Here is a 57,671-nt window from a genome sequence, read left to right on the forward strand (position 1 = left end):
GTCATCCAAAACGCAAAAGCTTTGGCGGATGAGATGCTTTCTTTAGGTTTCAAACTTGTGACGGGCGGCACAGACAATCACTTGATCCTTGTGGATTTAAGCGATCGTGAAATCACAGGTAAAGTCGCGGAACATTCTTTGGATGAGGCCGGTATCACAGTAAATAAAAACACTGTGCCAAACGAAAAACGCTCGCCGTTTGTCACAAGTGGTGTACGTATTGGAACTCCTGCTTTAACTACTCGGGGCATGGGCCCTTCCGAGATGAAGCAGATTGCTAAATGGATTGCGCAAGTTCTGAATAATCCAGAAGATGTCGCAATGAAGTCCAAAATTCACGAAGATGTGAAGCAACTTTGCAAACAGTTCCCCATTTATTAGTATTAAAAGACCTGTGTCGTTTTGGAATTATCATCCGGTAATTCCAAAATAATGCTTTGGATCCGCAGGGTTATTAAGTATACTCAAAGCATGACACCAGGATGGAATCAGCTAGTTAAAATTGCAGGATGCATTTGCTTTGTAGGAGCGTTGGGCTCTTGCACCACTTTTCACACTCCCCTTTCACGCGAGTATTTCAAGCCGGGCGGCGCGTCTGACGCTCGCAGCATGGCTTCTGACCACAGTCCTTCGATTCAACAACAGTTGACCTTTGATTGGCCTGTGGATCGCGCTCGTATGACACGTGGTTTTTTACCTAAGAAAAAACGCCCTCATTTGGGTATTGATTTAGCAGCACCAAAGGGAACGCCGATTTTGGCTTCTCAATCAGGAACTGTGATCTATGCGGGTCGTGAGTTCCGTGGTTATGGAAAGATGGTATTGATCGAGTCTGGTGACGGCTGGGCAACGCTTTACGCTCACTTTGACAAGATCTTAGTGTCCGAAGGCCAAAGAGTTCACCAAGGCGAAGTTATCGGCGCCATGGGCCGTACAGGACGCGCTACGGGGGTTCATCTACACTTTGAGATCCGCAAAGATCGTGGCCCGATTGACCCGCTACCGTTGCTACCGATGTCAGCAACTGCAAAACTTTAAACAACTACAAAGTAAACTTAGAAACCCACTGCAAAGTGGGTTTTTTATTTCCTGCCCATGCACAGCGCGAGCAATTGGCTGAGCTTGGGGGATGATGATGATGATAAGCCCCGCCCGTTGAACTCAATCCCGAGAAAATAGAAGAGACATAGACATAAAAAAAACCCACAGCTTTTGACCGTGGGTTTTTATTTCACTCAAATGAGCAAGTTCAAATTAGAACAAGTTCAAGTTAGCAGATACTGCAACGTTTGTGCGATCGTCGCGGATATCTTTAGGAGTGAATTGTACGTTTGGATAAACGTAGATATCACGAGTAACAGAGATACCGATACCAACTGATTGGTATGGCTCAAGTTGGTAAAGACCTTCTTCAGTGTAGTCTTCGTATCTAGCAAATTGGAAGTAACCGAAAACTGTTCTGAAAGAGAATGTATCGTTGAAAGTGTATTCCGCGAATGGGAACAAACCTACACCGTAGTCATAACGAGCATCAACTTGGTCCATTGCACCTTTAGCGATGTCTTTATCGATAGAGATAGAAGCACCACCAGACCAGTTAGAAGAACCGAAATCAGCAAGCACAGTTTGGCTTACAGATACGTTACCCAAAAGGTTGTAGTAATCAGTAGAATCTTCTTCAGTGTAGTGAGAGTAAGTCACGCTAGAGATCATTTGCATGTCGAAAGCGCGGTAACCGTGGCTGTAATCAAGGTACGGAGTAGAAACTTGAGAACGGCGTACTTTACGGTTTGAGTTACGAGGATCTTGGAAATCCTTCGTGATGTCACCGTGAAGAGGATCCATTACAACGATACCAGTACCGAAAGAAAGGTTACCACCTTTAGAAACACGGTAGTTAACACCTACGTTACCAGACAATTGAGTCAAAGACTCGATTGAAGCAGATGCACGGTAGTTAGGACGGATAGCATCGAATGGTCTTTGAAGAGATCCACCGTTGTAGCCAAGGCTAGATTTGAAAGACCATTGAGATTTCGAACCAAGCTCAGAACGCATACGAGCATTCGTGATCTCTTCGTCGATATCTTTCTTCTGTTCTTCTTTGTTTTGAACGTCAGTCACTTTAACAGTGCTTGTGTTCGCTGTTTGGTTTTGTGCTTGCTCTTCTGCATGAGCAGCAACAGTAACCATAGTTCCCAAAATCAGTGACATCAAAATTTGTTTTTTCACTGGTTTCCCTTTCCTTAATGGTTTTTTGTTCTTGTTAAACTTCCCAAAAACTTTAAATCAAAAATCAAATTCACGTTCTTTCGGCTCCCAAAACAAATGGGGCTGAAAAAAGGATTCAAACTGGTCCCAAATTGGAGCCACCGAACTCTAATGAGCAAGTAAGGTGCCACGACTTCAGTCCCGTTTCAACACCATTTCTTAACTAAAACCTAAAATAAAAACCTCTTAAATTCGATTTGACGGAATTTGGTGGGTTCAAAATGACTTTAGACACACTTCGCCAATGCTTAAGAATGAGTAATTCACAAACTCCACTGAAAAATATTCAGCTTTCAGCACCCTTCCAATTCACTTGCAAAGCTACAAGTTGCCCAGCGCGTAAGAGCTTTTGATACTGAGAAGAACAGGAGGCCTCATGGACGAGTCGCAACGCCAGCTTTATCTAGAGCGTGATTATCTTCATCAGATTGGTATTTCTTTGAACGCGGCCCTTTTTATTGTGGATCGCCTGACGGAGGAAATTAAAGAAGAGGAAGGGCGCTTAGAAACGGACTCCGAGATTGAAAGACTGTTTCATCATCTGGCCGACTATCTTCTTAAAATAGATTCTTTAGTAAAAACTCGAAATACACATCTTTCAGAAGTTCTGAATGAAGAGATCGAAAAAGGAAAAACGGAGAGACTGCGCAAGAACTCTCCGTCACAACTTACTTAATATTAGAAGACACAGACTATTTGATACGACCTGAACCGATCACGGCTTGGGTCGTGTTGAAGTAACCCACCATTCCAGTTGGATCACTCACCCCGCCTGCGCCCACTAAAGGCAAAGACTCTTCAGGCTTAAACCACTGATAGCGATCTTCATCCGCTGGAGTTTGTTTGTCGAAGAAAACACGCACACCTTCTTGAATAATCATGCGGTTGTTTTGATAAACTTCCATCGTGGCATAATAAGGATTGCAGGTCGCGTTTCCGCACATCGCATGGAAGGCCACAACGTAGCCCGCGATATCGACTCGGCCATTGACTTGTTCTGTGCCGGAGTGAACCGTCGTCACGGGGACTTCTTGATTATTCACTAAGATCGTTGAAATCACAACACGAGGACCGGGCTGACCTTCTGGTGTCCAATGACGAGTGACGTTGACAACGTCAGCCTCTAAACCTTGTGCAGCGGCTTGTTCGCCAGCAGCTTGTGTTTTAGCGCCATCCACGACAGTCGCACCCATTTTATTTCTTTGATAACGAGCCGCAAATTCAGAATCCTTTTTTGCACATGCACTGAGGGACATCGCCGCTACTGCAAGAAGAGTGATGATTAAAAATTTAGCGTCTTTCATATACACCTCGATCTCTTCTTTATTGTGCAAGGAAAAAGCCATCAGAAGATTCTTCTAATAGCCTGATATTTCACGTGAATCTCATTCTGAGACGAAGCCCCTAATTCGCACAGAAGCGGCGAAGACAGATTTTGTCGAGAGCCGCTTAACGCGTTGACAAGTTCTTCTTTTCTGAGAAGCGACGATGAGCTATGTTAGGTCCTTAATGCAAGGTGTGGACTATGAGTTTGGTTATTAAAAGTTTGATCGCGGCAGGAGCTGTTGTCTTTTGGTTGTTCTCTCAAAAACTCTTGGGACAAAGAAATCAGAAACATGCCGGTGGAATTTATGATTCAGTTCATAAATTGACGGATAAGATCAATGCGATTTTACAACACCATCCCTGGGGGTCCCGCGCGCTTTTAATTTCAAGCTCTTTGATCGTTGATGCGTTAGGGATCTTCTTAATTACCTCAGCTTTATTCGGGCCATCGATTCGTCCTTTATTTGGACTCTTTTTCCTATTCGCCCTTCGTCAAATCAATCAAGCCATCACCGTGCTTCCAACTCCTGAGGGAATGATTTGGAAGGATCCAGGCTTCCCGTCTTTGTTTGTGACTTACGGGGTGTCGAATGATTTGTTTTTCTCTGGGCATACCGCGCTCGCGGTCTTTGGCGCTTTGGAATTAGCCTCTTTGGGTGGGCCCCTATTTATCACTCTTGCTATCTTCATTGTAATCTATGAAGTGATCACTGTTCTTTTATTAAGAGCTCATTGGACCATGGATGTTTTTGCAGGTGCCGTCACCGCCCTTTGGATGTTCACGGTGGCAGAGAAATTTTCTCCGGCCATTGATCAATGGCTTCTGCAATTTTAGATCTTTTCTTTTTCTAACCAGTTTTGCAGCTGATTCAGGATCCAGTGTGGGTCGTCCAAGAAAAGGTCATGCCCTGCTTCGGGATGCGTGATCAAAGGAAGATCCCATTTCTTCGCAATTCGCTCTGAGCAAGAGGGATGCACGACTTTATCTTTACCCGACGATAATACCAAGACCGGAACCTTGGGTTTTTCCCTTTGGGGAATCTGCGATGCCAAGGCCAATTGCCATAGGAAGTTTGTAGGACGCAGTGGATACTTCTGGCTTCGTTCTCCCCAGACAGGAGCCATGCTTTTGATTCGCTCTTCAGGAAGGAAACTTGTCATCTTTAAGACGCGTTCTTCCTTTACGACGTGGTCTTTCACAGCCGCGAGCTTTGCGATATTCAAAAAAGCTCCTGGAGTCATGCGACGATAAAAAGGAGAATTGTTAAGACTTGAGTTCACAAGAACGACCGCCCTCACCTCTTCCGGGTAGGTATGCGCCCATTCCAGTGAAAGCATTCCTCCTAAAGAAAATCCAAAAAGAATTTTTTTATTATCTGTGGGGACTTGAGAACGAAGACCTTCGATATTTGGCTTCACTCTCCAAGGAGTGGTCTTTTCAAAAAACTTTCCATTACCGATGATGTCCGGAGTATGCAGAAGGTCTTGCGGGAAGCGGGTCTTCATTTCGGGCAGAAAATCCCACCAGTGAAATTCTTCACTGACGATGCCACGAATTAAGACCCACTCTCTAGAACCCGACATGAACTTCCTTTTATGGTTGGAAGCTCAATCCTTTGAAATAAGCTTCCGAAGAATCTTTCGCGTCGTTTGAGTCGTGTTGGATAGTGATCGCTGCGATCTCCATGTCATCCACTGAAACGCCCGGGAAAGCTTTTGCTAAGTCTTCAGCCAAGTTGCGCTGGTAGTTTTGTGCTTTACCCAGCATATCTTGATTGTTTAGCAAAAGTTGTTTTGCTTCTGGCAAAGTCGCTACGACAATATTTTTGTTAGAGTACCAGTTTTCAAAAATCTGTCCGGCTTGTCTTGTTTCACCAGATACTTCATCACCCCAGTAGTAACCGAAAAGAACAACCTTGTCATTCTTTGGATCTACTAAAGTGCGGTCTCCGTTCGCTTTACCAATACGAACTGTGAACCAAACCTGGAAAGCCGAGTCGTCAATGCCCGTTTTGCCTTTTACCGGGTCAGCGCCTTTAACACCTTTAGTTACAGCCAGCTTCAAGTTCATTTTTGAAAACTCGACCGGTGAAAATCTGTAGGCCAAAGTAGTCATGCGCATAGAGTTATTAACACTCTTCATCAAAGCCCATGGCTCGCCATTGTATTCCGCCGTAATGTAACCAAAGTCTTTGTTATCATCCAAACCACCCGGAGAGCGCGACTCGTAATTGAACTGGTGATCCATACGGAAGTGCACCATGTTCTTGTGATTGTACTCAATGTTAATGCCGTTTGGCATGTTCGCGCGAGTTGCGGGGCTGACTTTTTTCACTGCCATGATGTCTGGAAGCTTTTGTACATCCAACACCGCATACGGGTCATAGCTTAACTGTGAGCTTGGCAGCTTTGTTTTCACTTCATAGCTTGATGCCGGGTCGTTCACTGCCGGGATCAATTGACGGTTCAACTCATGAGAGTTTCCGTACGGAAGGAAATCCACCAAGTGCTCAGCCTTCAACGAGTACACTTTCGCTAGACCGTCTTTTCCTAGGCGAGCGTAGCTTTGAGTTTTGAAAGGATGACGATTCGCTTCAGCTAAGATCACTTGCGTGTTCCAGCGAAGATTTTCTTTATCATCAGTCACATTCAACTCTGCCATCGATTGAACCAAACCTTTCATAAAGGCTTTTTGGTTAAAGCGCGAAGACAAGATACCTGCCAAGTGATCGGCTTTGATAGTTCCCATATCTAAAGCCATCAGCTTTTTCGGGAACTTCGAAGAAGACACAGTCACAACACCGTCATTGCTTTCATCAAACTGACCGATGATTTTCGTCGCTTTCATGAAGATGTGTGAATCTTCAGGATCACTTTCAAACGTCACAGAGAAGTAACGAGTCAAACCAATGAGTGATGTCTCATTTTTTCTCCAGAAAGCTTCCATTGCTGTCGGCGTGATGGATTTAGAAGCTGTCTTTTCTGTCTTACAAACTTCGGGACCTTCGTTTTCAGAAAGAGCTGAAACCAACGCGAAAGGAACGTCTGTCGTATTTAGGATGCTAGAGCCATGCAAAGGAGCCGCGACTGCCACGAAACCTTTCACGTATGTCGACACAAAAGAACCTGCTTTAGTAAAGGCATGAAGGGTATCTACAGCACCTTTAGAGTACCCCACGATCAAGTAGCGAGGAGCTTTGTGACCGCGTGCTTGACGGGCCTTAAAGTCTTCACGAAGGTATTTTAGAATGATCTCTGCATTGTAATCACTAGAGCATGTTGCTTCTACTGGTGGCGTGATTACACGCACACCCATTTCATCGCTGACAGCATTGAGACCTAGACTGAAGATCTCGCGGTCAAAGATGCTGTTATAGATGCCGGGAACATAAACTAGAGTCACGTCATCAAGCTTTTCATTATAGACTTTAGAAAGAGCCGTCGGGTAAACGCGTTCCTCCAACTCTGCTTCTTTGATGGCTTCTTTTAACAGAGATTGAACTTGTGCTACCTGCTTATTGCTTGCAGCGTTTAAAGCTTTATAACTCTTAACCAAGTCAGACTTATTAGAAGTCCACGTGCGAGCAAATTGCAGGTCGCGAGTTTCAGGGATGTAGGGCTTTTCCTGAACCACGATGGATTTTTCTAAAAGATACGGCATTTGGTACATCTTCATCACCGCGCGTTTTGCCGGAAGGATGTATTGCTTAAATTTATTCAAAGTAGAATCTAGGCCGGTAGCACCCTCTTCTTGTTTCCACTCGATGCCTGCACCTTTAGAGTCCTGTAATAGACCTACTTTTTCTTTTACTTTTTGCACGCGTGGGTCATTCATCAAGTTATCAACTGAACCTGAAGTTAGAACTGCGTCTGTCACTGCACCGATATCTTCAGGGCTGATCATTGTTGTCACGTCGAACTTGCTGATATCAAAGCTCATTGGAGTCAGAGCTTGAGAGGGAGACTTTTGAAACGGATCGAATTTGAAAGCATCCATGAAACTTTTCATTTCAGATACCAGGAAATACGGTCGTGTGTCAGAAACGAATCTTGAAATATGTTGGAAGATGCGTTTTTGCGAAAGATTCTTTGCTTCTGTCTCTACACCACGAGTGGCATTTTTCACGACATCTTCAAGAGCTTGCTGAGCTGAAAACTCCGCGCGGCGAGACGTCTCTCCAAAAAGAGATTTCGGCTCAATACCTAGGTAAGGAAGAATGTCTTTAGAACGAATTTGACCTGGGATCGCTCTTTTATTTGAAGCCATCAATCCGTAAGAAGATGATGCCGTTAATGAACCGTGTGTGCGGTACATTTTTGTAAATGCGCCTAATGAAGAGTTGATATAGTAACCGTCTTTCAAAGTCAGGATGAAATCTGGGAAGTCGAAATTTCTTTCGGAAGCTGATTCCACCAGACGATAGATGGCGTCTGGGTATAAGGAGTTTTCAGAAGCTTTGACTAGATCTTTAGGCTGGATCGCTTTGGGAGCCGCCTTTGTAGAAATATAAACCTTGTCGATACGAAGAGCATTTCCAGTCTCTGCATAGTAGTAATAAAGTTTGTTCTTTTTATCGTACTGAATGACGGCGCTTCCTTGTTGGGAAGTCACGGCCATCAAAGTTTCGCTTTCGTTATTACGATTGATAGTCACTGCAAGATCGAACCAGTTTTCTTTACGGAACTCCCCGATCAAGTTTTGCATGTTTTTGCGGTCTTTTAGATAAACTGGGGCCCATGTTCCCAAGGCCATAAGAGGGACTGCAACGTCTTTTGAATCTTTCAGTTGTTGAACATTATTAAGACCAGCTCTTTTAATAACGTCACCGATATTTACACCTTCAAGCTCTTGCTCTGGTTTACCTTCTTGAAAGCGGCCGATGTTACCGTGATCTGAAACTAGAACCACTTCAACATCTTGGCCTTTGTCTTTATAAGATTTCAAAAGACGCTTTAATTCAGCATCAAGAATGCGCATGACGGGGAACAGGCGGTCTTTTTGCGTGTGCGCTGTAGAATCGATCGCACCGATATAACCCGTTAAGAATTGTTTCGGTTTAGCAGCAATAAGGTCATCGACAACTGTTTTGATTTCTAGTTTTGGAACTTCTTCTGTAGGGAAGTACATCAAGGCTTCAACATACGGATTAAAGAAGAACTCAAAAGCGCCCATATAATACTTAGGGAAAGAAAGACGACGGTAGTAATCGCGAGGATCCCCTTGTACGGATTGAGTGGCATCATCAAAATAAGTTGCTTCCACAGATTTGATACGACCGGCATTACCGAAGATGTCTGCCGTGTGAGTCACCGAAGCCCAGGAAAGATCTGTCATTGAAGGAAAGGGAGCTACGTGAGCACCCGATTGTGAGAACTCCTTAAAAAGACCTTCGCGTTGCGCGGCTTTGAAAGCGTAATAACTAAGTCCGTCTACGCCGATCACAATTGTTTGTACCTTTTGCGGAGCCGCTTCCGCCTTTTTCCAAGGCATCGTGAAAGCGTGGGCCTGCGAAACCGGTGCTGCCATGCCTACGATAAAAGTGCTCGCCATCGCCACTGTTAAAGCTTTAAAGGTACGGATCTTCATAGAACCCTCCTGAACAAAAAAATTCGTCTCAACATGAATAAAGGCAAGGAGAGTGCCACGGAAGCTCCTGTATACGTGAGCTGATATGTCTCGGTCTGAGATAGCGACAATTTAGGACTGCTATTGAAAGGAAATCAGACGTCACAAAATGAGAACTTGCCAAAGAAGAAATCCAGGCGCAGATAAAGAGCATGCCCTTGGATTTTAAGAAACTCGTCAGTGCCCGCTTCTTCTTTACTTTCGCCGTGCAAATGCAAGCCGTCATTCTTGGATGGCGTATTTATGATCTCTTAAAAGATCCTTTGTATTTGGGATTTATCGGCTTAACGGAAGCGATTCCTGCGATTGGGTTTGCTTTGTATGCGGGATACCTTGTGGATCGTTTACGTCCCTTAATGGTGTATCGACGAGTTATTTACGTGAGCTTGCTTTCAGGTCTCGTCGTACTAGCGGAGCATCTTTTCGCACACGACATGAATGTTTCTACTCAGGTGGGGCTTTTATATTTCGCCGCTTTCTTAACGGGTCTTGCCCGTGCGTTTTCTCAACCGGCGATCTTTGCAATTGTTCCAAGACTGGTGGAGCGTGGACTTCTTATGCGCGCCAGTGCTGTTTCAAGCTCTGTGATGCAAGTAGCTCGCATCGGGGGACCGGCGGTTGGTGGATTGATCTTTGGTTTCTGGGGGCCGGTCGCCTCTTCAAGTATTGTTTGCATCTTGTTGGTGATAGCTTCAGTTTCTCTGATGTTAATTCGTAAGGACCTACCCGCACCGGAACAAACAGTGCAGCATGCTTCGATTAAAGATGAACTTCTCTCCGGTGGAAAATTCGTTTTCAAGCACCCGATTCTTCTGCCTGCCTTGTCTTTAGATATGATCTCTGTTCTTTTTGGAGGCGTGACCGCCCTTCTGCCTATCTTCGCGAATGAAATTCTTTTTGTAGGCCCCAAAGGACTAGGCATATTAAGAGCGGCACCACCTATCGGCGCAACCATGATGAGTCTTTACTTATCTAGAACAAACGGAATGCGCACGGGCCGATGGCTTTTAAGTGCAGTTACGGGCTTTGGTTTTTGCATCTTGGTGTTCGGCTTAAGTACGAATTTTTATTTGTCTGTAGCCGCCCTCGCGCTCAGTGGAAGCTTCGATAGCATCAGCATGGTGATTCGCTCGGCCGCAGTCCAATTATCATCCCCAGATCATATGCGTGGAAAGATCTCGGCCTTGAATTCAATCTTTATCGGCTCATCAAACGAAATTGGCGAACTTGAATCTGGGATAGCCGCAAAGCTTTTAGGAACTGTACCGGCTGTTTATTTTGGTGGAATCATGTGCATTCTGACGGTCGGATTGATCGGCTATCTATCGCCTTCTTTGCGAAAACTCGATCTTGAAAAACTTCAGGCGACTTAATGTTTTTCTTTAAACTCATCGTTAGACATTAATAACTAACATCGTAAAATAAAAAAAAAGCCCCGCATATTTGGCGAGGCTTTTTTTAGAATTCAATTTTCTGGAACCAATTACTTCTTAGCAACCAGGTTCAAGTTCAATTCGAACTCATCGCTGATGATTTTATCGCCAGCAAGTTCTTTAAAGAAGTTGCCTGAACCGTATTTGATACCCCATTTAGTACGGTCTACTTTAACAACCGCAGTACCTGTCACAGTGTCTTTACCAACAACAACTTTTGCTGGGAACTCGATAGGTTGAGTCACACCTTTGATCGTCAAGTCACCTTTTACAGTCACTTCGTCTTTTGATTTCGGAGTCACTTTAGTAAGTTTGAAAGTAGAAGTCGGGAATTTTGGAACGTTGAAGAAGTCATCGTTAGAAAGGTGACCAACAAGTTTCTTGTTGTACTCAGCATCTTTCACATCGTTATTTGTGATAGAAGCCATATCAATAACGATATTAGCAGATTTCAACTGTCCTTTATCAACAGTCACATCACCTTCTTTAACCGCGATAGCGCCATCATGAGCACTTCCAACTTTCTTAGTGCCTTTCCAAGCAACTGTCGAAGCCTTCGTATCAATTTTATAAATATCAGCCGCCTGAGCAGAAACAGCTGAAAGAACCAACAATGCACTCAATACTAGTTTCATCATTTTCTCCTTAAAAGATGTCGTTCAATGTTGTTGAACAAACAAACTATTTCGTAATTAAGAAAAGAGATCAACCTTCGACAAGAAGAATAAAACTAAGATCCATAAACCACTCTCAACACCCTTTCAAATACCCAACCCAAAGTCGCTACAAAGAGCGGCCATTCACATTCCCCTAGACCAAAAAACAAAATGAATCCCATCCAAAAACAATCTTCAAAAATAAAAACATTCCCAAATTGAATTAAAGATTAAGAAAAATCACCATCCACACAAAGAACCAAAAGACCCCTGGCGCCTTTTGGTATAAGTCCTCGCAGATCCAACACAAATGAAGCAAAGCAGTACAAAAAAGAACCAGGCACTTAAAAAAAATAACGCAGCATAGACCCAAAAAAGAAGCAGGCACACCCAAATGCTGGCGCGGCCACAAAAGCCCTGCCCTATATTCCCCTCCACCCTTAAACGACGTGCAACTTTTTATGGAAGAGCTTAGTGGCTAGCGCGGAGGCGGACCTCCGGCGCCGCACGACGCGGTACCAAGCCGGCAGAGCGCAGGATGCGCGTGTCCGCCGCAGTGCTAGCCACTAAGCTCTTCCATAAAAAGTTGATCCGATGATAAAGCCGAGAGAGGGGAAAATAGAAAGGACTCCGCTCGGGAGTCCTTTTACGAGGTATTATTTCCTTCAATGGAACCGATAAATCGATTGATGATTGTATCGTGCCTCGTTCATTCACAGTATCAGTCTGTGTGTATTTTTCTTCAAGTCTAGAAATACCCTTAAACTTCAAATGTAAAAATATTATTTTTAGTATAGAGGTTGAAGCTATGTCGGTAGGTCTAGTGCTTTCAGGTGGCGGCGCCCGAGCTGCATATCAGGCTGGTGTGATTGCTGCTATCGCCGAAATAGCAGAAAAAAATGGCGTTCAACAACTCTTTAACTACTATACCGGAGTCAGTGCCGGCGCCATTAATGCGACGATGCTAGCATCCACCCCTGAATGTCGAATCACAACCGGGACAAAAAAACTTTTAGATCTTTGGAGTCGCGTGACCGCTGAACAGGTTTATGTCACGGATCCGTTTCACCTTTCGTTTGGAGGTATGAAATGGCTCACGGATCTTTCCATGGGCGGAATAAAGCCGACGTCCCATCGGCGAGCGCTTCTGGATACAACTCCTTTGAAGTCCTTGATTCGCGAGCACTGCGATTTTTCAAACATCCAAAAAAATATCGACGCAAAGAAGTTCTCTGCTCTGGCGGTGTCTGCTCTGGATTACTTCAGCACATCGACAGTCACTTTCGTACAAGGAACCAAGGAAGTACCCTCTTGGCAAAGAGTGCGCCGTCAATCTGAAGTCAGTCAGATCACCTCAGATCACTTGCTGGCATCCTCCGCCATACCCCTGTTGTTTCCGCCCGTTACTATAGGACATCGACACTATGGTGATGGATGTATCCGCAATCATTCCCCGTGCGGCCCAGCTATCTATATGGGCGCTAAAAAGATCATTGCGATCGGTGTGCGAAAGAAACAGGATCTTTGTTACACTTCTCATCATGTGCAAGATGTAAAACCGCCGACCGTCGGTCGTGTTGTCAGTGTGCTTCTGCATGCCGTAATGATGGATGGTCTTGAGGTCGACATTGAAAGAATAGAAAGAATCAATTCAAATATCCTGAAGCTTTCCGAAAAGGAACAATCGTCTCTGTCTGTTCGTCCCATTCAATATGTGTGGATTTCTCCCTCACGCGACCTTTCACAGATCGCCTCGAATAAAGTTGAGAGACTGCCAAGAATGATTCGCTACTTACTGCGCGGCTTAGGATCTCTTCAGGATGCCAGCGAAATAGCGAGCTTCCTTTTATTTGATCAGGAATACTGTAAAACACTGACAGAGATTGGATATGAAGACGGACTTCAACAAAAAGAGCAGATCGAACGTCTGCTCTTAGAGTGATTAGATTTCAACCTGTATCCCCACTTCGATCACTTGATTCGGCGGAATTCTAAAGAAGGCTGTAGGTCTTTGGGCATTCTTCGACATGATTGCAAACAGACGTTCACGCCAGTGTGGCATCCCTGGTTCATCAGGACGGTTTGCGCTCTTATCGGCGATAATTGTTTCTCGACCTAAAACAAATGTCGTGTCCGTAACATTGAAGTGAATATCTTTCGAGCGGCAAGCCTCTAAGATATGCTTCATCTTAGGAATTTCCATAAATCCGTAGTAGGCCAGAATACGGTACATGTTTGGAATGACTTCCTGAATAGAAACCCGGTCTTTTTTAGAAACAAAAGGCACTTCTCGCGTTTGAATTGTTAAAATCGCCACGCGCTGATGTAAAACTTTATTGTGTTTCAAATTATGCAATAATGGAACAGGAACGCCCCATGGATCTCCGGACATGTAGATCGCCGTTCCGGGAGCACGCAAAGGAGGTTCTCTTAAAAGTTTTTGGCAGAACTCCTCAATCGGCATGGATCTTTCTTTCAAACGACGGAAGAGCACCTGACGCCCTTTTTGCCATGTCGTCATCAAAAGATAAATCACAAGGCCAATCACCAACGGCACCCAGCCACCATGCGTGACTTTACGGATATTTGCCGCAAAGAAAGCCATGTCGACGACAAAGAAGGATCCAAAGATCGCCGAAGCTTTGAGCAAACTCCAATGCCATTTTTGTCGAGCCACTTCAAAGGCCAAGATCGTCGTAATAACCATCGTACCGGTCACAGCGATACCATAGGCGGCTGCCAAGTGACTCGAAGATCTAAATGTAAGAACCAGCCACACGACCCCCAAGAAGAGCGTCCAGTTCACAGAAGGAACATAGATCTGACCAATCTCTTGGCTGGAAGTATGGACGATCGAAATACGAGGACAGAAGCCCAACTGAATGGCCTGACGAGTGATCGAAAAAATTCCCGAGATCAAAGCTTGTGAAGCGATCACAGTGGCTGTCGTCGCTAAAATAACCAACGGTAACAAAGCCCACTTCGGCGCCATAAGATAGAATGGATTTGAAACGGCCTCGGCGTTATTCAGAAGCAAAGCACCTTGACCGAAGTAATTGAGAGTCAAAGCCGGAAGGGCGACAAAGAACCACGCCAGACGAATCGGACGTTTTCCAAAGTGTCCCATGTCAGCATAAAGTGCCTCACCGCCTGTAACAACTAGAACGACTGAGCCCAGAACGATGAAACCATGCCAACCATTGCGCAGGAAAAACTCCAACGCATGATGCGGCAGTAGAGCTTCAAAGATGTGCGTGTTTTCCGCCATGGAATGAATACCCAAAACGGCCAAAGTCGTAAACCACAACATTAAGATCGGACCAAAGATGACTCCGATTTTTCCCGTACCGTATTTTTGCATTAAGAAAAGAGCATTGATAACGAAGATAGTTAAAGGAACGATGTACGGTTCAAAGCTAGGAGCTACGTAAGTTAAACCCTCCATCGCAGAAAGAACCGAAATCGCCGGAGTGATCATTCCATCACCATACAAAAGGGCCGCACCAAAAAGCCCCAAGATGGTCATAAGCCAACGACGACGAGTCAGATCTTTATGTTGCTGGCTGCGCACTGCAAGCGCCATCAAGGAAAGAATTCCACCTTCACCTTTATTATCTGCGCGCATGACGAAAGCCATGTACTTCACGCAAATCATGATGATCATTGTCCAAAAAATAAGAGACAAAATACCGATGATATTTTCAGGTGTCGGATGCAATCCGTATTCACCACCAAAGCATTCACGAAGAGCGTAAAGAGGGCTTGTACCAATGTCCCCAAAGACCACGCCAAGCGCGCTCAATGAGACCATCATAATATTTGCGTTCGATTTATGGGGGTGACCTGTATTATCCACAGATCGTAAGTGTAGAGAAGATCTATTGTATTGTCAGCTCAGCAAAAAATGACGCAGATAGGCTAATTACATGAACTTTAGTTGCTTCCGAAATAGGCTCTTTGAGATCATAGAGCCTATGGCACCTAGTTCGATATTTCGTTCTAAATGGTTACTTGCAGCCCTCTTGATCTTAGGTTTGATCTATTTTGAGGGCCGCATTCACAGCAAACTGGTCGAGAATGAAGCTACTTCTGCTTCTTTTGCTCGATAAGAGCATTGGCGTCGATTTTAAAAGCACCTAAGGCTTCGGTGAACTTTTTAAATCCTTTTGCCTGTTTTTCTAAAAGCTGCTTAATCAGCTCGTCTTGAACCTGACCATCAGCAGTTAAAATTTTATGCACATTCATAATAAAAACACGCTCGGGATAGACGTAAGCATTGCGATACCCAAAGACCTGCTGCAGATGCTCTACCGGGCGAAGTGCCCCGAACATTCCACCCAATCCGACAAAACACACCGGACGGAACTCGAAAGAATCTGGAAACTTCAAGTGATCAATGAAGTATTTAAGAATACCGGGCATGGAGCCATTGTACTCTGGACACACCACAATCAAACCTTCACTGGAAAGAACTTTATCCAAATAGGGTTTCATTGCATCACTGGTTTTTCCATAATGAATGTCATCGTGCAGATGTTTTTTAAGTTCTTTCAAATCAATGATTTCCACCTGTTCACCCAAAGAATGATAGACAGATTGAATGTGTTTTGAAATTTTAAGAGTGTTGGAGTCAGGACGATCAGTGCCTGAGATAATGTACTTCATGAATTAAATCTCCTAGACAAAGTGATATACCTTTCGTTGTAATAAAGCACAAGCGACAACTGAGGAGAACATCGGTGGCGAACTCGAAGATTTGGTTTATTCTCTCAGAGGGACAAGTAAACGGGCCTTTTGATCACGAAGAAATAGAAACTCGCCTGGCTTCAGCGAAAGAACCTCAAATCTGGGGTCGAGGCCAAAGCGAATGGATGAACCCGATCCGTTGGCGCCAATCCCTGAAAGAATCCTTTCAGACTTTGCCTTCTGCGTCTGCGCCGTCTGAACCACAAGGCTTTTGGAAAGTTCGCATCGAGGGGAAAGAAAAATCCCCCATGAAATACTCAGAACTCATTGCTTATCTAAAAACATTGAACGACTTTTCAGCCGTGGATATCTGTGCCGACAGCACGGGGCTTTGGCGTGAGGTCTACGCGGTTCCTCGAGTTGTGGAAGACCTGGGAATCAGTCGCCGCTCCCACCCTCGCGTACCGATCGTCGGCACCTTGAATTGCGAAGGACCCAAAGGAAGCTTCTCTTGCCGGGTTATTTCTATCAGTGAAGGCGGTTTAGGAATCAATGATGCCCGCGATCTCCAAATCGGAGAGCGCTTTGAAGGTTCACTCACTAGCCCCAATCTTTATGTTACAGTTAATGCCACCTGCGAAGTGGTCTACGTTGGAAACGATGGTTATGCGGGTCTTCGCTTTGTGGGGCTACCGGATGAGTTTAAAAGTTCCATCATAGAATACGTGAACAAATTTGCCACCGTTTGATGATGGCATTACACAAGTAATGCCTTGGTGAGAAAACGGGAAAGCTGTGATTACCTCAAGAGTCATGAAGATAGCGTGCTTGCTTCTTATTTTAATTTTTCACTCTTTGGCGCAGGCCAAACGCAAAACAGAGTGGAGTCTTCACATCGACACCAAGTTCGACGCCACTTACTTTGCGCAAGCATACGGCACCGACACGAATCAAGATCTTTATAAACTGGAACTCGATCCCATCTATGACTGGCGCTATTTAGACAGTGTTCGTTTTTACGTTAAACCCACATTTATCGCCAACCCCAATAACAAATCCGACGAAGAAAAATACTTCTTTGATCCGACAGAAACTTATCTGCGCTACCAAAGTGACAGCTTTTCTTTGCAGGCCGGATGCAATGTTTTTACCTGGGGTGTGACAGATGGTTACAATCCTTTGGACGTTATAAATTCGAAGCAATACTTCGATCCGCTTCACAGCCGCAAACTGGGGGCTCCTTCCGTCGTGTTTTCTCAGACCTTAGATATATGGGACTATGAACTTATTTATATACCCGAAAATCGTGGCGCTACTTTACCTGGCGAACAAAGCCGATGGTTGCCACGCGAAGTTTTTGTTCCTCAGACGCCGGAGAATGATTTAGTTCTATTGCTACCCGAAAGCCTGCACTACAATTACGGCACTAAAGAAGATCTTGATGATGCTAGAAAAAATAACTATGCCCTGCGCCTTCAAAGACATGGCAGCGTCTTTGACGTCGGCCTGACTTACTTCGAAGGGGTTGCTTCTTTCCCTTTAATTCAACCTGTGGTTACAGGAACCGTGGTGGCGGTGTCACCTAAAACCATTGTGCAAGTTGATCCCGACGTGACTTTAAACGTCAAGAACTACCGGATACGCCAAGGTGGAATTTCCATGACAGCAAGCTCTTGGGAAACTTTGTTTAAACTTGCTAGCAGCTACACCTCAAGCCTGACCGATGATCCTTACATACAAAAATGGACTTTTGAAAATGTGCTGGCCGTTGAAAAGACTTTCAACCTCGGCGAAAGCGGACTGCTGATAGCAGTGCTACAAAAATCTATCATTCAAACTGAAAAGGAAAATGATTCCAACCTTTCGATGACCGAAATTTTTCGCGATGCCTGGATGCTAGGAGGACGCATGTCCTGGAAAGAGGTTTGGAATTTTTCAGTATTGGCGCTTTATGACGGGATTCATGGCAGTAATTATGAAGAGCTCACACTCACCCGCCGCTTTTGGGATGCCTGGAATTTGAGTTTCACCGCAAGCCTTATACAAGGCTCTAGCGAAACCCCACTGGGAGTGTACGAAAAGAATGATTCGTACACTCTGACGCTTTCTCGCTCGTTTTAAGGTGCCAGCTGCAGTGTGATATCCTGATTGTTGGGCGCTAGGACCTTTTTCACCTTCAAGTTCACACCTTCCATTAATGGAATTTTCGGGATTTCCATCGTCATCGTTTGGCCCCAGATACCGCTAATAATTTTATCGCGGATAGTGCCATACAAGATACGACGGTTCGGCGAATACTTAGCGACATAAGATGCATCATAATAAGGGGTCATGCCTAATGACGGATTCACTAATGTCGCTGAAGCCTTGCCGTTTTCAACCTTCAAATTGATTTTCGAGTTGAAGGGCACAGACCAATTCACAAATGGGACGTACTGACCCGAGCGAGGTGCTTGCATGCGAGAATAAAAATTGGCTTTAGCCTGGTATTGCAAGCCACTGCCTTGAATCTGCATATCTTCATCTGAATACACTTCAAAAAGGAACTTCGTGGACTTTGAATAATCTCTTAATGCTGGCCACACGAAGAACTGCATAAAGCGCGAACTCATTAAACCACTAAAGCCTGGCAACTTATCTGAAGTGATCTTATGCAACCACGCGTTCGCGGAATAAGCCTTTAAAAGAACTTCTTTTATAAAATCCTTCGGCAAAAGAATTTGGGCTTCCCCCGTCGAAGCCGGCGTCACACCCGGAGTCAGCACAAGGTTTTTAACATCACTGTCTTTGGTATTTAAAAAATCAATCTGCAACTGACCTTTGATCAAAGCTCCCGCAGTCCCCAGATCTTTATATTCATCCACCTTCATTAACACACTGATATCAGGACGAGACACAATCAACTGGCGTGGACTAGAAAAGTCCAACTTGATATCCTGAAGATAGTCCTGCACATACTTCTTAATAAGATCCTTCTTAGGCTCTATAAAGCTCACAGAATCATTGGCGATCTTGTCGATCTCTGTTTTTAATAAATCGGCAAATCCTTCGACACCGTCGCACTGAATACCCGTTGAGGACCAGCTGCCAGGAGCCCAAGCGACATCTACATTTTGCACGAGGGCCGCAGCGTTCGTAGAGCCTACTGCCGGGGCCACTGCCATCGACATAGATCCTTTACCGGGAATCATTGTCATTACGACATTTTTACAAGAGGCCTGAATACGGAAGCGGCCCACGATACCACCGACTACTCTTTCGACAATATGATCAACACTGACCTCACCAATCGTCAATTGAGCTTCCAGGTTTTTAGAAGTGAGCTGCAACACCGTCTGTTGATTTTGCAATGATGGTTTTTCCAGATGTGTCTTAACTTTCAAAGAAATGCTTTTGATTTTGACAGGCACATCTTGAGTTGTGATTTCTTGATCAGGAAATTGCCAGTTCCCTTGAAACTCTTGATTCACGAGGGTTTCCCATTTTTTAGAAATTAAATTTTCCTGAAACTGTCTAGGAAGTGCCAATTGAAATTCTGAGTTTATTTGCGAAACTGAAAGAGCTTCATAGGAGAAAAAAAATGTAAACAGCGAAGCAACTAGGCCCTTTGTCGTTATCAAGCTTGAATTGGATTTTCTCATCGTGTTTCCCATCATCATGTTTGTAGAATACGGCTTATACAAAAATTTCTAAAGCACTTGTTAAAAAAGAATCGAAAGAAGACATCTGATGAAGAAAACGAAACTGGAAAAATCGAACTTTCCTGAATCCGTCAAAAGAATCTCCATTTCAACTTTACTTTTAGTTTTTGTAGTCACGTTATTAAGTTTATTTGCTCTTCCTAAATTGCAAACTCAGTACAGCTTGAAACAGTTTCTTCCTCAGGATAATCCGCTATTGAAGAGGGATGAACACACAAGACAGCTTTTTCAACTTCCAGATTCACAACCGTTCATCATTACAGCAAAGATTTCTCATCCTAGCGAGACCTGGTTTGAAAAAGATAAAATTCAAAGCTTAGAAAGACTCACAGATTTGCTGGCTCATTTTCCGGGTGTTAAAAACACGTTAAGCTTGGCGACAGTTCAAGGTGCCATCAATAGCGACGATGGTCTGAGCGTAGGACCCTTGCTTAAAAATCTTCCGAAAGAAAAATGGGCGACAGAAACTACTAATAACCCTCTTATTTCACCAACACTTGTCTCTAAAGACGGAAGAACCGCTTCGGTGATCGTCAATGTAAAATCCTTGAATACTTCCGAAATTTTACATCTTCGTCAAAACCTGGAAGTGACTGCGAATGCGGCAGTGCCTTTTTCTAAAGTTGAAATTGGCGGGACACCTGCAGTGCAAACAGATGTCGGTGTCCTGTTACAAACTGAAATTCGCAATTTCGTCGTCTTGGGATTTTTAGCCTGCTTCTTGGTGCTGGGACTTATTTTTTCAAATTGGTCACCGCTGATTATTTCTTTCGTCGTGATTCTTTGTGCGAATATTATCGTATTGGCGATCATGGCTCTGGCGGGATATCCCTTTTCAATTCTTTCTAGCACAATCCCTATTCTGACAACGGTGGATGTGGTCTCACTCTGTATTCATACGCTGCTTCGCTATTCTGAAGAGCGAAAGAATCAGCCCCATGCTTCCCATCATGAACTTGTCACTTATACCTTTAAAACTCTTCTCGGGCCTAACTTCATAGCGTCAATGACGACCATGATAGGATTTCTGGCGCTCTTGACAGTGAAGGTTCCTTTGATCCGTGACTACGGAATTACAGCTGCCATTTCAATCACGACGGGTTGGGTTGTAACGACTTTATTGTTATTTCCGATGCTGTACTTCCTGCCTGGACCTAAAGCTCGTTTGTGGGCTTGGAGTAAGGCGCGTTGGGGGCTTTATCTTTTCCGACGCTCCGGCGTCTGGGCCTTTTTAATCATTCTTGTTTCTTCCGCATTAGCGATCAAAGGCCAGAGTCTTTCTTGGTCGGCACGCCTCTTTGATGACTTGCCCGCAAACCATCAAGTGCGACTTTCTACTGAGCGCATAGACAAAGAGTTAGGTGGCATGATTCCTATTGATATTGAATTAAGCGGAAAGCCGGATGCCTGGAATGATCCAAAACTTTTAGCACGTCTTGATCAGCATCTTGCGGAAATCCGCGGCCTGAAAGGCGTTGGAAGCGTTGTTGGTCTTCCGGATCTCGTGGCTGCAGCCAATATTCATCATTCGCGCCTACCCGCCAGCCGATCTTCAACAGCAGAAGTTTTCTTTTTGTATTCGCTTTCTTCAAACAGCCCGTTAAAGAATTTCTTGAATACGGATTCTTCCAACACTCGGGTGTCAGTAAGAACTCAAGATCTTCCGGGAAATGAGCTTCATTCATTGGTTTTAAACATTAAACAACTCACGGAACAAAAGTTTCCTGAGCTTAAAGTAGATATTACGGGCATGGGGTCAACCATTCATCATCTTAACAATGAACTTTCCCATGAACTGATTTTTGGTTTTTGGCAATCCATGGCCGCCATCTGTCTTCTTTTGATCTTTGTATTCCGCTCTGTGCGTTGGGCTTTGGTGGCTTGCATTCCGAACTTAGTCCCACCAGCGGCTCTTTTAGGTTTCTTGGCTTTATCGGAAACACCGATCAAACCTAGCGTTGCTATTATCTTTTCTATCGCTCTAGGTCTGGCGTTCAATAACACTGTTTATCTACTCGAACGTTTGCGCGCCATTCAGAAAAAGTATCCACGTTCTCGCGAACTCGAGATTGAAAAGACATTATGGAGAGAAGGAAACCCTTGCTTGATTTCCAGCATGACTTTATTGGCAGGGTTTTCGGTTTTTATGGCTTCTTACTTTGCGATGAACCGTATCTTTGGTTTCTATATGCTTTTGTCAATGCTCGCTGGACTCGTGGGTGATTTGATTCTTCTGCCAACGCTGTTGAAAAGTTGCCCGTGGCTTCTAAATTCAGTACCGTGGAAAAAGGAGAAAATCATGGCTACAGCATCTGCGCTTTTTATGGCTCTGTTCATCTCATTCTCACCGACCCCGACCGTTGCGCAAACAGGTGAAGGGACCCCCACGGTTGAGCAGATTGGCGAACAAATGAGTCAGCGCCTTCGTTCAAAAGACGAAGAATTTCAAGTCGCCATGAAAATCATCGAAGCTGATGGCTCCAGCAAAGATCGCGAAATGCATATCTGGCGATTGAGCCCGACTAAAAAAGAACATTACCTGATGGTTCGCATGGAAAAGCCACAGGACTTAAAGGGCACAGCTTTACTAGCCACACTGAAGAATGAAGAAGAAGAAAAATGGATTTACCTTCCCTCCTCGAAGCAAACTCGCCGATTAACCGGCGAAAGCGGTCAAGGTGGTATTCTGGGCTCCGAACTCAGTACAGAAGATTTTGACTTCAACCGCGAACAAGGCGCAAAGAATGTCCTTAAAAAAACCGTTGAAGTGAAAGGAAAGAAATATTTCCTTATCGAAAGCGACGTCAATTCAACTTCAGCCAATTATTCTAAAATCATCAGTTTCGTTCAAGCGGACGAATACCTGCCGATGAAATCAGAGTGTTATGATAAGCAAGGAAAGCTTTTGAAAATACTCGACGTTGTCGGCTATAAAAAGGTCTCACCGACAAAGTGGAGAGCGTCTAAGATCAAAATCCGCAACGTACAAAATAAGCGCGGGACAGAGATCACACTTTCAAGAGTGAAACTGGATCAAGGGTTGAAGACATCTCGCTTCACCCCTAAGGCCCTTTCTGAAAACTAACGACTGATATAATCCTCAAAAAGATCAGAGACTTTTTCTGAAGGAAGCTGGAAAGTGATCGCTCCCAGCTCTTTCAGATACACTTCCAGAATCTGGGTCTCACTAAGCTTCGGAAATTCTTTTTTGAGGGCCTGCAAAAGCATGGATTCAGCGTCGCGGATCATTTTGCCGATCTCGCCCTCTTTATTCTTCTCTAAATAATAAAGTACGAACAGAAATGGCATTTTCTTGGTATCTTCAAGAACTTGCTTGAGGCGCTCGCGAATACCCATGGTTTTTGTGCGTTCCATATTCCAGAAGTTGGAAATCACAAACTTATAGGCCTCTTCTAAAGCTGTTTTCTTTTCTTTTCCGAAGTAATAATAGATCAAGGAACGAGTGACACCCGACTCTCGGGAAATATCAGAAAGTGTCCAGGCAAGATGACCTTTCGCCACCTCCATTTTGAGGATTGCGTTGCAGACAGCGAAATAGATATCTTCTTTGGACTGTGTTGCCATACTGCAATTTTGACAAAAACCCGGTATTTCTGTCAACCGAAGTTCCCCCGTTCGACAGAATTACCACGATTCTGTCAAGGGAACCGCGCGACAATAAATCTAAACCGAAATAAATTTCCTTCATCAACAAGAAGGAGACTTTTTATGTTTGCGGTGGATTCTGTCGTGCATGGCTTAGGGCAAAAATACTTAAAGACCTATTCTCAGTACATGAGCGTCAGCCAGGCTGATTTGCTGGAAAAGCAAGAAAAGAACTTTAAACAACTCAAACGTTCTTTGAACGGAACACGTATATACAAGGATTTGCGTCTGGCGCACATCCAAAGTTACGAAGAGTTCGTTACTCATGTCCCCGTCTATGTTTACGATGACTACGCGCCCTATGTGGATATGATTGCAGCAGGTCACAAAAACATTCTTTTTAAAGATGACGTCGAATACTGCGGGCTGTCCTCTGGAACCTCGGGTAAAGACAGCAAACGCATTCCTTATAACGAGCGCATGATTCGAATGTTCTTGAAGTCACAAAAGCGCATCGCGAGCAAGTTGAGCACCCTGGAACCCGATATCAATTTTCTTAAAGTCGGTCGTTTAACCTTTGGTTCTGACCCTTATCTTTACACACAGAACAATATCAAATTCGGCTACATCTCTGGAATTCTGAGCACGCGCGTTCCTAAAGCCCTCGCAAAAAACACGTTTCCTTCCAAAGAGGTTCTGGCGATTTCAAACTGGGACCGCAAAATCGACATGCTTATCGAAGAAGCCCTGAAAGAAGACATTCAAGTCGTCAGTGGCATTCCGACTTATATCATCAGTATTTTTGAAGCGATCTTACAAAAAACAGGAAAGAAAAACATCAATGAAATCTGGCCTCGACTGAAGGTTTTTGTTTACGCGGCGACGCCGATTAAGCAGTACACCGAAAGATTAAACCGCCTGGTTGGACATGAATTGAACTATTATGGAGTCTACGCCGCAACCGAAGCGGCCATTGGACTTCCCTACGAAAAATATCAGAACGGACGCCAGAAGTATTTCCTAAATCCAGATCTTCTTTATTCTTTCACCCCCGTTCATGGTGATAAAAAATCCCTGGGTCTTCACGAAATTGAAATGGGTGTTCCTTACTATATCAATGTCGGCACTCCGAATGGCCTTATTCACTACTCAATGAAAGACGTTATTAGTTTTCAACAAAATAACGAGGACCTCGTGTTTGAGTTTGTTGGCAGAAAAAGCACGGGCATGAACTTAGCAGCAGAAAAAGTCAGTAATGATGAAATTTTAGATTGCTACTTGGCGACTAAGAATCTTCGCAACGTGGACCTTCGTCACTTCTTTCTTTCCCCGGTTATGAATGACGGAAAAGCATCCTACCACTGGACACTTTTTGTTCCGGCACACGCCGACGTCAACGTCGAGCAATTAGCCCACACTGTGGATCAAGAAATGCAGCGCCTAAACGGAGACTACAAGGATTGTCGTGAGGTGGGCGTCTTGGGACCCGCCCATGTCTCTATAATGAGTGCCGATTACCTGCAAAAATATTTTGAAAGCAACCGCAGTCGCGGTCAGTTTAAATTAAAAACAACTTTTGAAACGGCTGAAGAATACCTGAACTTCATGCGCTCTCATATCGCCGGAGAAATTCAATGATTCTTGGGTTGATCCTTCTTGGATTTCTTTCTGCTTTTGCTTTGGGGCCTGCGAGCTTCAATATTATTCGCAGTCTGGTGCGGGATCGCACTTGGCCTTGGAGGTCCATTGCCGGCTTTCTTTGCGGGGATGTTATGTATATCGTGCTGGCCTTGGTGCTCTTAAAGAGTCCTGTACTTCGCGAGGAATGGCTGAAGGCGGTTTTAACAATTCTGACTGTTTTATGCTTGGTGTTTTACTCAGTAAAAGTCCTTTTCAGTAAAGACACTCTCAATAGCTCTTCTTTTAACGAAGACTTCTTGATGCGCCCTTCATTTAAAAAGAGCTTTCTTCTGACGATGGCGAACTTTCATCTGGTATTTATTTATGCGGGCCTCTTTGCCAACATCGCCAATGAAAAAGGCCTGACACTTTGGATGGGTGCGCTGGCTTACTTAGTAGCCTTCTTCGTCAGTTTCATTTTACTTCTGTTTACGATCCAACAATTCAAAATTCAGCTTCAGGGTTTTCTTCGCAAAATTGAAGTTGTAGCGGCCTGTGGGTTTTTAACCTTTTCGGCTTATCTTTCATTGGGAATTTTATGAAAAATATCTTTGCCTTATTATTTCTTTTTCCTGTGTTTTCTTATGCCGACTGCACGCTGGTTCGCGAGCTGAACGGACAAAAACATTTTACCTGTGGAGCTGAAGGCGCGAAAAACAAAGTGCATGTTCTAGATTTGCAGGGCGGGTTTTCGGAAACGGCTTATTATCATGGTCTCTTTCTACGCCCTGAAATTGAAAAAGGCGTTTTAGTAGGCGTGCAAACCCAAGTGCACAGGGCCTTCGCGGAACTTTCACCTAAAGACCGGGAGCAAATTCTTCTGATCAAAAAATGCGTGATAGATAACTACCGCGCCAGTGTATCTGATGAGTTTAAGAGCGGTCTTAAAAATCTTTATCGCGGATTAAAAGACGCTGGTAGCACGGTGGGCTGGAATGAATTTGAAGAGAGCAACTATATGGTGGAGTTTTCGATCTTCACCGACTCAATGCAAAGATTGCTTGATGAAAGCCCTCGCAAAGGAAAAATGAAGGTGTTTGCTTCCTGCGCACCTTACTTTGTCGGTCACGCTCTTCTAAAACCTTTTAAGAAGCTCGCACAAGGTCTTCGTTCTATAAAAATGGGGTGCACAGGGATAAGTGCATCGGCGACAAGCTCCACGGATGGGGCCCTCGTTCACGGCCGTAATTTTGATACAGGTCTTTTAGGTTTTTATGAAACAAACCAAGTCATTGTGATCAATCGTCAGCGCAACGGCATCACATCCGCGGGTCTTGCTTCCGCGGGACTGCACTACGCCGGGGGTATCAGTGGAATTAATAACTACGGCCTGGCAGTCAGTTTGCATGAACTTCAGACGGAAGGAACACAGATCCGTTATGAATCGGGCCGCTCCGACGTAGCCCCTTTCCTTCTTCACTCTGTATTAATGAAAGCAAGAAGCTTGAATGAAGCCATTTCTTTGATTCAAACAAGAAAAGGCTTCGGAGCTTGGACCTTCTTTATTTCGGATTCTAAAACTGATGAAGCCGCCTCCATAGAACTTAGTGGAAATACCGTAGTTGTCGCCCGTCGTTCCAAAAACAGTTATTTAGGTCAGAGCAACCATTTCGTGGGTGCCCCAACAAGCGCTGAAGGTTATGAATACAGTCTGAATAAAACACTAGAAACTCGCGCCCGTCTTTCTCATGTTCATAGAACAATGAAAGAAGATTTTGGTCACATCGATGCACAATGGGTGATCAATCGCCTGAGTGGTCACACCGACGAACTTGTGGGAGCCCGCAGTTTTGGCCGTACCACTACGAAAGTTTATACGGCTGCGACTCATGTGATGATTCCCGAAAGGCAGGAATGGTGGATGAGTGTCGCGGAAACTTATCCGACCCATCGCTCCCCATTTATTGGATTTCGCTTAAGTTCGAACCCCCATTCTCCCGTGGAAGTGTTAGGTATTAAAAGGGCTTGGGAAGATCCAGAGAAACAAGCCTGGTATGATTCCATGAAATATTATGTTCAAGCCTATCTGACAAATGAAGCTGATCATAAAACTTTGAGTGGCTTTGACAGAACGCTGGGTCTTATCCAGCAAGCTTCAGATCGAGCGTTAAGTGCGGGCGTTTATGAGTTCCCTTACCACTTCATGTGGGCGCGGATCAAAGTGCAAAGAGCAGCTCAAGCCATTATGGCAGGCAAACGCGACGAAGCATTCATAGATCTTTCCCAAGGACTAGAAAAGCTAGAAGAAATCTCTTCCACCATTGGCCCGACTCTGCATTCCTATGAGCGATTTCAGTTAGATCTGTGGAAGTTTCGTGCGGAAACTCTGAAGCCCCTGACACATAAAAACAAAACGCAGCAACAACGAGCACGCACCGAAGCACAAAATATTCTGACCGGTTTGATTCAGAAATACCCTCGTCAGAGTGAACTTTATGATTTGCAATGGAGTCTTCAGGAAGAGGCTCAGCTGTACATCGTCCTTGATTCAGAGATTCGTTTAGGGACTGTCGAATAGTTCCGGGGGCTTCGTCAGGACCCGACGAGGCCCTTTCCTTTTTTTTACGGGCTGACCAGGAGGCGTTGCAGACTTCCATCTTTTTTCATCGCCTCAATGGTCTTCGAAAAAAGATCAGCAAGTTCTTTGCCTTCTTCGTTGTTCTGAAATGCGTAAAAAACTTCCTGTTGGGCGATAGGTTTTTCTTTATTAAACAGAATGTCTTTTTCGCCACTTAATTGCAGAGCTTTTAACCCGGAGCGCTCTTCAACGATGAAGGCATCAATCTGTCCTTGCCCGAGCTTGCGCATATTCAAGACGTCATCCGCCGCATATTCAAATTTAATTTTTTTATTTAAGAGAAGTTCTTTTGAATACGGATAGCGAAATGTCAGTCCGACTTTTTTACCTTCAAGATCTTTCACACTTTCTAAAGTCTGACCTTTTTTAAAGAAGATGTGGTCCACCTTCACGTAAAAAGAGCTGGATCTGGGAGCTTTTTTAGGAATAGAGACATCTAAACCCGGAAAGAGACCTTGAACTTTATTTCCACTAAAAATCAACAGCGCTTTGCCGGTGGGATACACACTGATGTGGATTTTTTTATTTGTGCGCTTGGCGATCTCTTTAGTGAGGTTCACAAAAAGTCCTCGCTCAGAATCTTCCACCATTAAAGGTATTGGGAAAGTAGCCAGCTCTACGGTTTTGGCAAAAACCAAGGTCGGCATTAAGAAAAGTGCGGCGAAGAAATACCGTGAACAAGAATTCATATGATTAGTTAAAGTTTATTGTCGTCTTTTATCAAGACATAAATAAACAATTTTAAGTCACAGTTTAGCTAGAAATTTTTCATCGCCAAGGTGGAGTTGCGCTTTCCCTGAAATCCCTCTCGCACAATCACTTCGAAACCATGACTTTTGAGGGCTCTTTTAAGGGAGCCCTTGCACGCATACGTAGATAGAACACACTGAGAAGCTGAAACTTGCTCTAGGAGTGAGTTTAAAAACTCTTCCTCCCAGAGAAACGGAGACGTTTTTGAACTGAAGGCATCGTAGAGAATGCAGTGATATTTCGACACCAGTTTTGCCTCTTTACTAAGAGAGCCCGAAATATCCGAAAGCTTTCGGAAGTGCTCGCACAGAAAGGACTTCACTGTTTCCGGGGAAATCCCCGTTTCACCAATCACACTCTCTAACATTTGTTCGTAAGTATTTATCACTTCCGAATGAAGCGAGTGGGTTTCGCCATGAATCCATTGAAAAAAGAAGTCGCGCAACTCGGGGACACTTTCGTAGCTCGTGATTAAACCCACATCTGCGGCGTTCTTATTTTGCAGAAGTGCTTCACGAGCAATAACTGATTCAATATACCCCAAACCCAAGCCCACAATTAAAAAATGAGGTTTTTCTATTTTCTTGAGGGTTTCCTTGATGGGCTCGCCATAGATCAGCAAAGTTTCCGCGCAAGCTCCTCCGGAGTGATGCATGGACTCACCTCGGTCCTTTAAGGGATCTACGGACTGCAAAAGACGCAAGGAAGGGCTATGATCCCCTGTGATTTCGATTTCAAATCCGATATCGCTCCATGCTTTCATTGACTTCCCGCAGTAGAAACTTGTACAAGAACCTATGGAAAAAGGCTGGTTAGGACTTCCCTATCATACAATCAGTGAGCACTACAATAAGCTCTTTGGAGAAAAGGTTTATAAGGTGCCGGTCTCTGTCGTGGATGATTGTCCCAACCGCCGCGGTTTAAAGGGCATGCAGACCTGCGTTTTTTGTGATGTCTGGGGATCTGCTGCCAATGCCGAAAGCCTTTCCATGGAGCTGCGAAATCAGATTGAAACTTATCAATCAAAAATCGGCGCTCGTTACAACGCCAAAGCGTTTTTGATCTATTTCCAAGCCTATACAAATACATTCACGAAAGTCTCAGCTCTTCGTCACAACTTTGATGTGGCTCTTTCGTATCCTTGGGTGAAAGGTTTCACACTAGGAACACGCCCGGACTGTCTTTCAAAAGCAGTTTTAGATATGTGGCAAGAGTATCACGAAAAATCATTCGTCGCGGTTGAATTGGGAGTACAAAGCTTCTTCAACGATCAACTGGAGTTCATGCGACGTGGACATACGGCCGAGGCCTCCTTAGAAGCCGTTCACAAAATTGCTGAGAACACAAAAGTCGATTTGGGAATTCATCTGATCTTTGGAAACCCCGGAGAGACAGATGATCACATCGTGAAGACCGCTGAGATCGTGAACACACTCCCTATCACCAATGTGAAGCTTCACAACTTGCACGTTCTTAAAAATACGCCTTTAGAGGGCATGTACCACGCCGGAGAATTCACTCCGATTGATCGCGACACCTACGCTCACCGGGTTGAACTTTTCTTGCAGCATCTTTCACCGCGCTTTGCGATGCACCGACTGGCAGCGTACTCTTCGCGCTGGGATGAGCTGGTGGCGCCGGAATGGACGAAGGATAAAATGGGTACGCACCAGTACATCATCGACTATTTACGTGCGAGAAAGTCCTATCAATCGCAGAAATTTGTCGCTGAAACACCGGGTGATTTGGATTTGCAGTCCGTTTTGCAAAGAAAATCCGTCCCGCTTGCTACAACTCATGCTTAGTTTCTGTACAATTTAAGATCGTGTAAGATCAGTACAGGGAAATTCCCGTTTAAAACAGCTAAAAACAGACTTTTCTAACTAGACCTTGGTTTTACGAGGTAAAATCATCAGCTCTTGCTAATTTTGTTTGCAGCAGTTTTATGTCAAGCGCTTCACCGAATCTGCTTAATTGATGAGCAACGTCACAAAAAAGTTGGCGTTATCCCAAAAAATATTCTTGCAACTTCGAAGAAAGAATTACACAGTTGGAATTGAGATCGATACCCGCCTTATTGATGAGGCACCTGAAAGAGACCCCTAGATATAGGGGTAAGCCGAAAGAAGAACTGACGGCCACTTAAGGGAGGTTGACGAGTAACAACTCTGGACCAACAGCTAAGGATTAGCGATTCAGTCTCTAAAATAACACACATTTATATATTGAGCCACGAGCTGATTTTTTACGAGGGGTGAAAAATCGGTCGGGGATTTTTTTGCCCAAATGGAACGGGGCAGAGGGGATACACCATGTTGGAAACAACAGCTCACATCATGAGAGTTAAAAAAAGAGATGGCACGCTGGAGCCGGTCGACGTTACGAAGATCGTTGAACGCGTGACTCGCAACTGCCAGGGCCTGACTCAAGTGGACCCACTACGTGTTGCTACGAAAGCAATCAGTGGTCTTTATGATGGCGCAACAACAAACGAACTCGACAATCTTTGTATTCAGACAGCTTCCCTATTGATCGGTGAAGAGCCTGAGTATTCTCGTTTGGCTGCTCGTCTTCTTTCTATCTATATTGACGAAGAAGTTCGCTCTCAAAAAATTCAATCTTTCGCAGACTCTGTGGCTTTCGGTCATTCTGTAGGTCTGTTGTCTGAGGCGACTTATAAATTCGTGGAAGCTAATAAAGCCGCTCTTTGCGCAGCGATCGAACCGTACCGCACAGACCGTTTTGAATACTTCGGTCTAAGAACTGTTTACGATCGTTATCTATTGAAAAATCCAACTTCTCGCCAAGTGTTCGAGACTCCTCAATACTTCTTTATGCGCGTGGCTTGTGGTTTGGCTCAATCAGTTGAAGAGGCTATCGAGTTCTATCGTTTGATCTCTTCTCACGACTACATGGCTTCAACGCCAACATTGTTCAACTCTGGAACAACTCGTCCTCAGATGTCTTCTTGCTATCTTTTGGACTCTCCAGCGGACGATCTTAAAGCTATCTACGACAAATATTCAGACATCGCTTTGTTGTCTAAATTTGCCGGCGGTATCGGTGTGGCTTACTCTCGCGTTCGTTCCCGCGGTTCTTTGATCAAAGGAACAAACGGCCATTCTAATGGTATCATTCCTTGGTTGAAAACAATGGATTCTTCCGTTGCCGCTGTAAACCAAGGTGGTAAGCGTAAAGGCGCGGCTTGCGTGTACCTAGAGACATGGCATGCGGACATCGAAGAGTTCCTTGAACTTCGCGACAACACAGGCGATGAAGCAAAACGTACTCACAACTTAAACTTGGCTAACTGGGTTCCAGATTTGTTCATGAAGCGCGTTGAAGCAGACCAAATGTGGTCTTTGTTCGACCCTCGCGTCGTGCCTCATTTCGTAGACACTTATGGTCCTGAGTTTGAAGCGGCTTATGCAGAAGCCGAAGCTAAGAAAATGTACGTAAAACAAATCAAAGCACGTGATTTGTATTCTCGTATGATGAAAACGTTGGCTCAAACTGGTAACGGTTGGATGACGTTTAAAGATGCGGCGAACTTGAAAGCCAACCAAACAGGCGAAGCTGGTAACGTGATCCACCTTTCAAACCTTTGCACAGAGATCTTGGAAGTGACTTCCAACTCTGAAACTGCGGTTTGTAACTTGGGTTCTGTCAACTTGGGTCGCCACGTTGAAAACGGTCAATTCAATTTCGAAAAACTGGCGAAATCTGTTCGCACAGCTGTGAAATACTTGGACCGCGTTGTTGATATCAACTTCTACCCTATCCAAACAGCTCAGGACTCTAACCACAAATGGCGTCCAGTAGGTTTGGGCGTAATGGGTCTTCAGGATGCTTTCTTCCAATTGAAGCTTCCTTTTGACTCGGCTGCGGCTCGTGACTTGTCAGCAAAAATTCAAGAAGAAATCTACTACAATGCGCTAGTAACTTCTTGTGAACTTGCTGAACAATTCGGCCCTCACGGTGCTTATGAGCAAACAAAAGCTGCTAAAGGTTTATTGCAATACGACCTTTGGGGTGTGACTCCGTCTCAACCAGAGCGTTTTGAGAAATTGAAAGAAAAGATCAAAAAGCACGGTTTGAGAAACTCTTTGATGATCGCGATTGCGCCAACAGCGACAATTGCCTCTATCGTGGGGTGCTACGAAGCGATCGAACCACAAGTTTCTAACTTGTTTAAGCGTGAGACACTTTCCGGTGAGTTCATGCAAATCAACAAGTACCTAGTTACTGATTTGAAAACTATGGGCTTGTGGAACGAAGACCTTCGCAATGAAATCAAACTTCAAGATGGTTCTATCCAAGACGTGGCGGCAATTCCTCAGCAATTGAAAGAGTTGTACCGCACTGTATGGGAAATCCCGATGAAGTCTTTGATCGACATGGCGGCTGATCGTGGCGCTTACATCGACCAAGCTCAATCTTTGAACTTGTTCATGGAAAGTCCAACAATCGGTAAAGTTTCTTCTATGTACATGTATGCATGGAAAAGAGGCGTGAAAACGACTTATTACCTTCGCTCTCGTCCAGCAACTAAGATTGCTAAAACGACTGTTAGAACTTCAGGTAATGGTTTAAGCATGACTTCTGAAGCTGCCAACACGATGGACGCTGCGCCAGCACCAGCTGCTGAAGCGGCTCCAAAAAAGACTTACACAGACGCTGAAGTGATCGCTTGCTCTCTGGAAAACCCAGAAGCTTGTGAAGCTTGTCAGTAGGCCCGCGGATGCGGAGGATGTCGCGGCACCTCGGTGCTGCGACTAGACTGGTTCGTTAGAACCGAAATTGCTCCCTCCGGACGAGGGAGCGTAAATACATCGGAGAACGTTTTTATGATTTTAGATCCAGGTTTTAACCTTACATTACGCCCTATGAAATACCCTGTTATGTACGAAATGTACAAAAACGGGATCAAAAACACTTGGACTGTGGATGAAGTTGATTTCTCTACAGACCTTGTGGACTTGCACACGAAATTGACTCCGGCGGAAAGACATTTGATCTCTCGCCTGGTGGCTTTCTTTGCTACAGGTGACTCTATCGTCGGCAACAACTTGGTGTTGAACTTGTACAAACACGTGAACTCTCCCGAGGGCCGTATGTACTTGTCTCGCCAGCTTTATGAAGAAGCTTTGCACGTTCAGTTCTATCTGACGTTGTTGGACACTTACATCCCAAATCCAGACGAGCGCGCGGAAGCTTTCTCGGCGATTGAAAATATTCCTTCTATCAAGAAGAAAGCCGATTTCTGCTTTAAATGGATTGATTCTATCAACGAGTTGAACGAGCTAAAAACCAAAGAAGATCGTCGTCGTTTCTTGATGAACTTGATCTGCTTTGCGACTTGCGTGGAAGGTTTGTTCTTCTATGCAGCCTTTGCTTATGTTTACTTCTTGCGTTCAAAAGGTCTTCTTGCGGGTCTAGCATCTGGTACAAACTGGGTGTTCCGTGACGAATCTATGCACATGGCTTTTGCGATCGAAGTGATCAAAACAGCTCGTAAAGAAGAACCAGATCTTTTCAATTCACAAATGGAAGACATGGTTGTGCAAATGCTTGAAGATGCTATCGAGTGTGAGATGGACTTCGCTAATGACGTTCTTCACCTGGGTGTGGCAGGTCTTTCTGCGAAAGACATGCGCCAATACCTTGAGTATTGTGCCGATCAACGCCTTGAAAGCTTGAACATTGCTCCACGCTACAACGTGAAAAATCCGTTCTCGTTCATGGAGCTTCAAGACATGCAAGAGCTTGCAAACTTCTTCGAACGCCGTGTGTCTGCTTACCAAGTGGGTGTTAGCGGTGCGGTTGCTTTCGACGAGGCTTTCTAGGCGACAGCCTAGGAGGCTGCAGCGCCGACTGGCGCGGAAGCTGGACTTCATATTAGAAACGCGATTCTTTGGACCTTATTTTTTCTTATCTGTATGGGGGTAGGATTTCTTCACGGAGTTCTACCCCAAGGTCTTTCTAGGTCTTACTTTATCAGTCCCACAAAAATTCAAGTTTTCACAACAGACGAAGTTTTCTTTCCTTTAGAAATCAGAAAAGAACTTGAAGACGAACTCAATGTTAAATTTTCAGTCACTATTACTCGAGATTGGGATGCGATTTTAGCCAACACCGTGGCAAGTCCCGCGGTCGATCTTATCTTTCTTCCCTCTTACTGGGCCAATACGCTGGCTCACCAAGATCTTCTTTTAGATATTGCGCAAACTCGTAAGCAGTTACAAAACCGCGTGGCTTCGGATTTCCTTTCCATCAAATCCACGGGGGCTTTTCACTTTTTGCCGTTTTATTGGATGAAGACCGGCATTCAGACTTCAAAACATGAAAGCTTCGTCGACTTTTTAAAAAACAAAAGCGAATCCTTCCTTTTACTTTTAGCAGATGAGGATTTGTTGCTAAAACACTTCCAGCTCTGGAAAGAACAAGGCCTACTTGACGAAGTGGCGCAAAAGAAAGTTCTGACTTTGCAATTGGATCAGTTAAATCGGGATCTTCCTGAAGAAGGTGCAATGGAAGGACCCTTGACTCAAGAATCGAAAGAGCTCACCACTTCTTTCGTCAGTGCTCTTTTAGTCTGGGGGGCCGCGATCCCCGTGAACTCTCCGAATAAAGAATTGGTCTTAGAGATCTTAGAAACTTTAAGCTCTACTGAGCGCCAGGAACGAACTCTGTTACAAACGCCGTTTAACTCTGCGTTTTCAACCGTCTCCGCCAATTCGATTCCATTAAACCGTCGTGCTGACTTTATTCGGGATTTAAGATTGAAAGACACAATCATCCTTGAGACCAAGGATCAAGAAGCGAAGAATAAACTTCGCAATGAATTTAATCTGATTCTTTAAGGCTTCACGACACGAAGGGTGGATTGGCCTTGAACTTCATTCACGACCAAGCTTCCGCTAGCATCATAAGCATAGATGATGATCTTCAATGAATACTGACCCGAAGCCATAGCTCCCAGATTCAAAGAAAAATTAAAGCGGCCATTCTTACAACTCGCGATGTTGCTTCCGGTATTGATGTCGATGATAGGCATCTGCGAACCACCGTTTAATAAATAAATACGGTGTGTCGGATAGGTAGAAACATAACACTCACCAGAGACATCGGCTCTAGTTTGACCGGCGGTCGCACTGATCTGAGGACTGTCGACTTTAAGGAATAACTCTTCCGACTTAGGCTCTTTGCTGACCGCATGCGTGGAGGGATCGTCTTTTTGATCTGTAAGCAAGGAATTGCCTTCAATGGGCGAACAAGCCGCTAGCAAAGTAAGGCTTAATAAAGCTGCTCCCTGAACTATAGATTTCATAGATCCCCCACCTATCCAGGATATATGAGAGATCGGAAGACTTGGACCGGAAATTAAATAAATCTAGTTTTGAGACGCAAAAAGGTGCTTAGGTCCTTTCAGCGCGCGTTCCAAAATGAGAGGTTCCAAGAAAAGGAAGTATGTCGACACCATCGTCGTTGCAAAAGGTCCCAATCCCATAAAAATCCCAATTCCTGCATGGAAGAACACACCTAAGAGCAACCACAGATTGCGTGTCTTCGGCCAAGCCACCATCGCTGGAAAATAAATCTCAAAAATAATCGTCAGGTAAGCAATGACTGGAATCACCCACGGAATACTTCTTAAGAATGAAAAATCAAAAGTCGTCATTTGCGGGTTTGCCATCACACTCCATAGCGCCGTACCGTCCCACCAGCTTCCGCCTTTGAGCTTTTCCCAACCCGTGTAAGCGTAAAGAACGGCAATCTGCACCTGCATCATGCGAATCATCATCGAGCTGATCGTGTCTGAAGATTTAAACGTGCTTTTCTTACGGATCAAATTGAGCACACTCAATCTTTCGCAGGACTGCGTGAAGGACATATAAAATAAAAACAGAGCCGCGATAATATCCGCCCCAAAGTTCACGGAATAATTGCGCTGAATAAAACCCGCATTGATGATCCAGGCTGCCCACATCAACCAACGTCCCCCGATCCCTAAGGTCAGAAGGATTAAGAACACCACCAGCAACGAGTGCATGATCATATTCATCGAGTCCGGCCAGAACGCCCACAAGAAGAGCGGACGATACAGATCCGGCATGATCTCTAACGCCATGGAACGCGGAATCCAGGCATTGTCGCCATAATAACCCAAATTAAAAGAGCGTACGGCATACAGATACACCATCGTTCCACAAAGAAGGATGCGCATATACGCCAGACCTAAAAGGTTTTGCGGAGCAAACCAGAAGTGATCCCATTTCTGCCACAAGTTTTTAAAAGATGCTTTAATCATAAAGCCTCCTCATCCGCACCGCCGGTACAAGAATAGTATTCACGCACGTACTGCAGCTCTTGAGAAAGATCCTTCACAGTTTCGTCTTTTCTGAAAACAACTTGATCTAATGGCGGCACAGTTTCAATCACGTGCTCCATCTCAACAGAACTTGCCTCTGGATATTGCTTACACAGCCAAGGTCCGTACAGAACACGCAAACGCTTGGGCTCAATCACCATAAAGCGCATGGCATAGAGTTCACGTTTTCTTGTGGCGCTCGAGATGCCTTTGTTTTTTTCGGCCGGGAAATAACCATCGATAGGCTCTTTGATATCGTTACCTTCTTCATCAGAGTAACGAATCGTATAGCGAACATACATTGTGTGGGCAGGATCTGGGGAAAAGAAATTCCAGCTGGCGTTCAGCCCCACGGTGTTTGCGTAGGGCGTGATAAATTTTGAAGTCACGCGCCCAAAGTAGGCACCTACGTTGGGCATTACGAACATAGTAAAGATGTTATAGACAATCCAAAGGCTTAATAAAACCTTAAACGGAAGCATCCCCTTCTTCGTCAATGTCATCAGCTTCTCCTAGGAATGGCAATTCCTCATCTTCCGCTGACTCTTCATCGCTGTCAGCAAAAAGTTGATCGTCAGAAGCTTCATCTAAATCTTCATCGTTGTCGAAGGACTCTAATGCCTCGGCAAGCTCTTCAGAAACTTCGCCTTCTAGAGTCTCCCCATCAGCGCTCATTTCTTCATTTTCTGCCGCAGCTTCTGCAATCAAGGCCTCCTCAACGCTATCACCTTCCGATGCTTCTGTTGAAGCACCTTCTGCTGAGCCTGGGGTTGATTTCATGAAGCTCGCTTTTTTGTCAGCCGCGATGGCTACCAAAGTCGTACCTGCTGCCAAGGCCTCATCGTACTTCTTCAACCAGTTTGCATCGCGAGTGGAAACCGGCTCGCCGAACGCCAAAGCATCACGGATGTTTTGGGCGCGTTCTTGATCACGTTTTTCAGCCTGACGACGTTTTTCTTCTTCAAAGAAGTTTGTTGTCGTCGCGATATCTTCAAGCTGTTCTTGAATCTTCATCAACTCGTCTTCACCTTGCGAGTAACCACCCACGAAAGTTTCAGACATAGAATCTGTGATAGAAGCCAAGGTTGGTTTTTCTTCGGCTTGTTGCTCGTCGATACCTTCAGGCAACAATTCGTCGATTTGAGATAAAGTCGGAAGTTCTTTGATCGAACGAAGACCAAAGATTTCTAGGAACTTTTTTGTCGTTCCGTATTGCATAGGACGGCCCGGAAGTTCGGACTTACCTTCGAAGTTGACCAAGTTCTTTTCCATCAACGCACGTAACAAGTGACCCGATTCAACACCGCGGATCTCGTCGATCTCGGCTTTCACTGTCGGTTGTTTGTAAGCCACGATAGAAAGAACTTCCAATGCAGGACCTGAAAGCTTGAATTGACGAGCCTTCAAAGTGCGTTTTAGGAATTCCATGTTATCGATTTTAGTGCGCAGTTGGTAACCACCTGGAACTTCTTCCAAAGTCACACCACGACGTCCACCCGCGTATTCCACGGCCAATTGATCCAAGGCTCTGCGAATTTTATCACCGCGGATGTTGGTACCTTTAAAAAGAAGCTTTAAAGAGGCCAAACTGACCGGACGGTCACTGGCAAAAAGAACGCTTTCTACGATGCTTTCAAGACGCTCTTCTTCAACGAATTCAACTTCTTCGATTTCGGCAGAGTCAAAATTATCAAGTTCAGTTCCTTCAACAGAAACATCTTCTTCTTCAGAAGCTTCCGCTTCCATTTCTGCCACATCATCTTCACTGGCTTCCGGAAGGAAACCTTCAGACTCTTCTTCTTCATTTAAAAAGACCGAAGCATCAGACTCAATACCGTCTAGCTCCATGTCTTCGAACGCATTTTCGTTTTCAGATTCAGAAAGTTCAACTGCTTCGGCTTCAGTTTCAACTTCAGCGGCTTCAACTTCCGCCTCCATCACTGCTGTTTCAGCTTCTGCTTCAACTGGTGCTTCAAGATTTTTCTTTTTTCTCGCCATCTTTATACTTCCGTTGCGTCGTCTTTAAATAGTTCGTTTTCCATTGCTAGGATCTCGTCGTCCGTGGCGATATCTAGACCTGATTCTGTAGCTTCGGCAGAGGATCCATCCTCAATAAAGCCCAATTGCATTTGAGGGTTGGCTTCTTCCAACTTATCTTCTGCATCTGTCAGAAGGAACTCTTCATCCTCCTGAATTTTCTTGGATTCTTCCATCATCTTTTCAGCGACTTGATCCGCACGCATAGAATCGTATTCTTCCACGCGGGCTAAGACGTCTGTTTCGATAGGTTTCTTCGCATCCACCCAGATATCCGCGTAAGCTTCTGTCTGGTAAAGACCTACAAAACCCATTTTTCCAAGCTCTAACAATGACAAGAAAGTGATCAAAGCTTGGCGGGCGCGATCTTCTGTCGCCGTCACCAATTCCATCATCGTCAGGCGTTGGCCCACGATCAAGCGGTCTTTGATTTCCAAGACACGGCTGGCGATAGACTGCGCCTTCGCCGCCACTTGATGCACTTTCTTTTTAACTGAACGCAAAACTTTACGGTAAGTTGAGATCAAAGAAAACAGCGCATTTTCTTCTAAAATAATCTCTTCTTCTTTTTGGTCTAAAGACTCACGAGTTCCACGCAACCACACGTCACGACCTACCAGTGGGCGCTCGTACAGTAGCTTCGCGGCTTCTTGATACTTTTGGTATTCCAAAAGTTTTTGTACCAGTTCTTTACGTGGATCTTCTGCTTCAACAACCTCTCCGTTTTCATCGTACTGAGGAAGAAGCATGCGAGATTTAATTTGAATCAAAGTGGAAGCCATCGCCACGAATTCACCGGCGACTTCAAGATCCAATTCCTTCATCAATTTGATGTAATCAAGATACTGCTTGGTGATCTCATGGATTTTAATATCCATGATGTCCATTTCTTCTTTACGAATAAGATAAAGAAGAAGCCCCAGCGGTCCTTCGAATTTAGGCAACTGAACTGTAATACTCATGAAATTGGATCCCCTCTACCATTTCATACTGGAACGAACTATCTCTAATGTCTTTTGGGCTTCCTTGCGCGCTTTGTCGCATCCAGCGTCGATGATTGAATCAAGCTGACCTGGATTATTCAACAATTCTTTTTTCTTTTCTCTTGGGCCTACCGAAAGTTTTTCGATGTTGGCAGCCAAGCGACCTTTACAGTCTCCGCAACCGATTCCTGCTGTGCGACATCCTTGTTCCACCCAGGCGATATCATCGGCTGATGAATAGAGTTTATGATAGCCATACACCGAACACTTCGTCGGCTCTCCTGGATCTTCGCGACGAACGCGCGCAGGATCTGTGACCATCAGATTCACTTTTTTCTTCAAATCTTTTTCCGTGTCTTCAGTGAGGAACAATGTGTTCCCGTAAGACTTCGACATCTTACGACCGTCAAGACCCGGCACCAAAGGAATCTCTGTTAACAGAGGATTCATCTCTGGAAGTTTCGCCTTGTACAAGTGGTTAAAGCGGCGAACCAGCTCACGCGCTAACTCTAAGTGCGACACCTGATCGGCCCCCACGGGAACCGCATTGGCACGATAGATAGCGATATCTGCCGCCTGCAAGACTGGATAGGCAAAACGACCCAAATTGTGGGTGTCGTTAGCTTTCATCTCTTCAATGGCGTCTTTCCATGTATTCACGCGCTCAAGCCAGCCCATCGGAACCATGTTCGAAAAGATCATGAAAAGTTCCAAGTGCTCAGGAACACGGCTTTGAATAAAGATCGTCGCCTTCTCGGGATTGATTCCCCAAGCTAAGAATTCCGCCACCATTTCACGAGTCCATGGTGTGATTTCTTTGGGCGACTTGTAGGCCGTGGTCATTCCATGCCAATCCATCGCCCCGAAAAAACACTCGTACTCATTCTGCAAAGTCAGCCAGTTTTGGAGCGCACCCCAATAGTGACCGATGTGCAAACGACCGGTGACGCGCATGCCAGACATAACGCGCAGTTTTTTTACAGGTGCAGGTGGTGGGGTTTGAACCACGTCAGAACTCATATACCAAAGCCCCCTAAGGCAAGACCGACAAGATTGTTATAGCTCCAGAAAACAGGGATCGCGAGAATACGCAAAGCTCCTGTTAAAACCAAAGCCATCAAAATCATGCTTGTGATGTGTTCGTTTTGCTCGAGCTTATAATTCAATTGAGCTGGAAGAAAACGTGCCAAAACTTTTCCTCCATCCAGCGGATGTAAAGGAAGAATATTAAAGAACGCCAGGAACAGATTCGTCACGATAAAGGTTTTTAAGATTTCAATAAGGCCGCTTGCATACGAAGCCCCCAAGAAATACTTCGCGACAATCGCGATCAATGTCGAACCCACAATCGCCAAAAGGATATTTGAAAGAGGACCGGCCAATGCAATCCAGAACATATCCACGCGGGGATTTTTTAAATTCCGCTCGTTGACTGGAACCGGTTTTGCCCAACCGAAAAAGATCGGCGTCGCTAAAACGATTGAAATAATCGGAAGCACCAAAGTTCCAATCATATCCATGTGCGCAATCGGGTTCATCGTCAGACGACCCATCATTTCCGCCGTGTTGTCACCACGACGACGCGCAACCCAACCGTGTGCATACTCGTGAAAACAGAGTGCAAAAAGGAACGGGATAAAATAAATACCAATCTTGGCGCCAATCTCGACGAAATCCATATCACCTCACGCTAAATCACACCTAGACCCTTGTCTAGTATGTCGAATCACTTGCTCAATTAAAGTGCAAACAGTGTAACACAGCTTGTTAAGAGAAAAGCTCTCGTCTTTCCAAGGCCTTGAATAAATTCTTTGAAGCGGATACGTTCTTCCCACTGTTTTAACTATATGAATGGAGATTGGACCATGTCTGACGTAACTAATGCTCGTCCCGCTTTGACGATGCTTTCTGAAGACGAAGCAGCGTTCAGAGACGCTGTAAGAGCTTTTGCTGAATCTGAAATCAAACCTCATGTGACACACATGGACGAAAAGGCAGAGATGGATCCTGCTATCGTTAAAAAACTTTTCGAAATGGGTTTGATGGGTATCGAAACACCAGAAAAATTCGGCGGCGCAGGCTCAACATTTACTATGGCTTGTTTGGCGGTTGAAGAGATCGGACGTGTTGACGGTTCAGTATCTGTTCTTGTCGACGTTCAAAATACTTTGACGACAAACGCATTCCTAAAATGGGGAACTCCCGCTCAACAAGAAAAATATTTAAGCAAAATGGCCACGGACTGGGTGGGCGCCTACGCACTGTCTGAGTCTTCTTCTGGATCGGATGCTTTCGCATTGAAATTGAAGGCTGAAGACAAAGGTGACAAATGGGTTTTGAACGGTTCAAAACTTTGGATCACAAACGGTAAAGAAGCCAATGTGTTTATCGTGTTTGCGAACATTGATATGGCTAAAGGCTACAAAGGCATCACCGCTTTCATCGTTGAAAAATCTTTCCCAGGTTTCAAAGTCGGTAAAAAAGAAGACAAATTAGGTATTCGTGCGTCTTCAACTTGCGAACTTCTTTTTGAAAACTGCGAAGTACCTAAAGAGAATGTTTTAGGTGAAGTAGGCAAAGGTTATAAAATCGCGATTGAAACATTGAATGAAGGTCGTATCGGTATCGGCGCACAAATGATCGGTATCGCTCAAGGCGCTTACGAAGCCGCTCTTGGCTATGTAAAAGGCCGCGAGCAATTCGGTAAACCAATCGCTCACTTCCAAGGTGTTCAATTCCAACTAGCAGAAATGCGCACTGAACTCGAAGCCGCTCGTTTGATGGTTTACAATGCGGCTCGCTTGAAAGACGCTGGCCAAGATTTCATTGAAGCTGCAGCGATGGCAAAACTTTATGCTTCTCGCGCCGCTGAAAAGATCACATCTAAAGCTATCGACTTGTTTGGTGGTAACGGTTTCACGAAAGAATATCCGGTCGAGAAATTCTGGCGTGATGCTAAGATCGGTCAGATCTACGAAGGAACAACAAACATGCAATTGCAAACAATTGCAAAAATGGAACTAGATAAATAGTTTTCAAGTAAAGGGCTCGAAAGAGCCCTTTTTCTTTTCTTCTTTTTCCAAATATTTGTGGTTAGACTTAAGACATGAACTACTTCTTGGTCTTTCTTCTTCTTTTGAGCGCCCCCTCTTTCGCCGCCGAAAAAGTTTTTCGACTGCACTTAGCTACCGAGCCGGGGGGCCTTGATCCCAACAAGCAGCGCACTTCCTCTTCGAGTTACGTTTTGGGAAATCTGTATCGCAATATCTTTTCTTACGATGATCAGAAAGGTCTTGTTCCAGATTTGGGTACAGGCTGTAAACGCGATAAAAAACGAACGACCCTTACCTGCAATCTGAAAAAAGATTTGCAGTGGAGTGACGGCTCTCCACTGACGTCCGATGATTTTTTAAGAACCTATATTAAAATTCTGACTTCTAAAAATGCAATCCCCCGCGCAGACCTGCTTTTTAAAATCAAGAATGCCGAATCCTTTTACAAAGGAGAACTCGACGCGAAGAAGTTGGGAGTGAGCACCCCGGACAAGCACACTTTGAAATTTGAATTCACCAACCCCGACCCAGACTTTGAATACAATCTTTCAAACTTCTTACTGGCGCCGACAAAAGAAGATCTGACGGCCTACTCCGGCCCTTACAAACTCAAAGAGTGGAAAAAGGGGCAAAAGCTCGTTCTTGAGCCCAACCGACTTTATAAATTAGGATATGCCCAGCGTCCGGTCGTGGAATTTCTTTTTATCGAAGAAGACACCGTGGCTTTGCAGCTTTACGAAAAGAATGAATTGCAGTTCTTGCGTCGCCTTCCCACACTTTTCATCCCGACTTATAAAAACCGCAAAGACTTTTACTGGTACCCGGTCACCCGTCTTGACTACTTGGGATTTGGCCCCGAGCTTTCCGGTGACGAAAACACACGCAAGGCTTTCACCTATTCTTTGAACTATTCAGAGTTACAGAAGATTTTCTCATCGGAAGGTAAACCCGGCTGCATCGGACTTCCGGATTCCTGGTTCCCGGAAAAAGCTCCTTGCTTCGACTATGATCCCAGCAAGGTCCCAAAGATCAAAAACTCGAAGACCTACACGCTGATGTTTTCAGCTTTAGGCGGCGAAGATCACAAGCGCGCCACAGAGTGGCTTCAGAATCAGTGGAGTAAAAACGCGCAGTTAAAAACCCATCTTGAAGTCAAAGAGAACAAGGTGTTCTTGCAAGTGTTGCAACATAATCCACCGGCTATATTCAGAAAAGGCGTCTCTCCAGACCGCCCCACTTGTTTGTCGGCGTTAGAAACTTTCGCTCCTTGGAGCCCTGAAAATTATCTGCGCATAAAGTCGGCCGAATACGAAAAGATTTTGTCCTCGCTTTCACAAGCGCAGAAACCCGCAGAACAGAAAAAATGGTGCCTTGCGGGGGCTGATTACCTGATGAAGAACCACTTGATGATTCCTCTAGGCGCGATCCACTTTTCAGTGCTGGTAAAACCGGAATTTAAGGGGTGGAAGCTTAATCAAATGAATCAGCTGGACTTGTCTGACCTTCACTGAAGCCTCTAGAATAAGGTCTATGAATTCAGCAACTCAGTCCGTCGATATACATAAGGATCAGATCATATTTAACGAAGGTGATGCAGGAGACTGCGCCTACATCATCGAAAAAGGCCGAGTGCTGATTTATCTTAGCAAAGACAAAGAAGACATCCCTTTAACTATTTTAGGTGAAGGTGAAATCTTTGGTGAGATGGCCCTGATCGACAATCAAAACCGCTCGGCCTCCGTGCGTGCTCTAGAAGATGTGCGCCTAGCTATCGTCACAAAACAACAAGTTTTAGAACGTGTCTCTACAGCGGATAAAGTTGTCCAACTTCTGATGCGCGTTTTGTTGAAACGCCTTCGTCGTAAAAATATCAACACTCCAGGCGGAACAAAGATCTCTGACGTGGAGTTTGATAATTCAGGAGCTGGTGATGACGGGACTCAGACGGCATTAGACCAAATCAAACTTGAAAATCAAATTTTCCAGGCATTTCAAAACAAAGAATTTGAACTTTTCTATCAGCCCATTGTGAATTTAAAAACGAAACAAATCAATGGGTGCGAGGCGCTACTTCGTTGGAACAGTCCTCAGCATGGACTTGTTTCACCGAATCTATTCATCGATGTCATTGAAAATTCTTCGATGGTAATCCCAATTGGCCACTGGATCATCAATCAGGCTTTAAAAGACCTGCGCACCATCCAAGACCAGCTTCGTCTGAATAAAAAAGACAAGATGGCGGATGACTTCATGATGAGTATTAATATTTCAGGCCGCCAGTTCACACACTCTGATTTCGTGAACAACCTTGAGGACTTGCGCGAAAAACATGATCTTCAGCCTAAGAACATCAAACTTGAAATGACTGAAAGAATTATGATGGATGGAGCCATTGCCCTGGATGCACTGAAGCAGTGCCATGATCAGGGTTACGCGATTTCCATTGATGACTTCGGAACAGGCTTTTCAAGCTTGCAGTATCTTACGCAAATGCCTATCAGCTTTCTAAAGATCGACCGCTGTTTTGTGATGAAGGTTCTAAACGACCCTAAATCTAAAGCTGTCGTCAGTTCGATCATTCACTTGGCTCACGCCATGGATATCGAGATCATCGCTGAAGGCATTGAAAACAATGAAGAGTCCCTGGTTCTAGAGACCTTAGGGGCTCGTTTCGGCCAAGGATATTTGTTCTCAAAGCCCGTGGACCTGGGACGCTTCCTAAAATTAATCTAATGCATTTAAAGTGTCTCGCTCTGAGACCAACCTAGACCTTCAGAGGGTTTCTAGGAAAGTACTAAAGTCCGTTTAGTGACCTCCGATAAGTCTTATGTCTTAAGACATTCAACCAGCTTAAGATTTCAACTGGAGGTCACAAAATGGCTGACAAAAAATTTGAAAAGCAAATCCCAAATAACGTAGTTTCCCTTGAATCGGCTCGCTGCTGCGGCGAAGGCTGCAAAAAGAAGTCTGAAAAGGCGGGATTTTGCGCTGAGCACTTTGAATGGTTTAAGGCCGGTCTTATCACGAAAGAAGGCATGAAAGCTTCTGACTTTGATAAGAAGTATTACCATTACACAGCGGCTAAAAAAGTCGCGTAACGTTCCTAGTTCAAATTTCATCCGTTTAAGACCAGGTATCCCAACCTGGTCTTTTTTTTATCCCAGATACTAGGGAATTTGCGCCCAAAAGGCTGTGAATAGGATGAGTCCTACAAAGAAGTATTTGATTCCGACACTAAACGCTTCGCGCATCGACATGTCTTCTCTTCGGTCCCCGACTTTGCTAGTATGAGTCCAGTTTAGGAGACCACCCGCCCATGAAAAAGGCAGCACTCATCACTGGAGCCAGCAGCGGCATCGGCGCCGCCACCGCCATCGAATTCTCTCGTAACGGTTATTTCATTTATCTGATGGGTCGAAACAAAGAGCGACTGCAAGACGTCGCATTGAAGTGTCGCAGCGGAGCTTCGATTGTGTCTTGTGATATGACCGATGAAGCGGCTTTGCAAAAGCGTCTGAATGAAGTGTTGGGTGCGAAAATTCATCGCGTGGAAGTGCTAGTGAATAATGCCGGTATTTTTGAAACTCATAATTTTACCGAAAGCACTGATGAACTTTGGAAGCGTCAGATGGAAATGAATTTTTTCGTTCCCGTTCGCGTGGCTCGCGCCTTCTTCCCGTACTTTAAAGAACTGGGCGGAGGAAGCATTGTGAATGTCTCTTCCACCTTGGGTCTTCGCCCCACTGCCAATACAGGCGCTTATTCCGCTAGCAAGGCAGCTTTGATTAATTGGACACAAAGCCTCGCCCTTGAAGGGGGAGCGCACAATATCCGCGTCAACGCCGTGTGCCCGGGTATCGTCGACACCCCTATTCATAGCTTTCATTCTTTAGAAGAAAGCGCGAAAAAACAGGCTTTAGAAAAAATGAAGCCCCTGCAACCCCTAGGACGTATTGGCACGTCCGAAGATATCGCGAGAACCATTTACTTCTTAGGTTCTGAACAATCCAGTTGGACAACAGGAGCAGTGATGGCGGTTGATGGAGGCATCAATCTTTCATGATTCTTGTATTAAAAAGCCCTTTTAGCAGCGCTCATTTTTATCACCAGCCTTTGTGGTCGAAGGAAGAAAACTCAAAGGCTTTTGGTCGTTGCTTTACCGAATATGGCCACGGTCATAATTATACTTTGGAAGTGGGCTTTCACATCCAAGACGCCAACCTCGCTGAACAAAAGCATGCGCTGCAAGCTCTGCTAAAGTCACTGACGGATGTTTTAGATCACGAGCACTTAAATTTTGTGATCCCTGAATTTAAAAAAAAAATCCCCACGACAGAAAATATTGCTCTGTATTTTCTTGAGAAACTCAAAGAGCATGGACACGCAAAAGATGTTTCGTTTTTGCGCTTGTATGAAATGGATAATTTGTGGACGGAGATCCGCCAATGAGTGAAGAAAAAGTAAGATTGTCAAAATTAATGGCGGAACGAGGCATTTGTTCTCGACGTGAAGCAGATGAATACATCGCCAAGGGCCTGGTTCTTGTTGATGGAGTTAAAGTCGATCAATTGGGAACGAAGGTTGATCCTAAAGTTAAAATCACTTTGGAAGCGCAGGCCTTAAAACAACAAAAACGCCTCGCTACGATCATTCTGAATAAACCCATTGGTTGGGTCAGCGCACAACCTGAACCACCCTACCAACCTGCGATTAAATTGATCACACCCGAAAATCAATTTGGTGATTCTAAACAACGTTTGCGCAAAGAGCATTTTGAAGGTCTTGCCGTTGCCGGACGCCTGGATATTGATTCACAAGGCCTATTGCTTTTCACCCAAGATGGACGTATCGCTAAAAAAATCATCGCGGAAGAAACCAAGCTTGAAAAAGAATACATCGTTCGCGTTGAAGGCAAGCTTCCGGCGGATAAATTAAAACTATTAAACCACGGCCTTTCTTTAGACGGTAAAGCCCTCAAACCTGCGAAGGTTGAATGGGTCAATGAAGATCAGCTGCGTTTTATTTTGCGCGAAGGTAAAAAACGTCAGATCCGTCGCATGTGCGAACTTGTCGGCTTAAGAGTCACAGGTCTTAAACGTGTGCGCATCGGAAGCTTGGTTTTAGGAAAGCTGCCTGAAGGTAAGTGGCGCTTCTTAGAAGAGGATGAAAGCCTTGATTAGAACTTCTGCGGCCTTCATCTTGTGCTTTTCACTACTAAGCCTTGAAAGCAAGGCAGAAGTTCAATCTGCAAATCTTCCGCAAGCCGCAAAACCCTATGGGGAATCCTTTTCAGTCTATATCGAAAATGATACGCGCCGCTTGGGCGGACCGAATGCCGACAGTGATTACACCAGTGGCGTGCGCTTTTCTTATCAGTACGCCGAAGACCGGGAACCTTTCTGGGTTCCACCATTGATCGGTTGGTCGGATCGCTTTAAATATGAACGCGAAAAATCGACGACAAATTTCGGGATCTCTATTGCTCAGCAAATCTTTACTCCTGATGACACCGACACATCTGAATTAATTGTCAACGACCGCCCGTATGCGGCCTGGCTTTATGTGGCTCTTTCCGCGAATTTGAAAACTCCTTCACACAGTCACAATCTGGAACTGGATATCGGACTTGTAGGACCCGGGGCTTTAGGAGAACAAGCGCAAAACGGATTTCATGAAATCATCGATGTCCCCACCGCGAATGGGTGGGATAATCAACTTTCGACAGAACCGACTTTGCAACTGAACTACAACCAAAAGATCCGTTTTTACGAATTAGAAACTGAGGCTGGAAGAACTTTTGACTTTATTCCTTCCGCAGGACTTTCTTTAGGCAACGTTCTTATCGCCGCCCATGTCGGGGCTCTTGTTCGCGCCGGCATTCGCCTTCCCGACGACTTCGGCGCCTCCAGTTTATCGTCGGTTGATGGAGAACCCTTGTTGAATTTGAAAGTCGCTAAGAAAAACATTCCTTGGCGACTTTATGGTTTTGCGGGTATTCGCGGAAATGCCGTGGCTCACAATATTTTCCTTGATGGAAACTCCATTCACGACAGCCATCACGTGACCAAGTATCCGTTTAATGCTGAAACAGAGTTTGGCTATGCTTTTCAAATTTCTCACTGGAGTTACTCGTGGAGATTTGTGACAGTGTCGCCTGAGTTTGAAGAAAAAAGCGAATTTAAAAGTTACGCTTCCATTTCAATTTCATATATTCGGCCTTGGGAATAGTTACTTTGAAGGCTTTAAGAAATCCAGACGAAGGGTTTCGTAATAAGCGATTTCTTCTTCCGTAAACCCTGCTTTCTTTCTTAAATCATGATTCAACGGTTCAATACGCTTAGGCAAACGAAGTCTTAAAGAATCCATGCGCTCTGGAAAGTCCGCATTCGGATCGATCTTATTTTCTTTACATATTTCGCGATACCATCGAGATCCAAAATCCACGTGACCAATTTCTTCAAAATTGATTTGCTTCACAATTTTTTGAATCGTCTGTTTTCCTGCAGTTCCTTCCAGACGACGAATCAAGGTGTCCCCGGCATCCAGGCCACTGCCTTCAAGATAGCGATGCACGATCAGGATGCGATCTAAAAGACTGTCTTCCACACTCACCGCTCGCCACAACGCCAAATGCACCGGCCAGTCGCCCCATTTATGTCCTAATGATTCGATACCCTCTAAGCACATTCTTAGGTGTTCCGCCTCAGAAACTGTGACAGCCAACAGTTCTTCACGAAAGCCTTGAGGGGCGTCCGGAAATTCCACCAACGTGCGAAGTCCTAGCTCCATGGCTTGCAATTCAATGCTCGCCAAATCATGAAGCATGCGGGCTTGCCCTTCCACTGTGGAAAAGCCTTTCTTAGGGGGATGAAGCTTGGGGTGCAAAGTGAGGACATCCCGTGCCGGATCTTCGGGAACAACGCCAGGTGAAGAGAGCTTTAAGGCCTCTTCACAAGAATTTTGAATATTTGCGATCTTTTCCCAGATATCCGGGGTGGAAAAACTGAACATAGGGCCTTTTACATCCTGCTCCCAAAGTTGCCAAATAATTAGTGATTTGCTGCAATAGAGCCCTGGAAAAAGTAAAAAAACGCCAGATGGAGTAATATGGGAAAATCGTGGAAAAATGCGGGTAAGGTAGAGAAAGCCCAACAAAAGGGACAAATCTTCACAAAATTAGCTAGAGAGATCGCCGTTGCAGCAAAAGCAGGCGGCCCTGACCCCGCAGCCAACTCCCGTCTTCGTCTTGCCATTGATGCCGCAAAAAAAGTGTCTTGCCCCAACGATACGATCGAACGCGCGATCAAAAAAGGTGCAGGCCTTTTAGACGATGGAAAAGTGATTGAAGAAATCACTTACGAAGGCTACGGCCCTCATGGTGTTGGCGTTATCGTTGAATGCCAAACCGACAACAAACACAGAACAGCTCCGGACATGCGCCATGCCTTTAAATCTCATGAAGGCAACATGGGAGAGGTCGGCTCTGTGGCTTGGATGTTTGATCGCGTAGGACTTATTGAAGGTGAAAAAGCCGGCACTTTCGATCCGGATGAAGAAGCGATTGAGGCTGGCGCTAACGAAGTCAGCAAAAACGATGATGGCTCTTATGAGTTTTACACAAATGCAGATGACTTAGACTCTGTTCGTGATGCTTTGGTAAAACGCGGATGGAAAGTGACGACAGCGGAGCTTTCATTCAAGGCAAAAAACATCACAGAACTTAATGATGCTCAAAGAAAAGACGTTGAAGAGTTTTTAAACTATCTTGACGACATGGATGATACTCACCGCGTTCACGCGACGGTGTAAAGAAAAAGCCGCCTGAGAAGGGCGGCTTTTTTTATTTCTGAATGAAGCGCACAACTTGGTCGATCACTTTTGTGTCTTTAAGAATGCGGCGATGACCTAAACCTTCTGTAGCAAGAATCTGGGTTTGCGGCCACACGCTTTGAATTTCTTCAGCGGCAGCATAACGAACTTCTTTATCGTCGCGATCATGCACAATCAAAGCTTTCACGCGCAATTTACTACCGATCACACCCACATTCATTTCTTTTGGAGAAAGCCCGACTTTCTCAGACAGCATATTTATAAAATGTTTTTCTGCGGCGGGGCTGATTTGCACAAACTTAAAATAGTTGTTCACGACTTTTTCATAATGAGCAGGTCCCGCTACTAAAACCAACTTTTCAGCACGAAGACCTTTGGCAACCGCCAGCACCGAGCATCCGGCCCCGAAGGAGTGAGCTATCACCGCTTCGAAATCTCCCAGCTCCTTTTGCACGTTCACCAGAAACTGAGAATAGTCGCCGACATTGGTCTGCGTTCCTTCGGAAGCTCCGTGCGCCGGTCCATCCAAAGCAACAACGCGGTATCCAGCCTCTGTGAGCGCCGGAGCAAATGCCGCCATTTGGGTTCCACGACCGCTCCATCCATGCACCAAAACAACAAGAGGGCCCTTTTCAGGCCCCCACTCATATGCGGCGATGCCGCCACCTAAAACATATTTTTTTGAAGAAGCATACAACTCCTGCTCCGATGCAGGACGAGGCACTCGCTGAGGCGTTAGAAAAAGATCCAACGCTCCTTGAGCGGCAAGTTTAGGAAAAATCCAAGAACCCGCACGAAGCCCCGCTACTTGTAACTTCTTCGCAAGAGAGATTTCCATAATTATCTTTCGACAATGGCCACAACACCCATACCGCCCGCTGTACAAATAGAAATCAGACCACGGCCTGAACCTTTTTGTGCGAGCATTTTTGCAAGACTGGCAAGAATTCTTCCGCCCGTTGCGGCAAATGGATGTCCTAAAGCCAGACTTCCACCGTTCACATTCAATTTAGAACGATCAATAGAACCTAATGCTTGAGACTCGCCTAAATGCTTACGGCAATACTCGTCGGATTCCCAGGCCTTCAATGTACAAAGAACCTGACCCGCGAAAGCTTCGTGAATTTCGTAGAAATCAAAATCTTGGAGCTTCAAATTATTACGACGAAGCATTTGCGCTACCGCACGCGTCGGCGCCATCAAAAGACCTTCGCCATTCACGTAATCAACAGCCGCGTAATCCGCATCCACCAAGTAAGCCTGAATCGGAAGGCCGTGAGCTTTCGCCCATTCCTCACTGCTCAATAGAACAGCGGAAGCGCCGTCGGTCAGCGGCGTGCTGTTTCCTGCAGTCAAAGTTCCAGTCCCAGTAAAATCAAAAGCGGGTTTTAACTTTGCGAGTTTTTCCATGCTGGTATCACCGCGCACGAAGACGTCTTTCTTAAGACCTTTGAATTCAAAAACCAGGTCATTGAAGAAACCCGCATCATACGCCTTCGCTGCATTCAAGTGACTTTGTAAAGCAAGTCGATCTTGCTCTTCACGAGTGATCTTCCACTCTTTCACCATTAGCTCTGTATGTTGTCCCATGGAAAGACCCGTGCGAGGCTCTTGCACATTCGGGAAGCGCGGTTTTAAATATTCCAATTTAATTTCAGAAAGTTTCGCTATACGCGCCATCGCATTAGGAGCTTTTTGCGCTTCAGTCAAAATCCAAGAAAGCTCGTGAGGCAGAACTCCGGCAATATCACTATTGGTGTCCGTACCACCTGCGATACCGCTTTCAATCTGACCTGCTGCGATTTTTAAAGCAATGTGTGCGGCGGTCTCTAAACCCGTTCCACAAGCACGCTGAACGTCGTATCCGGGCGTGTGAGGATCTAACCCCGCGCTCAGTAACGACTCACGGGATAGATTCCAGTCCGAGGCATTTTTCATCACGGCACCCAATGCGACATCACCCAAAAGTTCACCGCGAATATTAGTTTTATTCACCAGATCCTGAAGAGTGGCCGTCATCAACTGACGGTTCGAAGTACGCGAATAATTAGTGAAGGACTTCACAAACGGAGTTCGTGAGCCTGCAAGAATGGCTACTGGGCGCATGGTTTTGTTTTTCATAGATGTTTCCTCGTGTTTCTTTTAAAACTTGAATCTACCTACCAATAGGTAGATAATACCCCTATCAGCCTTTATAAAGCAAGGACGGAAAGCATGGATACAAAAACCAAAGCATTGGATTTAGGACGTCACTATCTGCAAACCCTTGGATTTAATGGCTTTAGCTTTCAAACCGTGGCCGACGCCTTGGGTATAAAAAAGGCGAGCCTGCATTACTATTTCGCCTCAAAAGAAGAAATGGGTCTAGCGATTCTTGAGGACTATCAAAATGCCTATATTTCCTGGGCGCAAAAGATTCACGATTTGCCAGCGGACAAAAAAATGGAGCAAATGCTTCAGATGTTTTACAAGATTGGTAAAGATAAGAATAAGATCTGTCCTTTAGGTGCTTTGTGTTCCGACTTCAATACCATGTCAGAGAAAATTCAAGAGCGTTTACGGGAGTTTCATTTTCAGCAGCGCAAATGGTTGATTGTCACAATCAAAGATGGAATGAATGATAAAATCTTTCGTGCCGATTTAAACCCTGCGGTTGTGGCTGATTCTTTTTTGGCGGCAATTCAAGGGGGATTGCAAATTGCCCGCATGCGCGGCGAAGCCGAAACATTTAAAAGTATGGTTAAATTTTTAGTAAAAGGTCTTTCTTAATCCTTAACGTTCAAACACTTTCCAATCTTTGAGATTGTATTTGTTGAGGATTTTTTCTAAAGAACCATCCTGGCGCGCGCGTAAAAACCACGCATCTAAATATTCCGGTAAATAACCGAAGTGCGACTCTCGTGGAGAGCCCACTAAAACCACAGAGTTAAATCCTGTCAACGACGTCGGTAAAAGCTGAAGCTCTGCACGCGGCTTTTTAATCAAAGAATAACGAAGAACATTGTAATCACCTAAAGCAATTTCCACGCGACGATCGCCAATCATTTTAATCATGCGGTCAGCGACATCCGCCCCCGTCACTTTTAAACTACGAGCGGCAGGGATTTCTAAATGCGGCCCACCCGCATAGGTTCCCATGTCGGCAAAAACCACTTTTTTCGTGCGCAGTAAATCCTCATCAATTAAAGAGTCTTTCGATCCTGGAGTTAAGATGGCTCCGGTATAATTCACTCCTAACTTAGGCCCCACAACCCGAATCTGATCTTCATAGCGGACAAGATCTGCAGGAACGATGATATAATTCACACGACGGGTTTGCAGAGCAGACAGAAGACGCGTGTTGGGGATGCTTTCTAGATCCAAATAAAAACCGCGCTCCGTAGCGACCTCTTTAAGAATATTATAAATATATCCACCCCATACGCCGGGACCTTGCTCACAAAGATACGGACACAGGGGAGCTACGCCGATTTTAATCGTAAGAAGATTGCGCTGATTCGGAGACACCCGCGGAGTGGGAGCTGCTTTCGCCACTTCAACCTTTTGCAGAAATGACGGAACTCGCCCCATCCAGCCAGGGTAATTCGCTAAAGTTTTATTGGTCACTGGATAAGTAGGAATCAGTTTCTTTTCTGAAACTCCACCTTTCGTAAGATGGGCTATCAGAGCTCTTGCCGTTTCTCGACCCAGCTCCGCACAGAATTGCGCAGAATCGATAACTGTGATCTTGCCATTCTTAATATTTTCTACTGACAAAGGATCACCATCAAAGGTCGCATGAACAAGGTCGGTGCGCTTTTTTTCATAAAGCGTTTTAATAATAGAAAGTCCGCCGCCGTCATTGACCGTGAAGATGACGTCGACACTTCCTTTTTTCGGAAAGTCTTTTAAGAACTGCTTCACGGCCATTTCACCAGAAGCTGGATCCACGGCTTCATAGCGCTTTAAAACTTTGAATCTGCGGCCCTGATCGCGTAAAGCATCTAAAAAACCATCCACGCGATCAATCGTCGATGAGACTTTGGGATATTCAAAAATCACCAGACGCAGTTCTTTATTCTTATCAAAAAGCCCGTGAATATAGTCACCATTATCACGTCCCCCGCCATAATTATCACTCGTGGCAAAGAAGGTCATATCCCCATTCACAATATACTGATCATAAGCAAAAACAGGGATTTTGAGTTGATTGGCTTCCTCTAAAGCACGCGCCAGCGCTGAGTTGTCTGTGGGCTGAATCACCATCGCGGCTGGTTTCGCCTTTAAAACTTCGGCTACTTGATGAACTTGATTTGTTATTCCTTTTCGACCTTCGCCAGCCACATAAGGTGTAAGAACGATTTTATCGGTACTCTTTTTATTGAATTGAGCAATCTCTTCTTCAAAGCCTTTTCTCATGGCGACTTGACCTTCGATCTTCATACTCCAATACAGAACAGAAACTTCAAAGGATTTCGCCGAAGAATGATGTGAAAAAATAAACAAGGAAATAAAAATAAAAATGGCTAAAGCATTCACTTTAGCCATTATATTCTTTTACAGTACGAACCCCAAGGTCTTTGTGTGCAAATCCTGTTAAGGCTCGTTCTGTAATTTTCCGTGATGACAAATATGGAAACAAAGAAGTCCTAGTACAACTCCACGCGATCATTTTCTTTAAAACCGGAACCAGAATGAACAATCGCAATCGCGCCGTCATTCCCAAAATAGCTGATCACTTCAAGAGTTCCCTTTAGACGTCCTGGCACTCGCCCGATATGCCCACCACTTTCAGGATCGTAAATATCATCACCATCTTCAGTGACTTTTAGTAAGTCGCCGACTTGTAAGCCAGAGACGCGGCCAACATTTAAATAAATTCTATCGCCGTTGATGGCCGCAATTCTTCCCTCCCAAGAAACTTTATCTAAGGAAGCTAAAACCTGCGGAGTAAAATCTAAAAACGCATCTTTCACAATCGTTTGAATCATATCTGGATTGTTAGAAATGAATTTATCGGTTTCAACACGCTCACCCACCCGCGTCCCCTGCTCTTCCACAGTCACAGTCTTAACTGTGTTAAAGACTTCGCGAGCCGCTCTCCCCGTCACGACACGGACTTGGGCCACAACTTCAAAAGCTGTCGACATATGACGAACAACGCCGACATTGTCGGCTTTTCTTTTGATTCGAATATCGATGATCTTACCTTCAAGAACTGCCGTCACTCCCAAAGCTTGCGCCGCCTTTGCGACTTCAGGAAGTTTGTATTGCCCCCCTTCCATCATCTTTGAAAGATCGACGTTCAGTTCTTTGCTATCTAAGGCGATGACTTCTCCGGAGCGATTTAAATCCATAATGAAGGCGTTGCGAGCTCTTTCGCGAAGCTCTGAAGGTCTTTTATCCCCAGCATCTAAAAATGGCAAAACCATCAAACGCTTGCGAGGAGCCGAGTCATCCTTACGAGCTTCGTAGTTGACGTCTTTGACGTCGCGACGAATAGAGGGACCGGCCCCATCCATAGTTGTACAAGCCGTGAACGCCAACAGCGATAATAACAAAACAAAATTCTTCACGACCGCACCTCCTACTGTGCCCACTTCAAGACGATCTCGTCTTGTTTTTCAGAAACTTTCGAAAGCTTCTTGCCTTCGATATCCAGCGCTTCCAATTTTCCTAAAAGTTCGACCGTCGAAACGGCGGTATCGACTTCAAAACTGACAGCCTCGGAACTGACTAAGCGCTCACGAATGCTTTTAACTTGAGTGATCTGAGAACGGATTTTTTCTTTCAAACCTTCCATCATCGGAAGAGTGTTACGACCTTGAATTGTCAGACGAATCACCGACGTCCCTAAAGAACCGCGCTGCCAAGCTTCTAAAACTTGTGAAGCTAGGTCGTTGGCGGTCGTCTCAATCACCTCGCGCATTTTTTTATCAACAGCACTTTCAAAACTTCCGTTTTCTGTGTCATAGCGACGAGAAACATCGGCAATAGCGCGACCATTGCTGACCTGAACAGCCGTCATACGAATTTCAATACGGTAGTTCTTTCCAGATTCCCCTTTGTTTAGAACAACCTGGCCATCAATCAAAAGAGGTGCGTTGAAATATTGAGAAAAGAATTGGGCATCCTCACCCACAATACGTTCATTTTGAAAGTCGCCGGGAACACTGTTTCCCAAGCCTGCCTCTACTGGCTTCACTGCAAAAAAATTGTTCTTTTGAAAAGAACCACGCATAGCTTCTTCCAGCACGCGAGCTTCTTTGATCAAAAAGGCCTGCTGTGTTTTATCCGAAGGCAACCACCAACGGTAACTTTTCCCTTGCACACGATCAATCCAACTGATCACTGGAAGCACCACGGGAATTGCATCGTTTTCATTTAATAAAGCGTTGTCCTGAAGCATTTGTTTTAGATCACGCAAAGAGACCTTTAAAGAAACGGACATTTTATATTCCGCACCTTCTTGAGCTAAACTTGAAGCCTTCGCAAAAGGAATATAACGAGCCGAGTTTTTGATGATCTTAGATTGAATCAAAGACTTGTTTTTAGAAAATCTTTCTTCGCCCACCAATTCCTTGATGATGTCTTCAGAGACTTTCTGCGACGCTTGATCTTGAATATCACGACGCGCGCCTTGAGGAGTCGCCTCTTTAGATACTCCGGAGAAGGTGCGGTCGATCAATTCAGATTGTTGAGCTTTTACGGGACTGTTTAAAGTGAACATCAACGCTGCTGCCAACACAAAAGCTAAACGCATTTATTAACTCCTTAACTCAATAAAGTCAGTGCGACCGAAAACCGAGTGCACACCTTCAAAAAACTCATTATTCACGGCAACACCCGTCGCTTCACCGGCATCCATCAAAACACGACGACTGACTTCCGGGATCTCAATTTCAAAACTGACTGAAGTCGTCCCTGGATAATCCTTCATCAAAGAGTGTAAACGAGGATAGTCGTTCGGATCAATTTTATCCAAACGAAGCACCATGCGCTTGGTCTTTTTCAGGATGTCTTCCATGGGCGACACACTGTCTACCATAATCTTAGCAACACCTTCCTCAACCTCAAGCGCTCCCCCAATCAAGACCGGTCTTTC

At 44.9% G+C, this 57,671-nt stretch carries 51 protein-coding genes (2 of these 51 running past the window's edge); 26 read left to right on the forward strand and 25 right to left on the reverse strand.

Annotated elements, in window-relative coordinates:
* Together glyA and ACLWBD_RS09070 are read left to right on the forward strand one after the other, a co-directional pair.
* On the forward strand, positions 1-381 hold the 3' end of the coding sequence (glyA, locus tag ACLWBD_RS09065; protein WP_063207233.1) for a serine hydroxymethyltransferase. The gene continues 867 nt to the left of window position 1, outside the view; only the last 381 of its 1,248 coding nucleotides appear in the window; the start codon falls outside the window, past its left edge; its stop codon occupies positions 379-381.
* Between the two features lie 90 nt (positions 382-471).
* Positions 472-1,038 (forward strand): M23 family metallopeptidase, encoded by a 567-nt coding sequence (locus ACLWBD_RS09070; RefSeq protein WP_413567976.1) that lies wholly within the window; start codon positions 472-474, stop codon positions 1,036-1,038.
* 216 nt (positions 1,039-1,254) lie between these two features.
* On the opposite strand, the gene ACLWBD_RS09075 is transcribed toward ACLWBD_RS09070, so the two are convergent.
* Positions 1,255-2,232, reverse strand: a complete 978-nt coding sequence (locus tag ACLWBD_RS09075; RefSeq protein ID WP_081112214.1) for a hypothetical protein — start codon at positions 2,230-2,232, stop codon at positions 1,255-1,257.
* A 415-nt stretch (positions 2,233-2,647) separates the two neighbouring features.
* Between ACLWBD_RS09075 and ACLWBD_RS09080 the strand changes: the two genes are divergently transcribed.
* Complete coding sequence (locus tag ACLWBD_RS09080) at positions 2,648-2,947, forward strand: hypothetical protein (protein WP_413567977.1); 300 nt, start codon at positions 2,648-2,650, stop codon at positions 2,945-2,947.
* A 16-nt stretch (positions 2,948-2,963) separates the two neighbouring features.
* On the opposite strand, the gene ACLWBD_RS09085 is transcribed toward ACLWBD_RS09080, so the two are convergent.
* Positions 2,964-3,617 (reverse strand): hypothetical protein, encoded by a 654-nt coding sequence (locus ACLWBD_RS09085; protein WP_413567978.1) that lies wholly within the window; start codon positions 3,615-3,617, stop codon positions 2,964-2,966.
* Between the two features lie 179 nt (positions 3,618-3,796).
* On the opposite strand from ACLWBD_RS09085, the gene ACLWBD_RS09090 reads away from it, so the two are divergent.
* Complete coding sequence (locus ACLWBD_RS09090) at positions 3,797-4,432, forward strand: phosphatase PAP2-related protein (RefSeq protein WP_413567979.1); 636 nt, start codon at positions 3,797-3,799, stop codon at positions 4,430-4,432.
* Here the strand turns inward: ACLWBD_RS09090 and ACLWBD_RS09095 are convergent.
* Positions 4,429-5,181: an alpha/beta fold hydrolase gene (locus ACLWBD_RS09095; RefSeq protein WP_413567980.1), complete on the reverse strand. Its 753-nt coding sequence runs from the start codon at positions 5,179-5,181 to the stop codon at positions 4,429-4,431. The two genes, ACLWBD_RS09090 and ACLWBD_RS09095, sit on opposite strands and share 4 nt — an antisense overlap.
* 10 nt (positions 5,182-5,191) lie before the next feature.
* The gene (locus tag ACLWBD_RS09100; RefSeq protein WP_413567981.1) at positions 5,192-9,184 is read right to left on the reverse strand and encodes an alkaline phosphatase family protein; all 3,993 of its coding nucleotides are present in this window, start codon (positions 9,182-9,184) and stop codon (positions 5,192-5,194) included.
* Positions 9,185-9,381: 197 nt separating this feature from the next.
* Here ACLWBD_RS09100 and ACLWBD_RS09105 point away from each other — a divergent pair, with 197 nt between their 5' ends.
* Positions 9,382-10,596, forward strand: coding sequence for an MFS transporter (locus ACLWBD_RS09105; RefSeq protein WP_413567982.1), 1,215 nt, complete (start codon positions 9,382-9,384; stop codon positions 10,594-10,596).
* 110 nt (positions 10,597-10,706) lie between these two features.
* Here the strand turns inward: ACLWBD_RS09105 and ACLWBD_RS09110 are convergent, their stop codons facing one another.
* Positions 10,707-11,294, reverse strand: a complete 588-nt coding sequence (locus tag ACLWBD_RS09110) for a YceI family protein (RefSeq protein WP_413567983.1) — start codon at positions 11,292-11,294, stop codon at positions 10,707-10,709.
* Positions 11,295-12,120: 826 nt separating this feature from the next.
* Here ACLWBD_RS09110 and ACLWBD_RS09115 point away from each other — a divergent pair.
* A complete protein-coding gene (locus tag ACLWBD_RS09115) occupies positions 12,121-13,254 on the forward strand; it encodes a patatin-like phospholipase family protein (RefSeq protein WP_413567984.1) in 1,134 nt (377 codons plus the stop codon).
* On the opposite strand, the gene ACLWBD_RS09120 is transcribed toward ACLWBD_RS09115, so the two are convergent.
* Positions 13,255-15,126 (reverse strand): potassium transporter Kup, encoded by a 1,872-nt coding sequence (locus tag ACLWBD_RS09120; protein WP_216635264.1) that lies wholly within the window; start codon positions 15,124-15,126, stop codon positions 13,255-13,257.
* A 269-nt stretch (positions 15,127-15,395) separates the two neighbouring features.
* Positions 15,396-15,977 carry an NADPH-dependent FMN reductase gene (locus tag ACLWBD_RS09125; protein WP_063207213.1) on the reverse strand — a complete coding sequence of 194 codons (582 nt, stop codon included), beginning with the start codon at positions 15,975-15,977 and terminating at the stop codon, positions 15,396-15,398.
* A gap of 74 nt (positions 15,978-16,051) precedes the next feature.
* On the opposite strand from ACLWBD_RS09125, the gene ACLWBD_RS09130 reads away from it, so the two are divergent.
* The gene (locus tag ACLWBD_RS09130) at positions 16,052-16,747 is read left to right on the forward strand and encodes a PilZ domain-containing protein (RefSeq protein ID WP_063207210.1); all 696 of its coding nucleotides are present in this window, start codon (positions 16,052-16,054) and stop codon (positions 16,745-16,747) included.
* Between the two features lie 64 nt (positions 16,748-16,811).
* The gene (locus ACLWBD_RS09135; RefSeq protein ID WP_413567985.1) at positions 16,812-18,119 is read left to right on the forward strand and encodes a hypothetical protein; all 1,308 of its coding nucleotides are present in this window, start codon (positions 16,812-16,814) and stop codon (positions 18,117-18,119) included.
* Here ACLWBD_RS09135 and ACLWBD_RS09140 read toward each other — a convergent pair.
* Entirely contained in the window at positions 18,116-19,468 is a 1,353-nt protein-coding gene (locus ACLWBD_RS09140) for a hypothetical protein (protein WP_413567986.1), read from the reverse strand. The genes ACLWBD_RS09135 and ACLWBD_RS09140 overlap by 4 nt on opposite strands.
* Positions 19,469-19,727: 259 nt before the next feature.
* Between ACLWBD_RS09140 and ACLWBD_RS09145 the strand changes: the two genes are divergently transcribed.
* The gene (locus ACLWBD_RS09145) at positions 19,728-22,784 is read left to right on the forward strand and encodes an outer membrane lipoprotein-sorting protein (protein ID WP_413567987.1); all 3,057 of its coding nucleotides are present in this window, start codon (positions 19,728-19,730) and stop codon (positions 22,782-22,784) included.
* Here the strand turns inward: ACLWBD_RS09145 and ACLWBD_RS09150 are convergent.
* Complete coding sequence (locus ACLWBD_RS09150; protein WP_063207202.1) at positions 22,781-23,284, reverse strand: TetR/AcrR family transcriptional regulator; 504 nt, start codon at positions 23,282-23,284, stop codon at positions 22,781-22,783. The two genes, ACLWBD_RS09145 and ACLWBD_RS09150, sit on opposite strands and share 4 nt — an antisense overlap.
* Before the next feature lie 144 nt (positions 23,285-23,428).
* Here ACLWBD_RS09150 and ACLWBD_RS09155 point away from each other — a divergent pair, with 144 nt between their 5' ends.
* From ACLWBD_RS09155 to ACLWBD_RS09165, 3 genes are read left to right on the forward strand one after another with little or no spacing between them, the layout of a single operon-like run.
* Positions 23,429-24,943 (forward strand): GH3 auxin-responsive promoter family protein, encoded by a 1,515-nt coding sequence (locus tag ACLWBD_RS09155; RefSeq protein WP_413567988.1) that lies wholly within the window; start codon positions 23,429-23,431, stop codon positions 24,941-24,943.
* A complete protein-coding gene (locus ACLWBD_RS09160) occupies positions 24,940-25,527 on the forward strand; it encodes a LysE family transporter (protein ID WP_413567989.1) in 588 nt (195 codons plus the stop codon). Before ACLWBD_RS09155 ends, ACLWBD_RS09160 begins: the two co-directional genes overlap by 4 nt.
* Entirely contained in the window at positions 25,524-27,503 is a 1,980-nt protein-coding gene (locus tag ACLWBD_RS09165) for a C45 family autoproteolytic acyltransferase/hydolase (RefSeq protein ID WP_413567990.1), read from the forward strand. Before ACLWBD_RS09160 ends, ACLWBD_RS09165 begins: the two co-directional genes overlap by 4 nt.
* Positions 27,504-27,547: 44 nt before the next feature.
* On the opposite strand, the gene ACLWBD_RS09170 is transcribed toward ACLWBD_RS09165, so the two are convergent.
* Together ACLWBD_RS09170 and ACLWBD_RS09175 are read right to left on the reverse strand one after the other, a co-directional pair.
* Positions 27,548-28,252, reverse strand: a complete 705-nt coding sequence (locus ACLWBD_RS09170; RefSeq protein ID WP_063207190.1) for a substrate-binding periplasmic protein — start codon at positions 28,250-28,252, stop codon at positions 27,548-27,550.
* Between the two features lie 68 nt (positions 28,253-28,320).
* Positions 28,321-29,076, reverse strand: coding sequence for an MnmC family methyltransferase (locus ACLWBD_RS09175; RefSeq protein WP_413567991.1), 756 nt, complete (start codon positions 29,074-29,076; stop codon positions 28,321-28,323).
* A 34-nt stretch (positions 29,077-29,110) separates the two neighbouring features.
* Here ACLWBD_RS09175 and ACLWBD_RS09180 point away from each other — a divergent pair, with 34 nt between their 5' ends.
* From ACLWBD_RS09180 to ACLWBD_RS09195, 4 genes are all read left to right on the forward strand, one after another.
* Complete coding sequence (locus ACLWBD_RS09180) at positions 29,111-30,118, forward strand: TIGR01212 family radical SAM protein (RefSeq protein WP_413567992.1); 1,008 nt, start codon at positions 29,111-29,113, stop codon at positions 30,116-30,118.
* A 507-nt stretch (positions 30,119-30,625) separates the two neighbouring features.
* On the forward strand, positions 30,626-33,046 hold the full coding sequence (locus ACLWBD_RS09185; RefSeq protein WP_063207183.1) for a ribonucleoside-diphosphate reductase subunit alpha: 2,421 nt from the start codon (positions 30,626-30,628) through the stop codon (positions 33,044-33,046).
* 114 nt (positions 33,047-33,160) lie between these two features.
* A complete protein-coding gene (locus ACLWBD_RS09190; protein ID WP_063207180.1) occupies positions 33,161-34,159 on the forward strand; it encodes a ribonucleotide-diphosphate reductase subunit beta in 999 nt (332 codons plus the stop codon).
* Positions 34,160-34,252: 93 nt separating this feature from the next.
* The gene (locus ACLWBD_RS09195) at positions 34,253-35,176 is read left to right on the forward strand and encodes a hypothetical protein (RefSeq protein WP_413567993.1); all 924 of its coding nucleotides are present in this window, start codon (positions 34,253-34,255) and stop codon (positions 35,174-35,176) included.
* Here ACLWBD_RS09195 and ACLWBD_RS09200 read toward each other — a convergent pair.
* The 7 genes from ACLWBD_RS09200 to ACLWBD_RS09230 all read right to left on the reverse strand — a co-directional run bounded on the left by ACLWBD_RS09200 (position 35,173) and on the right by ACLWBD_RS09230 (position 41,383).
* Entirely contained in the window at positions 35,173-35,643 is a 471-nt protein-coding gene (locus ACLWBD_RS09200; protein WP_063207175.1) for a hypothetical protein, read from the reverse strand. The genes ACLWBD_RS09195 and ACLWBD_RS09200 overlap by 4 nt on opposite strands.
* A gap of 63 nt (positions 35,644-35,706) precedes the next feature.
* A complete protein-coding gene (locus ACLWBD_RS09205) occupies positions 35,707-36,624 on the reverse strand; it encodes an HTTM domain-containing protein (protein ID WP_413567994.1) in 918 nt (305 codons plus the stop codon).
* A complete protein-coding gene (locus ACLWBD_RS09210; protein ID WP_413567995.1) occupies positions 36,621-37,187 on the reverse strand; it encodes a hypothetical protein in 567 nt (188 codons plus the stop codon). The genes ACLWBD_RS09205 and ACLWBD_RS09210 overlap by 4 nt, the downstream gene beginning before the upstream one ends.
* Positions 37,153-38,682 (reverse strand): SMC-Scp complex subunit ScpB, encoded by a 1,530-nt coding sequence (gene scpB, locus ACLWBD_RS09215; RefSeq protein ID WP_413567996.1) that lies wholly within the window; start codon positions 38,680-38,682, stop codon positions 37,153-37,155. The genes ACLWBD_RS09210 and scpB overlap by 35 nt, the downstream gene beginning before the upstream one ends.
* A 2-nt stretch (positions 38,683-38,684) precedes the next feature.
* Entirely contained in the window at positions 38,685-39,683 is a 999-nt protein-coding gene (locus tag ACLWBD_RS09220; RefSeq protein ID WP_063207166.1) for a segregation and condensation protein A, read from the reverse strand.
* 15 nt (positions 39,684-39,698) lie between these two features.
* A complete protein-coding gene (trpS, locus tag ACLWBD_RS09225) occupies positions 39,699-40,724 on the reverse strand; it encodes a tryptophan--tRNA ligase (RefSeq protein ID WP_063207163.1) in 1,026 nt (341 codons plus the stop codon).
* The gene (locus ACLWBD_RS09230) at positions 40,721-41,383 is read right to left on the reverse strand and encodes a site-2 protease family protein (RefSeq protein ID WP_063207160.1); all 663 of its coding nucleotides are present in this window, start codon (positions 41,381-41,383) and stop codon (positions 40,721-40,723) included. The genes trpS and ACLWBD_RS09230 overlap by 4 nt, the downstream gene beginning before the upstream one ends.
* Positions 41,384-41,569: 186 nt before the next feature.
* On the opposite strand from ACLWBD_RS09230, the gene ACLWBD_RS09235 reads away from it, so the two are divergent.
* The 8 genes from ACLWBD_RS09235 (at position 41,570) to ACLWBD_RS09270 (ending at position 48,985) form a co-directional block, all read left to right on the forward strand.
* Positions 41,570-42,736 carry an acyl-CoA dehydrogenase gene (locus ACLWBD_RS09235; protein WP_063207157.1) on the forward strand — a complete coding sequence of 389 codons (1,167 nt, stop codon included), beginning with the start codon at positions 41,570-41,572 and terminating at the stop codon, positions 42,734-42,736.
* A gap of 74 nt (positions 42,737-42,810) precedes the next feature.
* On the forward strand, positions 42,811-44,268 hold the full coding sequence (locus ACLWBD_RS09240) for a peptide ABC transporter substrate-binding protein (protein ID WP_413567997.1): 1,458 nt from the start codon (positions 42,811-42,813) through the stop codon (positions 44,266-44,268).
* Positions 44,269-44,287: 19 nt separating this feature from the next.
* A complete protein-coding gene (locus tag ACLWBD_RS09245) occupies positions 44,288-45,490 on the forward strand; it encodes an EAL domain-containing protein (RefSeq protein WP_063207151.1) in 1,203 nt (400 codons plus the stop codon).
* A 143-nt stretch (positions 45,491-45,633) separates the two neighbouring features.
* Positions 45,634-45,855: a hypothetical protein gene (locus ACLWBD_RS09250; protein WP_063207148.1), complete on the forward strand. Its 222-nt coding sequence runs from the start codon at positions 45,634-45,636 to the stop codon at positions 45,853-45,855.
* A gap of 218 nt (positions 45,856-46,073) precedes the next feature.
* On the forward strand, positions 46,074-46,820 hold the full coding sequence (locus ACLWBD_RS09255) for an SDR family NAD(P)-dependent oxidoreductase (protein WP_413567998.1): 747 nt from the start codon (positions 46,074-46,076) through the stop codon (positions 46,818-46,820).
* Positions 46,817-47,206: a 6-carboxytetrahydropterin synthase gene (locus ACLWBD_RS09260; protein ID WP_413567999.1), complete on the forward strand. Its 390-nt coding sequence runs from the start codon at positions 46,817-46,819 to the stop codon at positions 47,204-47,206. The genes ACLWBD_RS09255 and ACLWBD_RS09260 overlap by 4 nt, the downstream gene beginning before the upstream one ends.
* Positions 47,203-47,937 carry a pseudouridine synthase gene (locus ACLWBD_RS09265; protein ID WP_063207140.1) on the forward strand — a complete coding sequence of 245 codons (735 nt, stop codon included), beginning with the start codon at positions 47,203-47,205 and terminating at the stop codon, positions 47,935-47,937. Before ACLWBD_RS09260 ends, ACLWBD_RS09265 begins: the two co-directional genes overlap by 4 nt.
* Entirely contained in the window at positions 47,921-48,985 is a 1,065-nt protein-coding gene (locus tag ACLWBD_RS09270; RefSeq protein ID WP_413568000.1) for a lipid A deacylase LpxR family protein, read from the forward strand. The genes ACLWBD_RS09265 and ACLWBD_RS09270 overlap by 17 nt, the downstream gene beginning before the upstream one ends.
* Here the strand turns inward: ACLWBD_RS09270 and ACLWBD_RS09275 are convergent, their stop codons facing one another.
* A complete protein-coding gene (locus ACLWBD_RS09275; protein WP_063207137.1) occupies positions 48,986-49,768 on the reverse strand; it encodes a ferritin-like domain-containing protein in 783 nt (260 codons plus the stop codon).
* A gap of 96 nt (positions 49,769-49,864) precedes the next feature.
* Here ACLWBD_RS09275 and ACLWBD_RS09280 point away from each other — a divergent pair, with 96 nt between their 5' ends.
* Positions 49,865-50,566: a YebC/PmpR family DNA-binding transcriptional regulator gene (locus ACLWBD_RS09280; protein ID WP_063207135.1), complete on the forward strand. Its 702-nt coding sequence runs from the start codon at positions 49,865-49,867 to the stop codon at positions 50,564-50,566.
* A 31-nt stretch (positions 50,567-50,597) separates the two neighbouring features.
* Here ACLWBD_RS09280 and ACLWBD_RS09285 read toward each other — a convergent pair whose 3' ends face one another.
* The gene (locus tag ACLWBD_RS09285; RefSeq protein WP_063207132.1) at positions 50,598-51,425 is read right to left on the reverse strand and encodes an alpha/beta hydrolase; all 828 of its coding nucleotides are present in this window, start codon (positions 51,423-51,425) and stop codon (positions 50,598-50,600) included.
* Positions 51,426-51,427: 2 nt separating this feature from the next.
* Positions 51,428-52,708 (reverse strand): acetyl-CoA C-acetyltransferase, encoded by a 1,281-nt coding sequence (locus tag ACLWBD_RS09290; protein ID WP_063207129.1) that lies wholly within the window; start codon positions 52,706-52,708, stop codon positions 51,428-51,430.
* Between the two features lie 93 nt (positions 52,709-52,801).
* Here ACLWBD_RS09290 and ACLWBD_RS09295 point away from each other — a divergent pair, with 93 nt between their 5' ends.
* Positions 52,802-53,356: a TetR/AcrR family transcriptional regulator gene (locus tag ACLWBD_RS09295; protein ID WP_063207126.1), complete on the forward strand. Its 555-nt coding sequence runs from the start codon at positions 52,802-52,804 to the stop codon at positions 53,354-53,356.
* A gap of 3 nt (positions 53,357-53,359) precedes the next feature.
* Here ACLWBD_RS09295 and ACLWBD_RS09300 read toward each other — a convergent pair whose 3' ends face one another.
* From ACLWBD_RS09300 to dnaE, 4 genes are all read right to left on the reverse strand, one after another.
* Entirely contained in the window at positions 53,360-55,114 is a 1,755-nt protein-coding gene (locus ACLWBD_RS09300) for a substrate-binding domain-containing protein (protein WP_413568001.1), read from the reverse strand.
* 101 nt (positions 55,115-55,215) lie between these two features.
* A complete protein-coding gene (locus ACLWBD_RS09305; protein WP_253696745.1) occupies positions 55,216-56,142 on the reverse strand; it encodes a hypothetical protein in 927 nt (308 codons plus the stop codon).
* Between the two features lie 11 nt (positions 56,143-56,153).
* Entirely contained in the window at positions 56,154-57,329 is a 1,176-nt protein-coding gene (locus ACLWBD_RS09310; RefSeq protein ID WP_413568002.1) for a hypothetical protein, read from the reverse strand.
* 3 nt (positions 57,330-57,332) lie between these two features.
* On the reverse strand, positions 57,333-57,671 hold the final stretch of the coding sequence (gene dnaE / locus ACLWBD_RS09315; RefSeq protein WP_063207119.1) for a DNA polymerase III subunit alpha. The gene runs 3,201 nt beyond the window's last position; the window shows 339 of its 3,540 coding nt (coding positions 3,202-3,540); its start codon lies off the right edge, out of view; the stop codon is at positions 57,333-57,335.

This window comes from Bdellovibrio sp. HCB117 (assembly GCF_047305915.1).
Lineage (GTDB): Bacteria > Bdellovibrionota > Bdellovibrionia > Bdellovibrionales > Bdellovibrionaceae > Bdellovibrio > Bdellovibrio bacteriovorus_B.

Excerpts from the sequence above, each read along its gene's own strand:
- ACLWBD_RS09265 (WP_063207140.1), top strand. The coding sequence starts at position 47,203 with ATGAGTGAAGAAAAAGTAAGATTGTCAAAATTAATGGCGGAACGAGGC.
- ACLWBD_RS09270 (WP_413568000.1), top strand. The coding sequence starts at position 47,921 with ATGAAAGCCTTGATTAGAACTTCTGCGGCCTTCATCTTGTGCTTTTCA.
- ACLWBD_RS09120 (WP_216635264.1), bottom strand. The coding sequence starts at position 15,126 with ATGATGGTCTCATTGAGCGCGCTTGGCGTGGTCTTTGGGGACATTGGT.
- ACLWBD_RS09115 (WP_413567984.1), top strand. The coding sequence starts at position 12,121 with ATGTCGGTAGGTCTAGTGCTTTCAGGTGGCGGCGCCCGAGCTGCATAT.
- ACLWBD_RS09295 (WP_063207126.1), top strand. The coding sequence starts at position 52,802 with ATGGATACAAAAACCAAAGCATTGGATTTAGGACGTCACTATCTGCAA.
- ACLWBD_RS09245 (WP_063207151.1), top strand. The coding sequence starts at position 44,288 with ATGAATTCAGCAACTCAGTCCGTCGATATACATAAGGATCAGATCATA.
- trpS (WP_063207163.1), bottom strand. The coding sequence starts at position 40,724 with ATGAGTTCTGACGTGGTTCAAACCCCACCACCTGCACCTGTAAAAAAA.
- ACLWBD_RS09285 (WP_063207132.1), bottom strand. The coding sequence starts at position 51,425 with ATGGAAATCTCTCTTGCGAAGAAGTTACAAGTAGCGGGGCTTCGTGCG.
- ACLWBD_RS09260 (WP_413567999.1), top strand. The coding sequence starts at position 46,817 with ATGATTCTTGTATTAAAAAGCCCTTTTAGCAGCGCTCATTTTTATCAC.
- ACLWBD_RS09095 (WP_413567980.1), bottom strand. The coding sequence starts at position 5,181 with ATGTCGGGTTCTAGAGAGTGGGTCTTAATTCGTGGCATCGTCAGTGAA.
- ACLWBD_RS09070 (WP_413567976.1), top strand. The coding sequence starts at position 472 with ATGACACCAGGATGGAATCAGCTAGTTAAAATTGCAGGATGCATTTGC.
- ACLWBD_RS09110 (WP_413567983.1), bottom strand. The coding sequence starts at position 11,294 with ATGATGAAACTAGTATTGAGTGCATTGTTGGTTCTTTCAGCTGTTTCT.
- ACLWBD_RS09135 (WP_413567985.1), top strand. The coding sequence starts at position 16,812 with ATGAAGATAGCGTGCTTGCTTCTTATTTTAATTTTTCACTCTTTGGCG.
- ACLWBD_RS09280 (WP_063207135.1), top strand. The coding sequence starts at position 49,865 with ATGGGAAAATCGTGGAAAAATGCGGGTAAGGTAGAGAAAGCCCAACAA.
- ACLWBD_RS09125 (WP_063207213.1), bottom strand. The coding sequence starts at position 15,977 with ATGAAGTACATTATCTCAGGCACTGATCGTCCTGACTCCAACACTCTT.
- ACLWBD_RS09165 (WP_413567990.1), top strand. The coding sequence starts at position 25,524 with ATGAAAAATATCTTTGCCTTATTATTTCTTTTTCCTGTGTTTTCTTAT.
- ACLWBD_RS09085 (WP_413567978.1), bottom strand. The coding sequence starts at position 3,617 with ATGGCTTTTTCCTTGCACAATAAAGAAGAGATCGAGGTGTATATGAAA.
- ACLWBD_RS09250 (WP_063207148.1), top strand. The coding sequence starts at position 45,634 with ATGGCTGACAAAAAATTTGAAAAGCAAATCCCAAATAACGTAGTTTCC.
- ACLWBD_RS09100 (WP_413567981.1), bottom strand. The coding sequence starts at position 9,184 with ATGAAGATCCGTACCTTTAAAGCTTTAACAGTGGCGATGGCGAGCACT.
- ACLWBD_RS09145 (WP_413567987.1), top strand. The coding sequence starts at position 19,728 with ATGAAGAAAACGAAACTGGAAAAATCGAACTTTCCTGAATCCGTCAAA.
- ACLWBD_RS09170 (WP_063207190.1), bottom strand. The coding sequence starts at position 28,252 with ATGAATTCTTGTTCACGGTATTTCTTCGCCGCACTTTTCTTAATGCCG.
- ACLWBD_RS09190 (WP_063207180.1), top strand. The coding sequence starts at position 33,161 with ATGATTTTAGATCCAGGTTTTAACCTTACATTACGCCCTATGAAATAC.
- ACLWBD_RS09235 (WP_063207157.1), top strand. The coding sequence starts at position 41,570 with ATGTCTGACGTAACTAATGCTCGTCCCGCTTTGACGATGCTTTCTGAA.
- ACLWBD_RS09210 (WP_413567995.1), bottom strand. The coding sequence starts at position 37,187 with ATGACATTGACGAAGAAGGGGATGCTTCCGTTTAAGGTTTTATTAAGC.
- ACLWBD_RS09300 (WP_413568001.1), bottom strand. The coding sequence starts at position 55,114 with ATGGCTAAAGTGAATGCTTTAGCCATTTTTATTTTTATTTCCTTGTTT.
- ACLWBD_RS09185 (WP_063207183.1), top strand. The coding sequence starts at position 30,626 with ATGTTGGAAACAACAGCTCACATCATGAGAGTTAAAAAAAGAGATGGC.
- ACLWBD_RS09205 (WP_413567994.1), bottom strand. The coding sequence starts at position 36,624 with ATGATTAAAGCATCTTTTAAAAACTTGTGGCAGAAATGGGATCACTTC.
- ACLWBD_RS09080 (WP_413567977.1), top strand. The coding sequence starts at position 2,648 with ATGGACGAGTCGCAACGCCAGCTTTATCTAGAGCGTGATTATCTTCAT.
- ACLWBD_RS09240 (WP_413567997.1), top strand. The coding sequence starts at position 42,811 with ATGAACTACTTCTTGGTCTTTCTTCTTCTTTTGAGCGCCCCCTCTTTC.
- ACLWBD_RS09090 (WP_413567979.1), top strand. The coding sequence starts at position 3,797 with ATGAGTTTGGTTATTAAAAGTTTGATCGCGGCAGGAGCTGTTGTCTTT.
- ACLWBD_RS09160 (WP_413567989.1), top strand. The coding sequence starts at position 24,940 with ATGATTCTTGGGTTGATCCTTCTTGGATTTCTTTCTGCTTTTGCTTTG.
- scpB (WP_413567996.1), bottom strand. The coding sequence starts at position 38,682 with ATGGCGAGAAAAAAGAAAAATCTTGAAGCACCAGTTGAAGCAGAAGCT.
- ACLWBD_RS09275 (WP_063207137.1), bottom strand. The coding sequence starts at position 49,768 with ATGTTCAGTTTTTCCACCCCGGATATCTGGGAAAAGATCGCAAATATT.
- ACLWBD_RS09230 (WP_063207160.1), bottom strand. The coding sequence starts at position 41,383 with ATGGATTTCGTCGAGATTGGCGCCAAGATTGGTATTTATTTTATCCCG.
- ACLWBD_RS09150 (WP_063207202.1), bottom strand. The coding sequence starts at position 23,284 with ATGGCAACACAGTCCAAAGAAGATATCTATTTCGCTGTCTGCAACGCA.
- ACLWBD_RS09220 (WP_063207166.1), bottom strand. The coding sequence starts at position 39,683 with ATGAGTATTACAGTTCAGTTGCCTAAATTCGAAGGACCGCTGGGGCTT.
- ACLWBD_RS09200 (WP_063207175.1), bottom strand. The coding sequence starts at position 35,643 with ATGAAATCTATAGTTCAGGGAGCAGCTTTATTAAGCCTTACTTTGCTA.
- ACLWBD_RS09175 (WP_413567991.1), bottom strand. The coding sequence starts at position 29,076 with ATGAAAGCATGGAGCGATATCGGATTTGAAATCGAAATCACAGGGGAT.
- ACLWBD_RS09155 (WP_413567988.1), top strand. The coding sequence starts at position 23,429 with ATGTTTGCGGTGGATTCTGTCGTGCATGGCTTAGGGCAAAAATACTTA.
- ACLWBD_RS09290 (WP_063207129.1), bottom strand. The coding sequence starts at position 52,708 with ATGAAAAACAAAACCATGCGCCCAGTAGCCATTCTTGCAGGCTCACGA.
- ACLWBD_RS09180 (WP_413567992.1), top strand. The coding sequence starts at position 29,111 with ATGGAAAAAGGCTGGTTAGGACTTCCCTATCATACAATCAGTGAGCAC.
- ACLWBD_RS09195 (WP_413567993.1), top strand. The coding sequence starts at position 34,253 with ATGGGGGTAGGATTTCTTCACGGAGTTCTACCCCAAGGTCTTTCTAGG.
- ACLWBD_RS09255 (WP_413567998.1), top strand. The coding sequence starts at position 46,074 with ATGAAAAAGGCAGCACTCATCACTGGAGCCAGCAGCGGCATCGGCGCC.
- ACLWBD_RS09310 (WP_413568002.1), bottom strand. The coding sequence starts at position 57,329 with ATGCGTTTAGCTTTTGTGTTGGCAGCAGCGTTGATGTTCACTTTAAAC.